Consider the following 55,539-nt stretch of genomic DNA (forward strand, 5'->3'; position numbering starts at 1 on the left):
CCGAACACGGAAGTTAAGCTCTTCAGCGCCGATGGTAGTTGGGGGATTCCCCCTGTGAGAGTAGGACGCCGCCAAGCACTTAAAAAGACCAGCTGATATCAGCTGGTCTTTTTTGTTGACGTTCAATCATGGATATAGCGCTTTTAACCCTTCAGTGATCCGCGAAACTGCGAAACAATAGGCTTGCTTTCGCCTCTTCAGGCTCGCGATCTGGCGGTTCAGTGCGAATTCCATAGGGAAATATGGAGTCAATCAACACATCGGCATGTATAAGATCAGTGATGTAAGGCAGTGAAACTCATGCAAATAGAGGAGCAAAAGATGGATGTTCCGGAAAAGGGATTTTGAGGTATTGAACAGTTTTAAAATTGACAAATGAAGGCATATATTTTGAGCCGTACAACACTCATTTTCAAAACACGCCGCTTGGTATTAAGAGTTGGGATAGAGAGAGTCGAGAAGCCAAATACATTGCTTATCGCTCGAAAAGGACTTAAAAATGTTTTGAAAAAATCAATTCGAATACAAATTTGCTATGGGGAAAAGACAGGAATTCACGGAGCGTCTGAAGAACCTATTATAAGCAGTACATAGGGATAAATGTTGCTCTGAAGCTTTTGATGCAATATACGGATTAAGCGGAACGATGTGTGCACATTCGTCTTGTTATGATAGAACAAACTGAAAATAAAATTTTTTTAATATAGCCTTTACAAATGGGTGTATTCCCGTATATAATAGTCCTTGTCAGATCGAGAGTTACTCCAACAACTGACGAGGAGGATTAGCTCAGCTGGGAGAGCATCTGCCTTACAAGCAGAGGGTCGGCGGTTCGATCCCGTCATCCTCCACCATTCATTTTGGAATGGGCCGGTGTAGCTCAATTGGTAGAGCAACTGAATCGTAATCAGTAGGTTGGGGGTTCAAGTCCTCTTGCCGGCACCACGATTTTATGATACAATATAAAAGTTGCTGAAAAAAGACAGATAGCTTTCGAAAAAGTCTTCAGTTTTCATTGCAGTATTGGAGCCATTAGCTCAGTTGGTAGAGCATCTGACTTTTAATCAGAGGGTCGAAGGTTCGAGTCCTTCATGGCTCACCATTTTCATGCGGATGTGGCGGAATTGGCAGACGCGCTAGAATCAGGCTCTAGTGTCTTTTAAAGACGTGGGGGTTCAAGTCCCTTCATCCGCATTGCCAATCTATTTTGCGGAAGTAGTTCAGTGGTAGAACACCACCTTGCCAAGGTGGGGGTCGCGGGTTCGAATCCCGTCTTCCGCTTGATCATCTATGCGCCCGTAGCTCAATTGGATAGAGCGTTTGACTACGGATCAAAAGGTTAGGGGTTCGACTCCTCTCGGGCGCGCCATTATGTGTAACGGGAAGTAGCTCAGCTTGGTAGAGCACATGGTTTGGGACCATGGGGTCGCAGGTTCGAATCCTGTCTTCCCGACCATTCTTTGGGGCCTTAGCTCAGCTGGGAGAGCGCCTGCTTTGCACGCAGGAGGTCAGCGGTTCGATCCCGCTAGGCTCCACTTTGTTATCTTTAATATTCACCATGGCGGTGTAGCTCAGCTGGCTAGAGCGTACGGTTCATACCCGTGAGGTCGGGGGTTCGATTCCCTCCGCCGCTATTAAAGGACCTTTAGCTCAGTTGGTTAGAGCAGACGGCTCATAACCGTCCGGTCGTAGGTTCGAGTCCTACAAGGTCCACCATTGTTACGGAGGAATACCCAAGTCTGGCTGAAGGGATCGGTCTTGAAAACCGACAGGGGTGTCAAAGCCCGCGGGGGTTCGAATCCCTCTTCCTCCGCCATATATCTATTATTGTTTTGATCATCGCGGGGTGGAGCAGTTCGGTAGCTCGTCGGGCTCATAACCCGAAGGTCGCAGGTTCAAATCCTGCCCCCGCAACCAAATTTAAATTCATTGCCAAAATGGTCCGGTAGTTCAGTTGGTTAGAATGCCTGCCTGTCACGCAGGAGGTCGCGGGTTCGAGTCCCGTCCGGACCGCCATTTAATAAAGGCTCGGTAGCTCAGTTGGTAGAGCAACGGACTGAAAATCCGTGTGTCGGCGGTTCGATTCCGTCCCGAGCCACCATTTTACAATTTTATATATTGCGGCGGTTGTGGCGAAGTGGTTAACGCACCAGATTGTGGCTCTGGCATTCGTGGGTTCGATTCCCATCAACCGCCCCATGCGAAATGCGGGTGTAGTTTAGTGGTAAAACCTCAGCCTTCCAAGCTGATGTCGTGGGTTCGATTCCCATCACCCGCTCCATTTGCATATCATGGGCCTGTAGCTCAGCTGGTTAGAGCGCACGCCTGATAAGCGTGAGGTCGATGGTTCGAGTCCATTCAGGCCCACCATGATATTCCGCAGTAGCTCAGTGGTAGAGCTATCGGCTGTTAACCGATCGGTCGCAGGTTCGAATCCTGCCTGCGGAGCCATGGAGAAGTACTCAAGTGGCTGAAGAGGCGCCCCTGCTAAGGGTGTAGGTCGCGTAAGCGGCGCGAGGGTTCAAATCCCTCCTTCTCCGCCATTTTTTTAATAAGGCCCGTTGGTCAAGTGGTTAAGACACCGCCCTTTCACGGCGGTAACACGGGTTCGAATCCCGTACGGGTCATCATGTTAAACTCTGCATCATTATGATGCGGAGTTTTTTTATGCCTGTAAGACTTCAGTCAATGTTCAAAAAGGATATTGTTGAACTTTGTCAATAAAAAGAAGCGCTTTCATGAAAGGGATCAAGCCATATTATGCGAATAAAAGAGTAATCTTTAAATATAGTGGCAGAAAGGATGAAATCAATGGCTGGTGTGAGTGCCTCGGATATTAAAGCGCATCTCTTTCATGACGGTCGGCTTTATGAATGCTACAGATTTTTCGGCGCTCATCAAATGGAACAGGACGGCCGCCAAGGTTTTCGCTTCTGTGTTTGGGCCCCTCATGCGAAGGAAGTTCGAATCGCCGGAACGTTTAACGGCTGGTCCGGTGCCCGGCATCAAATGGAGAAGCGTCATCAGGAAGGCATATGGGAACTGTTTATCCCCGGCATCGGAGAAGGGGAGCTGTATAAATATGAAATGATCACAGCCGCAAATGAAACAAAATTGAAGGCCGATCCCTATGCTTTTTTTTCTGAAGTCAGGCCGAAAACGGCATCGATCACTTATCAATTGGCCGGATACCCATGGGGCGATCGAAAGTGGCAAAAGAAAAAGAAACAAAAAAACGTATATGAAAAACCGATTTCCATCTACGAGCTTCATGTCGGTTCGTGGAAAAAGAAAGCGGATGGGCGTTTTTTCACATACCGGGAACTGAGCGAAACAGTCATTCCTTACGTTAAAGAACACGGATTCACACATATCGAGCTGATGCCGTTGACAGAGCACCCGTTTGACCGTTCATGGGGCTATCAGACAACGGGGTACTACAGTCCGACGAGCAGATATGGCGAACCGCATGACTTGATGTATTTTATCGACCAGTGCCATCAGCATGAAATCGGCGTCATTATGGATTGGGTTCCCGGCCATTTCTGCAAAGATGACCACGGCTTGTATTTGTTTGACGGTATGCCGCTGTATGAATATTCACATGAGCATGACAGGGAAAATTGGGAATGGGGGACCGCCAATTTTGACCTCGGAAAACGAGAAGTTCGCAGTTTTTTAATCTCGAATGCGTTGTATTGGATCGAGATGTATCATATAGATGGATTTCGAGTCGATGCAGTTGCAAACCTCCTGTATTGGCCAAACCGTCCTCAGCCTGAAGCGAACGGCTTTGCCGTCGAATTTATTCAAACTTTAAATGAACAGGTTTTTGCAAAAGATCCCCACTTTTTAATGATTGCTGAGGACTCCACAGACTGGCCGCTTGTGACGCATCCGACCTATGCAGGCGGTCTCGGGTTTAATTATAAGTGGAATATGGGTTGGATGAACGATGTATTAACCTATATGGAAGCTTCCCCAGAACAAAGAAAACACCTGCATCATCTTGTTTCATTCTCCTTAATGTATGCCTACTCAGAAAATTACATCCTGCCGTTCTCCCATGATGAAGTGGTATACGGCAAAAAGTCTCTGCTTCATAAGATGCCCGGCGATTACTGGCAGAAATTCGCCCAGTACCGCCTGCTGATCAGTTATTTTACGCTGCACCCGGGAAAAAAACTTCTCTTTATGGGCGGTGAGTTTGCTCAATTTGATGAATGGAAAGACGAAGAAGAGCTCGATTGGTTCTTGGACGATTTTGACATGCACTGCAAGGCCCGGATGTTTACAAAGGAGGCTCTTCACCTCTACAAAAAAAGCCGTATTCTGTATGAAAATGATCATCGGCAGCAAGGATTCGAGTGGATTGACGTCAACAATGCGGAACAGTCGATTGTATCGTTTATCCGCTATGGAAAACAGCCCGGTGAAGCGTTGATTATCGTCTGCAATTTTACGCCTTCCGTTTATCACGAATATCAGGTCGGCGTCCCTTTTCAAACCGAATATATCGAAGTGCTTAACAGCGATGATGTAAAATACGGAGGTTCACACCAAATCAACCCGAAACGCCTTCAAGCAAAAGCAGGCGTTCTGCACGGCAAACCATACAGCATCAGCATGACAGTCCCTCCGCTGGGAGCTGCGGTTTTCAGAGCAGTCAAAAAGAGAGGAGCGAAAAAGGGATGAAAGAACAATGTGTGGCTATGCTTTTGGCTGGCGGCAAGGGAAGCAGGCTGAATGCCTTAACGAAAAACCTCGCAAAACCGGCCGTTCCATTTGGCGGCAAGTACAGAATCATCGATTTTGCCCTCAGCAACTGCGCCAACTCGGGAATTCATCATGTCGGTGTGCTGACTCAATACCAACCGCTTTTATTAAACTCATATATCGGCATCGGCGAGCCATGGGATCTTGACCGCAATGACGGCGGGGTCTCCATTTTATCCCCTTATGCAGAAGCGTCAGAAGTGAAGTGGTACAAAGGAACGGCAAGCGCGATTTATGAAAACCGCCATTTTTTAAAAGAGCTTCAGCCTGAACATGTACTCATCCTATCAGGAGATCATATCTACAAAATGGATTACGGAAAAATGCTCGAATACCACGTGGAGAAACAGGCTGACGCCACCATTGCCGTCATCGAAGTGAGCTGGGCAGAAGCCGGCCGTTTCGGTATTCTTCATACGAATGACAAGATGGAGATTACAAGCTTCGAGGAAAAGCCGAAGTACCCGAAGAGCAACTTGGCATCGATGGGTGTCTACGTTTTCAAATGGAGCGTGCTTGAAGAGGCGCTTGAACGCGATGAAAAAAAATCCGGCTCAAGCCACGATTTCGGTAAAGATATCATACCGGCTCTTCTCGAGGAAAAGAAGCAGCTGAACGCTTATCCGTTTAAAGGATACTGGAAGGATGTCGGTACGGTCAGAAGTTTATGGGAAGCTAATATGGATCTGCTTGGAGATCATCCTCCACTTGACCTGTTCGAACGGAACTGGCGGATTTATTCCGTCGCTCCGAACCTACCGCCGCAGTTTGTTGCCGAGCAGGCGGACATCAAAGAATCGCTCATTAGCGAAGGGTGCGCCGTATATGGGGCTGTCACCCGTTCGGTTATCTTTCAGCGCGTTGCAATCGGCAGACATTCCGCGATCAAACGTTCAGTCGTGATGCATGACGTTTCAATTGGAGAGCATGTTGAGATCGAAAATGCTATTGTATCGGCAGGAATACGAATTCCGGACGGATTTCACGCGAAGGCGGAAGATGGCGAAATCCTGCTGATCACAGAGGAATATGTCAAAAAACATAAGGTTGTTTAAACAACACGGAGAGGCGGATGGTGCCAATGAATAAACAAATGCTGGGGATTATTGATGCAGCTGTCAACCAGCACTCTCTTCAGGATTTAACGGCCGGACGTTCGATCGGAGCCGTTCCGTTTGCAGGAAGGTACCGGCTGATCGATTTTGCGTTGTCAGGCATGGTTCATGCAGGCATTCGGAGTGTCGCTGTATTTTCCAAGTCTCCGTACCGTTCCTTGATGGATCATTTAGGATCGGGAAAAGAGTGGGATTTAAACAGGAAAAGGGACGGTCTTTTCTTTCTTCCGTCTTCGATTCCCCATGATGAGCATGTCGGGCTTGGTTCGTTTCGGCAATTTGCCGAGCATCTCGATTATTTTCAAAGAAGTACTCAGCCATATGCTGCTGTGGCAAACAGCTATACGGTCTGTCACATTCCTTTTCAAGAAGTGCTCAACCAGCACCTTGAATCTGGGTGTGATCTGACTGAAGTTTGTCAAGAAGGAAAACCTTTAGGTTTGTATGTCACGAAAAAAAGTCTGTTGAGGGAGATGGTTGAAGGGCATTGCGCCGGAGGAGCGCAATCTTTTGAGGAAGTCTGCCGGAAAGAGCGTGGTTCGCTATCCGTCAACAGCTATGAGCATTCGGGGTATACCGCCGTGATCGACTCTCCTGAAAGCTACCTTTTTCATAGTTTGAACCTCATCCAGCCTGTGTTTCGGGAGCAAGTCTTTCATATGAGCCAGCCTGTCTACACAAAAATAAAAAACGATCCTCCAGTAAAATACGCTAAAAACAGCAGGGTAAAGCAATCGATTATCGCTAACGGCTGCGTCATCGAAGGCGAGGTTGAAAATTCGGTCTTGTTCAGAGGAGTTCACGTAGGAAAAGGAACGACCATTAAAAACAGCGTGATTATGCAAAAAACAAGGATTGGAGAAAACTGCCGACTGGAGCACGTCATCTGCGACAAGGATGTCAAAGTCGGCCATCATATCGAAATGTCCGGCACTATGAGCCTCCCTTTCATCATAAAAAAAGGAGCCGTACAAGGAGCGCTGATGAACTCTTGAAAGTCTTATTCGCTGTCTCTGAATGTGTGCCGTTTGTTAAATCAGGCGGGCTCGCCGATGTCGCCGGTGCGCTCCCGAAAGAACTCGCCCTTTTAGGAATAGAAACGGCTGTCATGATGCCGAAATACAGCTTGATTGCGGAAGATTTCAGAAGAAGGATGGTTAAAACGGCTGAATGCGAAGTTCGCGTCGGGTGGCGCAGGCAGTTTTGCGGCATTGAACACCTTGAACATGACGGAATTTCTTATTATTTTCTAGATCATGAGTATTATTTTAACCGGGATTCCCTCTACGGCCATTATGATGATGGAGAACGGTTTGCTTTTTTCTCGCGGGCCGTTTTGGAAGCATTATACGCGCTGAATTTTGATGCTGATGTCATCCATACCCATGATTGGCACGCAGGGATGATCAATTATTTATTAAAAGAGGAATATCAAAAAAAACCGTTCTATCAGCGCATGAAAAGCGTATTCACCATTCATAACCTTCAATTTCAGGGGATTTTTCCGAAGGAAGCGGTCCATGACTTGCTCGGCCTTGACATTTCCCACTTCACAACGGAAAAGCTCGAGTTTTATGGACACATCAATTATATGAAAGGCGGCATTATTGCCGCTGATCAGGTGACAACGGTCAGTCCGACGTACAGCAATGAAATTTTGACTCCATACTACGGCGAGCGGCTTGAAGGGGTGCTGGCAGACAAGAAGGATGTGCTGACCGGCATTTTAAACGGGATTGATGATGAACTGTACGACCCTTTAAATGATCCTCACATCGATTATCATTACGATGCCGTCAACCGTGACGGAAAACGGAAAAATAAAGCTGTGATCCAGAAGACATTCGGTCTGCCGGTGAATGAAGACATTCCGCTCATCAGCACGGTGACAAGGCTGACGAAGCAAAAAGGCATCGATTTGATCAAGCGGGTATTGCACGAACTGTTTCAAGAAGAAGACATGCAGCTGCTCGTTTTAGGAACCGGAGAAGCGGAATATGAAAATTATTTTCGCTATATGGAGCAGGCTTTTCCGGAGCGGTGCAAGGCGTATATCGGTTTTCATGAACCGCTCAGCCGCAAGATTTATGCCGGCAGCGATCTTTTCCTGATGCCTTCAAAATTCGAGCCGTGCGGTCTTGGGCAGCTGATTGCCCTTAGATACGGAGCGGTTCCGGTTGTCAGGGAAACAGGCGGGCTTCACGATACAGTGACCGCTTACCAGGAAACAAACGGTGAAGGCAACGGTTTTACGTTCGCCCATTTTAACGCCCATGATATGAAGTATACGATTAAAAGAGCACTGTCTATATATCACCGGAAAGAAGAATGGGGCAGTATCGTTCAAAAAGCCATGACACATGATGTCAGCTGGGCTTTGTCAGCCCGTCAGTATCAGCAGTTATACAGCCGGGAGATAAAGGGGGAAGCGCCATGTTCTCGTGTAAAGAAAGCTTTAAACAATGCTTTTTGAAGCGTCTTGAACGGTTGTGCGGAAAAAGCTTTCGGGACTCTTCTACGCTTGACCAGTATCAGACGCTCGGCATCATGGTCAGGGAACATATCAGCGCAAACTGGATCAGGACCAATGAAAGGAGCCGCTCCAACCAAAATAAACAGACCTATTATTTATCGATTGAATTTCTTCTGGGCAGACTGCTCGGCCAAAACCTGCTCAACCTCGGCGTCCGTGAAGTTGTCCAAGAAGGTCTTTCCGAGCTTGGCATTTGTCTTGAAGACATCGAAGAGGCCGAAATGGATGCAGGCCTTGGCAATGGCGGATTGGGCAGGCTCGCGGCGTGCTTTTTGGATTCACTGGCTTCGCTCGACCTTCCCGGGCATGGGATGGGGATTCGCTACAAGCATGGCTTTTTCGAACAAAAAATCGTTGACGGTCATCAAGTCGAACTGCCTGAACAATGGCTCAAACATGGGTACGTCTGGGAAATCCGCAACGCCGATCAGGCTGTTTGTGTTCGTTTCGGCGGGCGGGTCAAGATGGCGCAGGAAGGAGGGCGCCTCCGCTTTTGGCAGGAAGAAGCGGAAGTGATGACAGCCGTGCCTTACGACATTCCGATCATCGGCTATGAGACCGAGACGGTCAATACCCTCCGGCTGTGGAATGCGGAGCCTTGCTCGCTCCATCATGAACCGAATATTTTGAAGTATAAGCGCGAGACAGAAGCTGTATCTGAATGCCTGTATCCGGATGACACGCATGACGAAGGCAAGATTCTCCGTTTGAAACAGCAATATTTTTTAGTATCGGCAAGCCTGCAAAGCATTGTGAAATGCTATAAGAAAAATCACCCGTCACTCCATGATTTTCATCAAAAAGTTGCGATCCATATCAATGACACCCACCCCGCTCTGGCTGTGCCGGAATTGATGAGAATTTTGCTTGATGAAGAAAAAATGACGTGGGATGAAGCGTGGCATGTTACCGTACATACGATTTCATATACGAATCATACGACGCTTGCCGAAGCGCTAGAAAAATGGAGGATCGATTTAATTCAACCGCTTCTGCCGAGAATTTTTATGATCATTGAGGAGATCAATGAGCGGTTTTGCGGCTGGCTGTGGGAAAAATACCCGGGTGAATGGGGAAGGATCGAAAAGCTAGCCGTCATCGCCCACGGCGAAGTGAAAATGGCCCATCTGGCGATCGTAGGAAGCTACAGTGTTAACGGCGTAGCCAACATTCATTCAACCATATTAAAAGAGCGGGAAATGAACGACTTTTATTCTGTATTCCCTTTTAAATTCAATAATAAAACGAATGGCATCTCACATAGAAGGTGGCTGTTAAAGGCAAATCCGCCGCTGGCGAACCTGATAACTGAAGCGATAGGAGACAGGTGGCTGAAAGAACCGGAAAGCCTCTTGGATCTTCGTCCGTTTGTGCACGATTCCGCGTTTCTTGAAGCATTTCAGCGCATCAAAAGGGAACGAAAGCAGCTTTTAGCAGACATGATGAAAGGCAGCATCGGATTCGCCATTAATCCTGACAGCATCTTCGATGTTCAAGTCAAGCGTCTCCACGCTTATAAGCGCCAGCTTTTAAATGTGCTCCATATCATGTACTTGTACAACAGGCTGAAGGAAGACAAAGGCTTTGCCATTTATCCGCAAACATTTATTTTCGGGGCAAAAGCATCGCCGACTTATCATTATGCCAAAAAGGTCATTAAACTGATCCATTCAGTCGCAGATAAAATCAATCATGATCCGGATGTCAGACAATCGATCAATGTCATCTTTCTGGAAAATTACCGGGTATCAACCGCCGAGCGTATCTTTCCGGCGTCAGATGTCAGCGAGCAAATATCTGCGGCAAGCAAAGAAGCCTCCGGTACAGGAAACATGAAGTTCATGATCAATGGGGCTTTGACGATCGGCACGCATGACGGCGCCAATATTGAAATGCTTGAGAGGGTGGGGCACGAGTGTATTTACACGTTCGGTTTAAAGGCGGATGAAGTGCTGAACTACACTGAAAAAGGCGGCTATCTGTCAAGGGAATACTATCAGCATGATGCAAGGATCAGACAGACGGCCGATCAGCTGATCAATGGTTTTTTCGAAGGGGAAGCCGGCGAATTTGAGCCGATTTATGACTCGCTGATCGCTTATAATGATGAATACTTTGTTTTAAAAGATTTTGCTTCTTATATTGAAGCACAGGAACGGATTCAAAAAGACTACTTGAATAAGCGTCTTTGGGCCGAAAAAGCCGTCACAAACATCGCGCATGCCGGATATTTTTCAAGTGACCGCACGATCAGGGAGTATGCGGAAGACATTTGGGAAATTGAGCCGTATCACCGCTGAATTTAAAAACGCTAAGCCCCTGACCCGCGGGGCTTAGTCTTCTTCAGTATAAGGATCCTTTTCATAAGCCGGGAGATCACCGAAAGAGGTCATGATGCCTTCTTCATCAAGAAGGTCTTCATATTTTTCGTGTTCTTTCGTCGGGTAGACGGTTACTTCTTTTCCGGTAATGTCTGTTGCGGCATAGTTTTCGTAATCTTCGACATATCCGAGCGGCTCTTCATATTCCATGTACATCTGGCTGTATGAAAGCGGCGGAACGGCCAGATCCTGAGGTGTTTCAGAATTGCCGTAGCGTTCGACGTCCTGGTAAGCGTCTTCTGAATCGTATGCGACGTTTTCGTCGTCTTCGTCTTTTTCAAAATGTCCGAACGGGGGGTTCAGCACTTCTTCTTCAATCGGACGGTCTTTTGAAACGGAGACGGTTGACGAATGTTCGCTGCATGTCGTTGCGGTTGGCAGTACGGACAGCCTTTCATACGGGATATCCTTTCCGCATACCTCACAGCGGCCGTATGTTCCTTTTTCGATCAAAGCCAGAGCATGTTCGATATCGTGCAAATGCTCTCTTTCATGTTCAAAAAGAGCAAGATCTTTTTCGCGTTCGTACAGTTCTGTACCTTCATCTCCTGGATGGTTGTCATAAGCCGAAAGATCGCCCGTCGAGTTGAACGGATGCGTCACATCGATGCCAAAATGTCCGTTTTCTTTAAAGCGGCTGACGATCTGTTCTTTCCCGGCTTTCAGTTCATTTTCGAGTTTTGTCAACTGTTCTTTTGTTAGCACATGCATCGCCTCGTTTCTTTAAAGTGCTCGCGTTTTTAGTATGAACGAATTCAAACAGAACTTTCTTGTAAATAAAAGCAAAAAAAAGAGCCATAAAGGCTCCTTTTTTAAAAAATATACTGAATGAGCAGGGCAATGGCGAGCAAAAGGCCGAAAAAGGTGTTCGTCTGCGCCGTTGATTTCATGGCGACCATCAGATCCGCCGGTTTTTCTTTTTCCTTGAACTCCTGGATGGCTTTAATCGGTTTCGGCAGGCTTAATAGAACAATACAGCTCCATAGAGAAACGATCTCAAAGCCGATGTATATACCGATCAATATATAGGAAACAGCAAAAACCCAGCTCAAAATCTGTACGGCATTTTTTCTTCCAGCCAAAATCGGCAGCGTCTTCCTTCCGTTTTCTTTATCTCCGACCATATCGCGGATATTATTGGAAAGATTGATGCCTCCGACTAAAATCGTAATCGGAAGGGAGATCAGAAAGACGTTCCAAGTCAGCCCGCCAGTCTGAATATAATATGAAATCAGAATGATGACCATTCCCATAAAAACGCCCGACATAATTTCACCGAACGGCGTATAGGAGATTGGAAACGGTCCGCCCGTATAAAGATAGCCGACGGCCATGCATACCAATCCGATCAACGCAAGCCACCAGCTTGAAGAAGCGCAGATGTACAGGCCGAGTAAAACGGCTGCTCCAAACAGTCCGTATGCCAGGTATAATACCGTCTTTGGCTTCATTCCATAGCGGACGATAGCACCGCCGATGCCGACCGAGTTTTCATTATCAAGTCCTCGTACAAAATCAAAATACTCATTGAATAAGTTCGTTCCGATTTGAATTAATATTGATGCGGCCAGCATAGCTAAAAACAGCCAGATATCAATTTTTCCCGATTCAAGGGACATTACGGTCCCGAGCGTTACAGGGACAAAGGCTGCTGTCAGTGTATGGGGTCTTGTTAACATCCACCATACGCGCCATTTTTCCGGCTTTATTTCAGAAACACTCCCTGAAAGTGATTGATGCTGCATATAGTATGACTCCTTTAGTTTTAATACGTACACGTCCATACTAAGTTTAGAAAAAGTTAAAAAAGGTGTCAATATAATGGGTGATATTGTTAGAAAAAAAGCGGCCGTCACGCATTTCGAAAATATTAAATGACCTTGTCTTTTTCAATCGGCCGATTACGTTTATAATAGGTAAGGGCGGTTGTTAATAAAGTGTCGTTTTGTTGACACATACCGTTCACAGGTGTATGGTTATAAAAGCATTTTACGGATTTTGGAGGAATGTATCATGGTGACAACAGTGCAGCGCACTTTCCTAAGGGAAGCGCCTGAAGCATTAAACATCGTCAAAAAAGTCAACCATGCTGTTTTAATAAGTTATTCCAGAAAAATTGAGAGCATAGATGCTCTTTCCTTTTTCATAAATGGGGAAGAACAATTTGCCGGGAAACGGTTCTTCTGGTCTGATCCCGACGGCGGACTGACGCTTGTCGGATTGGGAAAGGAAATTTCGGTTTCCACAGACCTGAAGGATGCCGGACGTTATCAGGCTGTACATGAAAAATGGGAGCGCTTAAAAGAGAAAACCTTTCACTTCCACGAAGATCAATGCACGAGTCAGGCAGCGGTGGGGCCATTGCTGTTTGGCGGTTTTTCATTTGATCCGCTGGAAGATCGCAAGCAGCATTGGAACGGCTACCAGGAAGGCGCTTTTTTTATTCCTACCGCTATGCTGACACAGGACGGAGAGGAAACGTTCATTACGGTCAATAGATGGAAGGCTCCTGAAGAGGATGTGCGCAAAGTACTTGAAGAAATAAAGGGCGCTGCTTCACAGCTGATCAAGGCGGACGCTTCCCGTTATCCCGAAAACGGTCATGCGCGATTTACCGCCAAGGAGGAGCTTGATGTTCCTGAATGGCTTGAAGCGGTCCGGCGGGCGACTGACGACATTAAAAACGGGAAGTACGATAAAGTTGTGCTCGCCAGAGAGATCCTTTTAACGTTCGACCAGCCTGTCGAACTTCACAGAGTATTATTCAATCTGATGTCTGAACAAAAAACGAGCTATATATTCGCTATTGAAGAAAACGGCAAAAGTTTTGTCGGCGCGTCACCTGAACGACTGGTCAAAAAAGACGGAGACAACGTGCTGTCGACCTGCCTTGCCGGTTCAATCAAGAGAGGCGAAAGTGAGCAGGAGGACCGGATGCTCGGTCTTGAGCTGTTAAACGATGAAAAAAACCTTATCGAACACGACATTGTCGTCAATATGATTCATCAGGCGCTATTGTCAAATTGCAGCAATATCAAAAAGCCGGCCAAGCCGGGACTGTACAAAACAAAAAATGTGCAGCATTTGTATACGCCGATTGTCGGCAAAATGAATGCGGAGTCCTCGCTTTTTGATTTAATCGAGAAGCTTCATCCAACTCCTGCACTTGGAGGAGCGCCTCAGCAAAAAGCGATTGAGGTCATCAGAGTGTTGGAGCCGATGTCAAGGGGCTGGTATGCGGCACCGGCGGGCTGGATCGACATGTCCGGCAATGGGGAATTTGCGGTGGCGATCAGGTCAGGACTTATCGATTCAAAAGAGGCCAGAATTTTTGCCGGCTGCGGGGTTGTGGCTGATTCCGATCCTCATATGGAATACGAAGAAACGCAAATTAAGATGAAGCCGATGCTGTCTGCACTTGGAGGCGATATCCGTTGACTGAAAATCCAATTACAAAATATATAGGGAATTTTATTGATGAGCTTTCTCTTGCAGGCGTGACAGAAGCGGTCATCTGCCCGGGATCAAGATCGACGCCCCTTGCGATTTTGGCCGCGAGTCATCCGGACATCAATGTTCATATTCATGTGGATGAAAGATCCGCTGCGTTTTTTGCAATGGGCATGGCAAAAGCTATGCGGAAGCCTGTCGCATTGATCTGTACATCCGGAACAGCTGCGGCGAATTTCTACCCGGCTGTGATCGAAGCTCATTATTCAAGAATACCGCTTATCATCTTAACGGCTGATCGGCCGCATGAACTGAGAGAAGTAGGAGCACCTCAGGCGATTGATCAGCAATTCTTATTCGGAAACTTTGTTAAGTTTTTCACAGACTCGGCTTTGCCTGACAGTCATCCCGAAATGCTGGCGTACATCCGTTCTTTGGCAGCACGCGCAGCCGGAGAAGCCAAAAAAGCGCCGCGCGGACCCGTGCATATCAACTTTCCGCTGAGAGAGCCGCTCATGCCGAACCTTGAGGATGAACCGTTTCAAAGGTTGAGAAACGGCAGTCATGTGGCGGTTGAAAGCGGCCGCTTTCGTGCTGACCGGCATCAGCTTGAAGCGCTGAGCGCTCTGATCAAAGAGACGGAAAAAGGCATGATCGTCTGCGGAGAGCTGCAAGATGATAACGCCAAAGCACATATTGTATCTCTCTCTCAGGCAGCGGGATATCCGATTTTGGCTGACCCGCTTTCAAACTTGAGAAACGGCAGCCATTCAAAAGAAACCATCATCGATGGATACGATTCATTATTGAAAGAAGAACAGCTGAAACGGGAGCTCATGCCTGAGCTAGTCATCCGCTTCGGCGCGATGCCGGTTTCAAAGCCGCTTTTTCAGCTGCTAAAGCAAAATCCGAGCATCAGGCAAATCGTTGTTGACCCAGATGGAGGGTGGCGCGATCCGACTCAGCTCAGTGCACATATGCTGCATTGCGCGGAAGAAGAGGTCGCGGCTGCTGTGGCTTCCGCTGTCCATTCAGAAAAAAGATCAGGCAGCTGGCTGGAGAAATGGCGGTTTGCCAACAGCCGCTTCCGAGCTCTTTTAAGAAATCTTGAAGCTGAGGATCTTACCTTTGAAGGAAATATCTACCGGAACCTGCAGCATTTGATTCCGGAAAACAGTTCCCTGTTTGTCGGAAACAGCATGCCGATCCGCGATGCGGATACATTTTTTGAAAATCAGGAGCGATCATTCCGGATTTTCGCCAATAGAGGGGCAAACGGGATTGACGGCGTTGTCTCGACTGCGCTGGGCATATATGCCGCAACGAAAGAACCGGTAACTCTTGTCATCGGCGATCTGTCTTTTTATCACGATTTAAACGGCCTTCTTGTCAGCAAAACGCTCGACATTCCGCTGACTGTCGTTCTCGTCAACAATGACGGTGGCGGCATTTTCTCATTTCTTCCCCAATCTGCTGAAGAAAGGTACTTCGAGCTCTTGTTCGGAACGCCGACGGGGCTCGAATTCGAGCATGCCGCCAAGCTGTATGGGGGACGCTATGTATGCCCTGAGTCATCCGCTCATTTTGCCGATGCGTATTTGTCCTCCGTCAACCGCCGCGGCTTGGATATCATTGAGGTGAAAACGAAGCGCGATGATCGTGTAGAGCAGCATCGCCGAATGCTTGATTCCGCAATGTATGAAATAAGAAAAGAGTGGCCGTTTTGAAATTAACACTGAAAGACGGCGTTTCCTATAAAATAGAAGACAATGGCCTGTCTGCGGAAAAAACGGCGGTGTTTTTGCATGGCTTTACAGGAAGTGCGGCAACATGGGACGGGATAGACGGCTATTTTCAGGGGCTGCGTCTGATCAAGCTGAACCTGCTCGGACACGGCGGAACAGACTCGCCGGCAGACAGCAGCCGCTACACAACAGAGAAGCAGGCAGCCGATCTGATCGAGATTTTTGATCAGTTAAATGTGAAACAGGCTTACCTCATCGGTTATTCAATGGGCGGCCGGCTTGCCTTATCAGTGGCGATGATTCATCCGGAGCGTGTGTCCGGTCTTGTGCTGGAAAGCAGTTCTCCGGGGCTTGATTCGCCGGAAGAAAGAAAAATGCGCAGGGAGCAGGACAGCCGGCTCAGCAGACGGATACTTGAAGAAGGAATCGAGTCTTTCGTAGATTATTGGGAAGGCATTCCGCTGTTTGCATCCCAGCTGTCAATGGACCCTTCGAAAAGAAAAAAAGTGCGTGAAGAACGTCTGAACAACAATCCGGTCGGGCTTCGAGGCAGCTTAATCGGAATGGGAACCGGATCACAGCCGTCCTGGTGGAACAGATTGAGCGGAATCGATGATCCGGTGCTTCTCATTGCGGGGAGCCTGGATCGGAAATTTATCGCGATCAATGAAAGCATGGCAAAGCGAATTCCAACCGCCCGCCTCGAGATTGTTGAACATACCGGTCATGCGGTTCATGTGGAAGAGCCCGATTTTTTTGGTAAAATAGTAAGTGAATTTATTTTAAAATAGGAGGTACACATCTATGACTGTAGAATGGAAAAGCGAACGTCAATACGAAGATGTATTATATGAAACATATAACGGCATCGCCAAAATCACGATCAATCGCCCTGAGGTACATAACGCATTTCGTCCAAAAACGGTTTCGGAACTGATCGATGCGTTTGCATATGCACGGGATGATGCCAATATCGGTGTCATTATCCTTGCAGGGGCCGGCGATAAAGCGTTTTGTTCAGGAGGAGACCAGAAGGTAAGAGGACACGGCGGCTATGTTGGTGAAGACGAGATTCCACGTCTGAACGTTCTTGATCTTCAGCGGCTGATCCGCGTCATTCCGAAGCCTGTTGTTGCGATGGTGTCAGGCTATGCGATCGGCGGCGGCCATGTGCTCCACATCGTATGCGATTTGACGATTGCTGCAGACAACGCAATTTTCGGACAAACAGGGCCGAAAGTCGGCAGCTTTGATGCAGGCTACGGATCAGGCTATCTGGCGCGTATCGTCGGTCATAAAAAAGCGCGTGAAATCTGGTATCTGTGCCGTCAATACAACGCTCAGGAAGCTAAGGAAATGGGCCTTGTCAATACGGTTGTACCGCTTGAAAAGCTTGAAGAAGAAACGATTCAATGGTGTGAAGAAATGCTTGAGAAAAGCCCGACAGCACTCAGATTTCTTAAAGCGGCCTTTAATGCCGACACGGACGGGCTTGCCGGCATCCAGCAGTTTGCCGGAGATGCGACACTGCTTTATTACACAACAGATGAAGCGAAAGAAGGCCGCGATGCGTTTAAAGAAAAACGCCGTCCAGATTTCGGACAGTTCCCGCGTTTTCCTTAAAAGACGGAAGAGAGAAACAGCTTAGTGCGACTGAGCTGTTTCTTTTATCATTCAAGATATTTTTTGGAGATGATGATATGCTGATGGACCATCCGAATTGGCTTAAACAGCGAGCAGAGCTGACTCCTGACAGGATGGCTGTGATTCAGGGGGATCACAAGCTGACTTTTAATCAATTGTTTCATGAAGCAAAAAAAACGGCCGGGCAGCTGAAGAGCTTTGGTCTGAGGAAAGGGGATACAGCGGCTGTACTTCTCACCAACCGGCTGGAGATGGTTATCGCCGTCCATGCCTGTTTTATTCTCGGAGTTCGCATCGTTTTGCTGAATACGAAGCTGTCAATGGCCGAACGAACATATCAAATTGAACACTCGGAAGCAAAGCTATTGCTTACAGAACAGCCTTTCCTGGAAGAGCATAGAGAGGGCAAGCCGGCCCGCGCTGTTGACATTGAAGACGTTCAAAACGCCGCCGGCCCTCCGGTTACGGAAATCGAGAGCATTCATTTGGACGATGCAGCCACAATTATGTATACGTCCGGAACGACAGGACGGCCGAAAGGGGTTATGCAGACATTTGCCAACCATTATTTCAGCGCGGTTTCATCCGCTTTGAATTTGGGGCTCCAAGAACACGATCGCTGGCTGATCGCCTTGCCGCTTTTCCACATCAGCGGCTTATCGGCTCTTTTTAAATCGGTCATTTACGGAATGACAGTTGTTTTACATCAAAGGTTTGACGCGGAAGAAGTTCTCCGTTCGATCAAAGACAATCAAGTAACGATTGCATCGGTCGTTCAGACGATGCTGTCAAGGCTTGCGGCAAAAGTCGACAGCTGCCCCGAATCATTAAGGTGCCTGTTACTGGGCGGAGGGCCTGCTCCGCTTTCTCTCCTTGAGGAATGCAAAAGAAAGAGGCTGCCTGTCGTACAGTCATACGGAATGACTGAAACGTGCTCACAGATTGCCACCCTCGCCCCAGAATACTCGATTGAAAAGCTCGGTTCAGCCGGCAAGCCGCTGTTTGCATCAAGCATTAAAATCGAAAAGAACGGCACGGAATGCCAACCCGGAGAACATGGAGAAATAACCGTAAAAGGGCCGACCGTTATGAAGGGCTACTTAAAAAATGAGGCGGCAGACAAAGCCTCATTCAATGATGGCTGGTTTAAAACCGGTGATATCGGGTATCTTGACGTTGACGGATTTTTATACGTGCTGGACAGGCGTTCAGACTTAATCATATCAGGGGGAGAAAACATCTATCCGGCTGAAGTCGAGGCCGTTCTTCTGTCACACCCCAAAGTTGCGGAAGCGGGGGTAAAAGGGGTCGATGACAAAACTTGGGGAAAGGTTCCCCACGCCTATCTTGTCGCCGCCAGCCCTGTTGATGAAGAGGAGCTGAGCGACTTTTGCAAAGAACGGCTTGCTTCCTATAAAGTGCCTAAAGCCTTTCATTTTGTCGGCAAGCTGCCGAGAAATGCTTCGAATAAACTGATGAGACATCAATTGTAGAAGGAGAGCGCCATGATTCAAATCAAACAGCTGACATTGTACCATCTCAGCATGCGGCTGAAAAAGCCTTTTAAATCAAGCTTGGAAACCTTTCAGGATCGCAAGTTTATCATCATAGAAGCTGCTGACCGGGAAGGGGTGACAGGCTGGGGGGAAGTATCCGCTTTTTCATCTCCGTGGTACACAGAAGAAACAACGGAGACATGTTACCACATGCTAAAAGATTTTTTGATTCCGGCTGTGCTGCGCGAATCATTCACACACCCTTCAGAAGTGCCCGAGACGCTTCGCGGATTCAAAGGCAACAGAATGGCAAAGGCCGGCCTTGAAGCCGCCTTTTGGGACATTTACGCCAGGAAAAAAGGGATCTCTTTAAGAGAGGCGCTGGGCGGAGTAAAAACAGAAGTTCCTGCCGGGGTCGTCGTCGGTCTTGCTCCATTGGATGATATGCTTGAGGAAATTGAACAATATGTAAAAGAAGGTTATCAAAGAATAAAAATCAAAATTCAGCCGGGGCAGGATATAGAGCTTTTAAAGGAAATACGCCGGCATTTTCCGAAGGTGCCGCTGATGGCGGATGCCAACTCTTCTTATGAATTAAAAGACATCAGCCGGATTAAAGAGCTTGACGCATTTAAATTAATGATGATCGAACAGCCTTTGGCGGATGATGATATCGTAGACCACCGCCATCTGCAAAAACATATCAAAACATCAATTTGTCTTGACGAAAGCATCCGTTCTGCTGATGATGCGCGAAAGGCAATCGAGCTCGGCAGCTGCAAAATTATCAATATTAAGCCGTCCCGAGTCGGCGGTTTGACAGAAGCTCTGAAAATCCATGACATCTGCAAAGAACATCAAATGCCTGTCTGGTGCGGCGGCATGTTTGAAACCGGTATTTCAAGAGCACACAATCTTGCGCTGAGTTCTCTTCCGCAGTTTTTGATTCCCGGGGATCTTTCTTCATCCTCAAGGTATTGGGAAGAGGATATCGTAAAACCGGAAATCCGCATCGAAGGCGGTTATATTCAGGTTCCAAGCCAACCGGGAATGGGCTTTGAAGTGGATACTCATGTTTTAAGAAAGAATTCATCTAAAATAGATGTTTTCAAACAGTAAAGGCTGTTATAAACGCTGATTTCCAGATTTTCAAGCTTTGTTAAATGGACGGCCTCTCATGTATAGTAAAGCTGTACATTATTCCCTTCTCGTTTGGACCGGCTTTCAAGCCGGTTTTTTTAAAAATATGAAAAGAGCTGCCTTTATGACAGCCCTTTCCTTTAATCGCCCAAAAGCAAATCTTCGTGTACGATCTGTCCGATCAGCCGGTCCGCTTGATCCGGCAGCCCGTCCAGACATCCGTATTCATAATCCCATAAGTTCATGAAGGAGCAGGCGGCTTTTTGAAATGCGGTTTCGTCCGCCCCGTGGATTTCCTGATAAAAAGCCTGTAGCAGCGACTCTTTATTCATGACTGTCCCTCCTTCATTCATCCGCTTTAATGATGTTCAGGTTTAAATGTTTTACAATCCGTTTCTTTGCTATTAGAAGCTTTTTCACCTTCAGCATGGCTGACGACATAAATGGCGTCGGCTGTACACTTGTTTCCCTGGCCCCAATAGGTGCAGTTGCTGACTTCACACAGTATTTTTTGTTCCATATCATTTTGGCCCCCTTTAAAAGTTGTACACATTTAGCTTAACCTTATTCATGCTGTTTGATGTACCTCTTGTCCTTCATGAACAATTTCCAGAAATAATAAAAGCCGGGGAATAAAATAATAAAACCGACGATATAGGAGATGAACAGCGCCCTGAATGTCTCCGGCGCGGTGAAGCCTGATTGAATCGTGACATCAGGATAGACCATGTAAGGAAGGTGCGCTCTCCCGTACACATAGCTCGCCGTAAAATACTGCAACGTAATGGCGATGACGGCGAGGCGAGGCTTTCCCTGCCGGTCGCTGTTATGTCTGTTTGGTAGAAACAAAGCCGCAAATGCGACGAGAAACAGCAAAAACGATAAAATCAGCCACGGAAGCCCGTCCATCATTTTTGTATAAAGCCAGCGGGCTTCCGTCCTCATGGTCATCATGATGCTGAATGACATAAGCAAAGCGAGCGGGCCGGTGATTAAAGCGTTTCGGCGGTAGACCTGATACGCGTCTTTTTCTCCGGCTACATTTGAAAAATCAGCCAGCAGCAATGAAGACAGAAACAGCGTGCTGAAAATGGCAAAGCCCATAAAAGAATAGGCATGAGGGCTTAAAAACAAATTAATAAAATCCAATTGGTGGTTTCCGTCTACCTGATATACGAAGTTGCCGTGTGTCACGGGCAAGACAAGGATTAAAACAGCCGGAATGATAAAGCCGCTGATCCCTGAAACGTAAGTCAACGCCCTTTCATAATCTTTTGCAGCGTGCGAAAAGACCAAAAATCCGCTTCGAATCGCCAAAAGCAATAAAATAATGCTGCCAGGAAGCAAAAGCACCGTTCCCAGCACAAAAGTGCCGCCCGGGAAAAAGCTGAAAAGGGCCACGACGATTCCGACGATGAAAACATTGGTCACTTCCCAGGTCGGGGAAAGGTAGCGGTTTGCAATATTGGTTGCTTTCAGCTGTTTTTTGTTCATATAGATCATCGACCAAAATCCCGCTCCAAAATCCATTGACGCCATCACAGCGTAGATAAATATAAATCCCCAGACGATCGAAATAGCCAGCAGGGCATCTGTTGTTCCATCCAGTTGCATCATATGACTTCCCTTCTGTTTTTTTGTGCATTCAGCTGCTTTTTAAATCTTCTTCGACAGGGTGGCGTTTAAAGTAATATTGCAATACGAACACCACCGCTGCTCCTAAAATGATGTAGACGATAAAGAACAAAAGAAACAATATGCCGATCGAGCCGGAGGATGTCACTACTTCGGACGTTTTCTGCATATGGTAAATAACCCAAGGCTGCCTTCCGGTGCAAGCGAACACCCAGCCCAATTCGATTGCAAGCAAAGCGAGCGGGCCGCCGGTTATAAACACGGCCAGCATCCAGCGGGGAAAGCGGTCTTTTTTCATGACTTTTCTCCAAATAAAACCGACAGCGGCATAAACAATCAAAAGGCTGCCGATAAAAACCATGCCGTTGAACAAAGTATGAATGAACAGAGGAGGCCACTCATCCCTTGGAAAGTCATTCAGTCCTTTTACAACGGTGTCAAAGCGGTTGTCGGCCAAAAAGCTTAAAGCCCAAGGAATCTCAATCGCCCATTTGACCGATTGCGTCTTTTCATCAGTAAATCCGCCGATCGCAAGTGGAGCGTGGGACTGAGTTTCAAAAAGCCCTTCTGCGCCCGCCAGTTTTTCAGGCTGGTAGCGGTGAAGAAGCTGTGCGGATTCGTGTCCGCTCAGAGCCGTGACCAGAGAAAACGCTCCTCCGACAATCAGCCCGAGCAGCAGCGCTTTTCTATGAAGGGCGTAGACTTTTTCATCACCGCGGTTTCGGAGCATTTTGTAGGCGGCTATCGTCGCAATAATAAACGCGCCCGTCATAAAAGCGGAGACGACAACGTGTCCTGCTGTAGCCACAAAGCTTTTGTTGAAGAACGCCGTCCACGGCTGAACATCTGTAATTTCGCCGTTTACGATTTTGAAGCCTTCAGGCGTTCCCTGGAAAGCGTGCACATTTGTAATTAAGATGGCTGATGCGGCTGCTCCGATAACGATAAAAATGACAGCTGTAATTCTCATAAGGGGAGTCAGCCGATCGGCTGCGTAAACATAAATGGACATAAATAATGCCTCAATAAAAAAAGCGTAGATTTCAATTTGAAATGGGAGGGACATGACTTTCCCGATCACTTCCATGAATCCCGGCCAAAGCAAGGCGAGCTGCGTTCCGGCAATGGTTCCTGTCGGTATGGCGACCCCGAGCAACACGGCCTGTGCCTTCGTCCATCTTTTGGCCATAATGGCGTAGTGGGGATCTTTCGTTCTTTGATAGATCAGCTCGGCCAGCAAAATCATTAAAGGAATTCCGACACCGAGCGAGGCGAAAATAATATGGAACCCCATCGTTGTTCCGAAAAGGCTTCTTGCAAAAATCAAGTCATTCATCCGGAAAACCACCTTTCATTTACACCATTTTGCTTTTTATTGTTTACCGCCTTTTTTAGATTATTCTTCCTGTGAGCGGTTAAAATGGATAAGGTGATCAAAACATGGCAAATGAACATTCATTTTTGACACAAGCATTTGAAAGGTATATAATAAAACGTAATTATTACGTTTTGTTAGGAGGAATGGCATATGAAACCAAATATTCATCCGAAAACTTATCAAGTGATCTTTCAGGATGTAAACAGCGGGTACCGTTTTTTAAGCCGCTCAACTAAAACTTCCGATGAGACGGCCGAGTGGGAAGACGGCAAGACGTATCCCGTTATAAAAGTTGAGGTAAGCTCAGACACCCATCCGTTTTATACCGGAAGACAGAAATTCAACGAAAGAGGCGGAAGGGTCGAACAGTTCAAGAAAAGATTTAATATGGATTAAATGAAAAAGACCGGATGTTTCCGGTCTTTTTTCGTCCATATAAAAAAAACAAGCGCATGAGGTCTCATGCGCTTGATCTTTGTTATTTGTTTGATAAAGCTTTTTTCAAGACGGTCAGGTTTTCTTTCATGATGGTAGTATAATCTTTGCCGCTTTCAATGTCTTCTTTTGTTACAGATTCAAGGTTTTTCATCGTCAGACTTTCGGCTCCGATTTCTTTTTTGATGATCTCGGAGATTTTGCTGCTGACATTGCTTTCAAAAATGACGTATTTAATATTATGTTCTTTCGCTGTTTTAACAATGTTTTCAAGCTGCTTTTGTGAAGGTTCCTCAGTAGGCGAAAGGCCGAGAACGCTTATTTGTTTAATGCCGTAGCGTTTTTCCCAGTAGCCGTAGGCGGCATGTGAGACGAGAATTTCTTTTTTATCAGCTTTGTCAACGGTTTGTTTAAAGTCTTTGTCAAGCTGCTCCAAATCTTTTTTTAGAGACTCATAGTTTTTCGTAAACGTTTTTTCGTGTTCCGGATCTAATTTTACGAGCTGGTCTTTAATGTTTTCGGCCATTTTTTCAGCAAGGACAGGATCAAGCCATACGTGCGGGTCATGATCTCCATGGTCGTGATGATGATCATGGCCTTCGGCTTCTCCGTGTTCATGTTCTTCTTCGTGAGCATGCTCATCGTGATCACCATGTTCTTCTTCATGTGCATGCTCATCATGTTCGCCTTCTTCTTCACGTGACAGAAGGTCAATGCCCTCTCCGGCTTTGACGATTTTGACGTTGCTGTTTTTTAATGTGTTTACAGCTTTGTCTGCGAATCCTTCTACACCGACTCCAGAGTATATAAAGGCATCCGAGTCGGAAATTTCCGCCATCGTTTTTGAGCTTGGCTCGTAAGTGTGCGCTTCAACGTTTGGCGGGTAAACACTTTTGACGTTCACATATTCTCCGCCGACCTTTTTGGCGAAGTCTTCAAGCGGATAAATGGTTGTATAGATATCCAGCGTGTCTTTATTTTCTTTTTGTTCACTGGAAGTGCCGTTGCTTGAACAACCGGCTGCTAATCCGGCAGCAAGAATGAATGCAGATGCTAATCCGAATGTTTTTTTCATGGTATTTCTCCTCTCAATGTAAAACTGTAATGGTTCCGATTTAATGGTCCTGTATCATTGTATCGTAATAATTACGATTTGAAAAGAGGAAATGATAGTTAAATATACTCAGGCAGTGAATCATGGAAGGCCGACCAGTCTGAATTCATTTCTTTATCTGTAAGAAGGGTCTGATCCAGGGAGCGGATCACGTCTTCCTGATTCATGTCAATGCCGATAAAAACGATTTCCGTTTTCCGGTCTCCGTATGTTTCATCCCAGTCCGTTTTTAAATGGGGATCCTCTTCAAACGCGAGCTTTTGTTCTTCCTCGGGAGACGCTGCAATCCAGGGGCCTGCGCTTTGGATCATCAGAGAAGAGCCTGCCTGGGACAGAAGGCCTGCTGTGTCATTTCGAGAAGCAAGCCAGAAGAAGCCTTTTGCTCTGATAATATGAGGCGGCCAGTTTTCAAGCCAGCGCTTCAGTCTTTCAGGATGGAAAGGCCTTTGTTTTTGATAGACGAAGGAAGAAATTCCGAATTCCTCTGTTTCAGGTGTGTGCTCTTCATTCAGTTCTTTGATCCACCCCGCTGATTGACTCGATTTTTCAAAATCAAACGATTTCGTATTCATGATGGCCGAAATCGGTACTTTTGCGAATGTCGAGGAAATGATTCTGCAGTCCTGATTCAGTTTTGTCAGAGACCAGAAAAGCTTTTCTTGCTCTTCTTTATTGAGTAAATCAGTTTTATTCAAAATGAGGACATCGGCAAATTCGATTTGCTCAATTAAAAGATCGGCCACTTCACGGCTGTCTGTTTCATCTGCCGCCTGTTTCCGTTCCAAAAGACTTTCCCCCGAAGCGAAGTCCTCAAAAAAACGGCTGCCGTCGACGACGGTGACCATTGTATCAAGCCTGCAATATTTGCTTAAATCAATATCCAGCTCCTCATCTTTGTAAGTAAAGGTTTGGGCAACGGGAATCGGCTCGCTGATACCGGAAGATTCGATGAGAATATAATCGATTCCGCCGTTCTCCGCCAGCTTTTGGACTTCGATGAGCAGATCGTCTCTCAGCGTACAGCAAATGCAGCCGTTCTGCATTTCGACAAGCTTTTCATCCGTGCGGATAAGATCCCCTTTTTTCACGAGGGAGCCGTCGATATTGATTTCACTCATGTCATTGACGATCACGGCGATTTTCATGCCGTGCGCTTCATGCAGGACATGCTGCAGCAGCGTCGTTTTCCCGGACCCGAGATAGCCGCTTAAAACAGTGACAGGAATCAGGTTTTGCGTCATGTTTTCACTTCCTTTAAAACGTAATTATTTCGATTTGCACATGGAAATCTTGCTTGACTTATGAAAAAAATACAAGAAATATGTTATATTTAGATATAAAAAGCGTTTAGAAAGGAAATGAGCCATGAAACTTTTGGAGAACATTCTACAGTTCAATCAACAGTTTGTTGAGCGGCAGGACTATCAAAAATACCAAACAAGCAAGTTTCCCGATAAGAGAATGGTGATTCTGTCTTGCATGGACACAAGGCTTGTCGAGCTGCTTCCTCATGCCATGAATATGCGGAACGGGGACGTGAAGATCGTTAAGAGCGCGGGTGCACTCGTGGCTCATCCTTTCGGGAGTATTATGCGGAGCATTCTCGTTGCGGTATACGAACTGAACGCTGATGAAGTATGCGTGATCGGCCACCATGACTGCGGAATGAGCAAGCTGAGCTGCGACAGCTTTTTGGATAAAGTCGTTAAGCGAGGCATTCCAAAAGAACGGATTGAGACGCTTGAGTACTCCGGCGTCGATTTTGAACAATGGCTGAAAAGCTTTGATTCTGTAGAGGACAGCGTCAGGGATAGTGTAAGCGTGATTCGAAACCATCCGCTGATGCCGGAGGAAGTACCTGTTCACGGACTTGTCATCAATCCGGAAACAGGCAGACTGGATCTTATTGTCAACGGATATCCGGAAGAGCGTTAATCCTTTTGCTTTTTTTCCGGAACGGGATCTATCCCGCCGGGATGGAACGGATGGCATTTCAGAATCCGCTTAATGGTGAGCCATCCGCCTTTAAATGCGCCGTGCTTTTCGATCGCTTCACGGCCGTAATTGGAGCATGTCGGATAAAAACGGCATGTCGGCGGAAGAGCCGGTGATATCCATTTTTGATAAAAGCGGATGAGCAGCAGGAATAAGGTTTTCATGTTTTTCGCACCTTTTTTGTTTTGACCTTATTATAATATAAGCAAAAAACTCATAAAAAGGAAAAGCATTGACCTGAAAACTTATCGGTAAAGTATGATATAATACAAAAAGACCGATTAGAGGGGAGAGAGGAACCATGCCTTCAGTTGAAAGTTTTGAACTTGACCATAATGCAGTAAAAGCGCCTTACGTCAGACACTGCGGCGTCCATAAAGTGGGATCGGACGGCGTCGTCAACAAGTTTGATATCCGTTTTTGCCAGCCGAATAAGCAGGCGATGAAACCTGATACAATTCATACTTTGGAGCATCTTCTTGCATTTACGATCCGCACGTATGCGGAAAAATATGACCACTTTGATATTATCGACATTTCGCCGATGGGCTGCCAAACAGGCTATTACCTGGTGGTGAGCGGTGAACCGAAAGTGGAAGAAATCGTTGATTTGCTTGAGGATACGTTCAAAGAAGCCGTTGAAGTGACTGAAATTCCGGCGGCTAACGAAAAACAGTGCGGCCAGGCAAAGCTTCACGATCTAGAGGGCGCAAAGCGCATGATGCGTTTTTGGCTTTCGCAAAATAAAGAAGATCTGCTCAAAGTGTTTGGATAAAACGTTTGAAAAAAACCGGCTCAGAAAAGAGCCGGTTTTCATTTTTTGTTCACAAAGAAAATAATGCCATATATCCCTGAACTTTGCTACACTTTATATTGTAATACATATCATAGAAAAAGGGTGATAGGATGCGTTTGGGAAAATGGTTTATTCTCTTATGTTTAGCTGTCGGTCTTTCAGCCTGCAGCCAGGGGGACAAGCAGGCGGCATCGGATGAGGAGCCCAAAGTGCTGACGGCAAAACTGGCGGCTCCAGAAGCGGCGGCCAAAAATGAAAAGGCTGTCATAAAAGCGACCGTGAGCTATGGGGACGAGCCTGTTGCAGATGCCGATGATGTGGAGTTTGAATGCTGGAAGGCCGGGAGCAAGGAAGATAGCGAGCTAATCAAAGCGAAGAATGAAGGAAAAGGCGTATACAGCATTGAAAAAGCGTTTCCTGAAGATGGCCATTACAAAGTTCAAGTCCATGTCACGGCGAAAAAACAGCATACAATGCCGGTTGCAGACATTAAGGTAGGGAAAGCAACGGATGTGACTGAAGAAGATGAAAAAGAAGAAGCCCACCATCACTGATGAGGCTGTTCTTCTTCCCGCGACGGAAGGGGATCGACTTCATGCTTGTAGTCATAAGCTTTTGATGTTGTGACAAGCGATACGGCCAGAACGGCGCCTGTAATCAGAATTCCTACAATAATCCAAAAGAGGATCATCACTTACCTCCGAATAGCTTTTTCCAACAGTTTACCATATCAGGCAAAGAAAATCATGATAAAGAGTAAAAGAAATGTTTCCTGCACAAGCTAAACGGGTAAATCAAAAGTAAACGAAAAGGAGGACGACCTTATGTCTGAAAAATTGAAAGCAACCGTCAACAAACAAGTCGCAAACTGGACCGTTCTATATGTAAAGCTACATAATTATCATTGGTATGTGAAAGGGAAAGATTTCTTTACGCTGCATGAAAAATTTGAGGAACTTTACACAGAAGCTGCAGAGCATATCGATGATTTGGCTGAACGCCTTTTGGCTATACAGGGCTCCCCGGTCGGAACGATGAAGGAATGCCTGGAAATGTCCGCGATTAAAGAAGCGGACGGAAGCGAGTCTGCTGAACAAATGGTGCAAAATATTTATAATGACTTTTTAACGGTGGCTGAGGAGCTGAAAAGCGGAATGGAGCTTGCCGATGAAGTCAATGATGAAACGACGGGAGACATGCTGCTCGCGATTCATCAATCGATCGAAAAACACAACTGGATGCTGAAAGCCTACTTAGGGTAAGAATAGCTCGGGCAATGCCTGAGCTTTTTTTATTTTCGTTCTTTTTAAAGCCTTTTTTAGAAATTGTCAAACAATTCATCCAAGCCTTTCAAAGTCTTTTTTCATAGGATAAGCTATGAAAAGTCTTTTTTGAAAGGATGTTGAAGCATATGTTTAAGGACTTAAGCATCTTTTCGCTCTTTACAATCGGTTTATCAGCCATCGGATTTTTGTTTGGCCGAATCGAATATTTATTTATGATCTTAATAACGCTCATGGGAATTGAATTTGTCAGCAAAAGCTTGAACGAATGTGTGGAAGATCGCTTTACAATGAAGAGGCTGTTTACAAGGCTGGCGAAAAAATTGGTGACGCTCTTTCTTATATCCGTTGCCCACCTTTTTGATCAGATGCTGCAAACAGGCAGTTCGATCCGCGATTTTTCTATTATGTTTTATATTTTATATGAAGCGTTTCAAATCATAAGCACGGCTCATTCGTTAGGAATCCCCGTGCCGCAGATGTTATTGGATATTTTAAATACCATAAAGGAAAAACTCCGGGGAAAGCCGTAACATTTTAACATAACTGGTCATACTAACACGAAAAAGGATGATTGGCTTTGGAAAAAAGGACATACTATGTTTCGGTGCAAGATGGAATGATTTCACAGAGCTCAGACGCTTCCCCGTGGGAATTTCAAATTTCAGCGACAGATGATGACATCATTATATTAAGGGAATATTTTGATCAGCTGTATTCAGAAGACTGGATAAACTTTTTCAGAGCTCACGTGCCGGCAGTCGAATACCATTATGACAGTGCAAATGACAAAATGGACGAACTGCGCAAAGACATTTACTCGATGCTTTACCGTCTGGGCAATGAAGAAACCAAGTCGTTTATCAGTGAAAACGGCCTTGCCGAACTCAATTCAGCAGATTAAACGAAGCACCATCAAGCACGGAGTTACCCAGCCTTGCCGCCTTCTCACTCAGAAATGGACACTGAAGTTCCCGAGGGAACGATAAAATTACTGAGCTGAACTGGACAAAAACTCTACCGAAAGAACCAATATATGATATGATGAGTGGAAGAAGCAAGGAAACGGATAAGAGGGATTAGGATGTACGAATTTAAAGATTTTTACCGTAATACGGTTCAGCTTTCTTTTGAAAAGGAACCTTTTTCAAAAGAACCAAAGCATGTATGGGTGATCTGCCGTTACGAAGATCAATGGCTGTTGACAAATCATAAAGACAGGGGCCGTGAATTCCCAGGCGGCAAAGTCGAACCAAGCGAAAATGCTGAGGAAGCGGCTTTGCGGGAAGTAAAGGAAGAAACAGGCGCTGTCGTAAGAAAGCTGACCTATCTCGGACAATATAAAGTTCTTGGCAGAGAGAAAGTGATCGTCAAAAATATTTATTTTGCCGATATCGAAAAGATCGAAAAACAGCAGACATACTATGAGACAAATGGCCCTGTTTTGCTGAAGAGCCTCCCGAAAGATATCGCTAAAAACAGAAATTACAGTTTTATAATGAAAGATTCCGTCCTGACGATCAGTCTTGAAAAGCTGAAAAAGGCCGGCATCATCAAATAAAAAGCCCTGCATTTGCAGGGTTTTTTCATGTTATACTCTGCCTTTCATCCACTTTCTTTCCAACAGCTCGACACCCTGATACATCAATGTTGCAAAGACGGCGATGATCAGGAGGCTCAGCATGACGAGGTTGAAATTAAAGACTTGAAAACCGTAGATGATCATATAGCCGAGGCCTTGAGCCGACACTAAAAATTCTCCTACGATGACGCCGACCCAGCTTAAGCCGACATTGACCTTCAGTGTAGATATGATTGTCGGAATGGAAGCGGGCAGAATGACTTCTTTGAAAATCTCGCGTTTCGTTGCACCGAATGTTTTCATGACTTTTAAATAGTTTTCATCGATTTCTTGAAAGGACGTGTAGACGACGATTGTCGTAATGATAACGCTGATGATGGCGCCCATTGCAATAATACTCGTCAAGCTGGGGCCGATCGCCACGATGAGAATGGGGCCTAGCGCCACTTTCGGCATCGCATTTAAGACGACAAGATACGGATCCAATATTTTGGAGAGCCTCGGGAACCACCATAGGAGGGCGGCCAGAAAAGTTCCAAGCAATGTTCCGGCCAGAAAGCCGAGGATGGTTTCAAATACGGTGACACCGATATGCCCCGGCAATGATCCGTCTCCCATCTTTTCGAGGAAAAGCGCCCAGACGGCTGAAGGAGAGCTGAAGATCAGCGGATCGATCCACGCCAGACGGCTTGCGGTTTCCCACAGTGAAAAGAAAACGATGAAAATCACGATTTGATAAAAGCGGACCCGCCTTTTTTCGGCTTGCTGCTCCTTTAAAAAATCCTCATGAAGGAAGTCAATTTTTGATTTCAGATGTTTGTTATTCAAGGTCATTGAGCTCCTTCCATATGTTCTGAAAGAGGGGCTGAAATTCCGGTTCCTGTCTCGCTTCAAACGGTGTCAGCTTCCTGATCGCTTCAGGAACGGCAAATGTTTTATGGATGGTGCCCGGCTGCTTTGAAAATAGCAATATCCGATCGCTCATCGCGATCGCTTCACCGATATCATGAGTCACGAGCACCGCTGTTTTTTGATACGTCTTTAACGTGTTGAACACCAAATCTTCGAGGTTTAGTTTTGTCTGATAGTCAAGGGCTGAAAAAGGTTCATCAAGCAGGAGGATATCGGGGTCGACAGCGAGTGTGCGGGCAAGCGCCGCCCTTTGTCTCATACCGCCTGAGAGCTCTTTTGGATACTTTTTTTCAACCTCGTAAAGCCCGAATTTTTTCAGCAGGCCGAGAGCGGTCTCCTTTGTTTCCGGTCCGAATTTTTTGGAAATATGCAAACCGATTAAGACGTTTTCCTCAATGGTTTTCCAGGGAAATAAATAATCCTGCTGGAGCATATAACCGATGTGCCGATCCTCTTCGTCAGGCGTGCGCCCTTCCACCAAGATGCGTCCTTCCGTGGGGGAAACGATGCCGGCGATGATCGATAAAAGTGTTGTTTTGCCGCATCCGCTTGGGCCGAGAAACGAAACAAATTCGCCCTTTTCGACTTCAATGCTGACGTTTTCCAGCGCTGCTGTTTTTTCCTTTAATGAAAAGTAAGTATGTGTGACATCCTGAACTTGCAAAAAAGACACTGCGGCCACCTCCTAGTGATTTTTTGTGACCTTTTCGGCGATCCTTGTATTGACCAGCTCTTGATGAGGGGTGCGCTTCGGCAGCTCGCCGGCTTCATCCATGATGGTTTGAAGCTGGTTCCATTCTTTTTCAGCCAAAACAGGCTCAAGGGCAAAAGACCGTTGTTGTTTATACCGTTCGATTGAAGATTCAATGATTGAAAGCTCGGTATCTTTAAAATAATCTTGAATGCTTTCGGCAGCTTCTTTTGCAGAGTGCTTCTCTACCCACTGCTGCGCTTTGTAAACCGCGCGGGTGAACTTTTCGACCGCTTCTTCGTTTTTTGTTAAGTAGCTTTGTTTAGCCATGAATGTCGTATATGGAATTCGGCCCGATTCTTTTCCGAAGGAGGCGACAATGCGGCCGATGCCTTCTCTTTCAAAAATGGAGGCCTGGGGTTCAAATAATTGAACATAATCGCCTGTACCAGATGCAAAGCTGTTTGCGATATTCGCGAAATCAATCGTTTGGATCAGGTCCACATCCTTTTTGGGATCAATGCCTTTCTGTTTCAGGACAAATTCGCCCGCCATCTGCGGCATTCCGCCTTTGCGCTGGCCAAGGAACGTTTTGTTTTTCAAATCATCCCAGCTGAAATGCCCCGCATCGTTCCTGGCGACGAGGAATGTTCCGTCCGTCTGGGTAAGCTGTGCAAAATTAATCACCGGATCGCTTGCGCCCTGGGCATTCACGTATATTGACGTTTCCGAGCCGACAAGCGCAATATCGGCACCGTTTGACAGAAGGGCAGTCATCGTTTTATCTCCACCCCATGTCGTTTTCAGTTCAACATCAAGGCCTTCTTCTTTAAACAAACCTTCAGACAAGGCGATATATAAAGGCGTATAGAAAACGGAACGGGTCACTTCCGCGAGACGGATCTTTTCGGGCTTTTGACCGCCGCATGAAGCGAGGATAAACAGCATCATAATGAAGGATAATATGGTAAAAAAGAAACGCTTCAAACCGATTTCCCTCCTTTGATTTCGGTTATTTTCGGCATAAAATAGTTTATGTTATATACTAAACAGGTGTGAGGGGCAGCTGCGGATTAAAAAAGAGGTGACGTGACGAATGTGGTTAGAAAAAAGAAGGTTTCCATCGCCGAACAAAAAGGTGCGTCTGTTTTCCGTCACATACCTTTCACAAGGACTCAAGGTTAAGGGGCTCTTGGCGGAACCGGCCGCTCCCGGACATTATGACGGATTTTTGTATTTGCGCGGCGGAATTAAAAACGTCGGAATGGTCAGACCAGGCCGAATCGTCCAGTTCGCTTCACAGGGCTTTGTCGTTCTTGCTCCGTTTTACAGAGGCAATCAAGGAGGAGAAGGCGATGAAGACTTTGCGGGTGATGACCGGGAAGATGCTTTTGCCGCTTTTCGTCTTCTGCAGAAGCATGACCTGGTAAAAGATGGACGCGTACACATTTTTGGCTTTTCCCGCGGCGGGATCATGGGTATCTTAACGGCAATCGAAATGAAAGAAGCTGCAGCTTCGTTTGTGTCTTGGGGCGGTGTCAGCGATATGGTTATGACCTATCGCGAACGCAAAGATTTGCGGCGGATGATGAAGCGGGTCATCGGCGGGACGCCTGAAAAGGTTCCTGAAGCGTACGAATGGAGGACGCCTTTTGACGAGCTGGAGAAGATCGAAGCGCCCGTGCTTTTGATCCACGGAGCAAACGATGAAAATGTCTCCATCGAGCATGCGCGGCGTCTAGAACGCGAACTTCTGCAAAGAAACAAGTCTGTGGATACGTGGTATTTCAGTCGATATACCCACTATTTTCCTCCGCGGGAAAATAGGCGGATTGTAAGAGAATTGTCTCAATGGATGAAAAGCCGGCCTTGGACAAGTTATGGTAAACTAAAAGAAAAGAGAAAAGGAGGGGGACTTTAGGTGGGAATGCCAGTTGAATTTAATACAATGATTGTGACAAAAGGAAAAGAAACACGGGTTGAGGAAAATGTGTTTACACTTGAAAAAGAAGGTTATCGGGTTTACCCTCTTCATGTGCCGCTTGAAGTCAGAAAGACTAAGCGGGGCGACATTACCGGCACCGCGCAGGCGGAGCGCCTTGAATGGTCAGACGGACGGACTCATTTAACATACAGGCTCGTATCATTAAATTCGACGAATTAAAAAAAGCCAAGGCGCGGATAGCGTCCTTGGCTTTTCTGTATTATGCAGGCACATCTTCCTCTTTTCCGATTCCTTTTTTGGAAGTCAGCCTGTGAATCAGCATGGTGAGAGCGCCGTCTCCTGTCACGTTCGTTGCTGTACCCAAGCTGTCCTGAGCAAGGTAAAGTGCGATCATCAATGATACGCTGGTTTCATTAAAGCCGAGCATCGACTGCAGCAGTCCGGCCGCGGCCATAACGGCACCCCCCGGGGCACCGGGCGCTGCGACCATTGTGACGCCAAGCATTAAAATGAACGGCATCATGATCGAAAAAGTCGGTGTTTGACCGTTTAGAATCATTACGCCCATTGCACAGCTCGTCAGTGTAATCGTGCTACCTGACAAATGAATATTGGCCAGGAGCGGAACGGCGAAGTCAGCCACTTTTTGGCTTGCTCCCGTTTTTCTGACTTGTCTCAACGTGACGGGAATCGTTGCCGCTGACGATTGTGTGCCGAGCGCAGTGAAGTATGCCGGCGCCACGATTTTCAACAGCGACAGCGGATTTCTGCCGTTTGCAGCGCCCGCAACGGAGTACTGAATCAAAAGTATGACGAGGTGAAGCACGATAATCATCACGAAAACTTTAGCAAATACGGATAAGATTGTCTGCACCTGACCGCCGAACGTCATATTGGTGAAAATACCGAAAATATGAACAGGCAGTAACGGAATAATAATATATGATATCAGCTTTTCAACGATCGTTTGAAATTCATCGAATGCGTTTTTTAATGTTTTTCCGGGCAGATAAGCGATTCCGATTCCCATGATGAAAGCAAAAATCAGTGCGCTCATCACGCTCATAAACGGCGTCATTTCAATGGTGAAAAATCCTGCTTGCAAAACTTCTTCCGGATTTTTAAATTCCTGCAGCTGATGGCCGGAAATGATCGCGGGGAGAAGATTTGATCCGACAAGGTACGCCAGGAGGCCGGCAAAAATGGTTGACGTGTAGGCGATACCTGCTGTAATGCCAAGGATTTTTCCGGCGCCGCGGCCGATTTGTCCGATGCCGGGAATAATAAAAGCGATAATAATAAAAGGAATGACGAATTTAATGAAGTTTCCAAAAATATCATTGAAAGTAGCGGCTGTTTTGACAAACCAAAGCGGAGCAAAGCTTCCGACGATAACACCAAGAACAATTGCCGTCATAATTCTCGGCAGTAATCCAAATTTCATAGATGTGTCCTCCTGATATATACAAATGTTTTTATCATATTATCATATGAAAGATTTCTTTTGTTAAAAATAAAAAAAGTCTGTATTTTCAAATAATAACAGCCGCGAATTGGAAGCGTTTTATCACAGGCCGTGCTTGATTGTCGTTTTAATCATTGTCCAGAAAATGGCATCGGCCGCTGACAGGCGAAGCGGATTTTTAATAAACTGCAGCAGCGCAGAATACCTGCGCTGCTGCAAGCGGGTTGAGTTATACGAGCGGTCCTCCGGCTTTTTCAATGTTTTCGGTATTAGAGAATTTTTTGAAATTCTTTTTGAATGCATTCGCCAAGTGGATCGCTTTTTCCTCGTATTCGTTTTCATCTGTCCAAGTTTTAGCCGGGTCAAGCACTTGATCAGGCACACCCGGAACATGGACCGGTGAATGAAGTCCGAAAATGCGGTCAGTCTTCATTTCGGCGTTATCCAGTTCTCCTTCTATCGCAGCCTGAACCATCGCTCTCGTATAAGCGAGGCTCATTCTTTCCCCTGTTCCGTATCCGCCGCCGGTCCAGCCTGTATTGACGAGAAAGACGCTGACGCCGTGTTCATCGATTTTTCTTCCGAGCATTTCAGCGTACACATGTGCAGGGAGCGGAAGGAACGGGGAACCGAAGCAGGTCGAGAATGTGGCTTCAGGAGCGGTGATCCCGCGTTCGGTGCCGGCGAGCTTGCTTGTATATCCGCTCAGGAAATGATACATGGCTTGTTCTTTCGTTAACTTGCTGATCGGAGGAAGCACGCCGAAAGCATCTGCCGTCAGAAATACAATGGTCTGCGGGTGTGCTGCGATGCTCGGCTTGACGATGTTGTCAATCGCATCAATCGGGTAAGCCGCTCTCGTGTTTTCCGTATAGAATGCGTCGGAATAGTCCGGCTCCCCGGTTTTGCCGTCAACCACGACATTTTCAAGAACGGAACCGAAGCGGATCGCATTGTAAATCTGCGGTTCTTTTTCTTTGCTTAAGTTAATGCACTTGGCGTAGCAGCCTCCTTCAATGTTGAAAACGCCTGTGCTGGACCAGCCGTGTTCGTCGTCACCGATCAGCTTCCGTTTCGGATCGGCGGAAAGCGTCGTTTTGCCTGTGCCTGACAATCCGAAGAAGAGAGCTGTTCCGCCTTCCTCGCCAATGTTTGCCGAACAGTGCATCGGTAAAATGTTTTGTTCAGGAAGAAGATAATTCATAATAGAAAAAATCGATTTTTTCATCTCGCCGGCATATTCGGTGCCTCCGATTAAAATCGTACGCTTTTCAAACGACACGATGATAAATGTTTCAGATCTGGTCCCGTCAATGAGCGGATCGGCTTTGAAATGCGGAGCGGAAAGAATCGTAAACGGCTGTTCTTCAGGTTTTTTATCATGTTCTTCAGGTCTGATGAACAACTGTCTTGCAAACAGGTTGTGCCAGGCGAACTCGTTGACAACTGTAATCGGAAGCCGGTATTTTTCGTCTGCTCCTGCAAACCCTTCAAATACATACAATTCATCGCGTTCCTTTAAATAGCTGAGCACTTTTGTGTACAGCCGGTCAAAGGCGGCTTCTGAAATCGGCTGGTTTACTGCGCCCCAATCGATTTTGTCCTTTGTGCTCGCTTCTTCCACAATGAATTTGTCTTTTGGCGAGCGGCCGGTGTATGTACCGGTTGTAGCCCGCACGGCTCCGGAAGATGTTAAGACTCCTTCTTTGCGTTCAAGGACTTTTTCAACCAAAAGGGGAACGGATAAGTTCAGCTGAACGTTTTCGCCCATTAATAACGTTTGTAAGTCAGTTGTTAAATCTACAGAATTCATAAAAAACCTTCCTTTGCGTGTTTTTTAATGTGTATAACATTAATGTAGAATTAGTATAACACATTTACTCTTATAGTCTATACCGTTTCTTCATTTTTCGTTCGGGTTTTTTCTCGAAAGACAAGTTTAAATTTATTGCGGCCGATATTGACATAACAAGCCATTTTAAGATAAGATATTTCATTGAGCGGATACTCTTATCCCGAGCTGGTGGAGGGACAGGCCCAATGAAACCCAGCAACCGGTTTCTCTTATTAATGGAAAAAAACAGTTTCTGAGACAACTACGGTGCTAACCTGATGCAAGGTGTTCAATACCTTGAGCGATAAGAGTGAAAGGCACGCAATACCAGACCCTTTCCTCAGCGAATAGGAAAAGGTTTTTTTATTGCATAAATCGAGATCCAAAAATTGCTAAAAAAACTGCCTTCAGGAGGAAGGTACTGGGCGTTTTTCACAGGACGTGAAAGGTTTTAGCCGAGTATCAAGCAGGAGGAAGGTACTGGGCGTTTTTCACAGGACGTGAAAGGTCTAGCCGGGCAGCCAGTCAGGAAAAATTCTATTAAGAGGAATTTTGACTTAGAATCTCGTCAAGAATAGCATATGGAAATTGTTTCAAAACGAGAGCGTATGAAGCCCGAGTATCGTCATATAATCAAGAGGGACGAGATCCGTATCATACTTAAGATCACGGCTGATCTTCATATACAGGAGGAAACATAAATGAGCAAAAACCGTCGGTTATTTACATCAGAGTCAGTTACGGAGGGACATCCGGACAAAATTTGCGACCAGATTTCGGATAGTATATTAGACGAAATTTTAAAGAAAGATCCGAATGCCCGCGTTGCCTGTGAAACATCTGTGACAACCGGATTGGTGCTGGTAAGCGGTGAAATCACGACGTCCACTTACGTCGATATTCCGAAAACAGTCCGCGAAACGATTAAAGAAATTGGCTACACACGTGCAAAATACGGTTTTGATGCCGAAACTTGCGCGGTCTTAACGTCTATAGATGAACAGTCGCCAGATATTGCAATGGGAGTCGACCAGGCGCTTGAAGCGCGTGAAGGAGCAATGAGCGACGCTGAAATTGAAGCGATCGGAGCCGGAGACCAAGGTTTAATGTTCGGTTTTGCCTGCAACGAAACAAAGGAACTTATGCCTCTGCCGATTTCGCTTGCTCATAAATTGTCTCGCCGTTTGACAGAAGTCCGCAAAGAGGAAATTCTGCCGTATCTTCGTCCGGACGGAAAGACACAGGTAACTGTTGAGTATGATGAGAACAACAAGCCGATTCGCATCGATACAATTGTCATTTCGACTCAGCATCACCCTGAGATTTCGCTTGAACAAATTCAGCGCAATCTGAAAGAGCATGTCATCAACCCGGTAGTGCCAAAAGAGCTGATCGATGAAAACACGAAGTACTTCATTAATCCTACGGGCCGTTTTGTTATCGGAGGACCGCAGGGGGATGCCGGTTTAACAGGACGCAAAATCATCGTTGACACCTATGGCGGATATGCCCGTCACGGCGGCGGAGCGTTTTCCGGTAAGGATGCGACAAAGGTTGATAGATCTGCAGCTTATGCTGCGAGATATGTAGCGAAAAATATCGTCGCCGCAGGCCTTGCTGATTCCTGTGAAGTGCAGCTTGCCTACGCGATCGGTGTCGCACAGCCGGTATCCATTTCAATCGATACATTCGGTACAGGCAAAGCCAGTGAAGAAACATTGATCGAAGTGGTTCGCAAAAACTTTGATCTAAGACCTGCCGGCATTATTAAAATGCTCGATCTTCGCCGTCCGATTTACAAACAAACGGCAGCTTACGGACATTTCGGCCGCCTCGACCTCGATCTGCCTTGGGAGCGCACAGACAAAGCAGATCAGCTGAAGAAAGATGCATTAGGAGAATAACAACTGCATAGCCGCTTTCATAAGCGGCTTTGTTTTTCGATGGCAAAAAGCGGGCGGATGTGAAACGTTTTTCTTTAAACACTTGTCTAATCAAGAAGCAGACTTTGATTTCTGCACGAAATTTAAAAAATCGGAGGCAATACTATGTGTGGATTTGTAGGGGTATTCAATCATCGCCCATCATCCGAGACAGCAGCCCAGGAAGAACTGATTAAACAAATGAATGAAATGATTGTACACCGCGGTCCGGACGATGATGGGTACTATCATGATGAGCATGTAGGCTTCGGATTTAGAAGGCTCAGCATCATCGATGTGGAAAACGGAGGACAGCCTCTGTCTTATGAAGATGATTCCTATTGGATTATTTTTAATGGAGAAATCTATAACTATATAGAACTGAAAGACGAACTTATTTCAAAAGGATACGAGTTCAAAACCGATTCAGATACGGAAGTTTTGCTTGCGACTTACCGCCACTACAAACAGGAAGCTGCTTCCAAGCTGCGCGGAATGTTTGCTTTTTTAATCTGGGATAAAAAAGAACAGCTCCTATACGGAGCGCGCGATCCGTTCGGCATTAAGCCGCTCTATTTTACGAAAACGGACGGCCATGTTTATTTTGCGTCAGAAAGAAAGAGCCTGATGGCTGTTGATGCCGATTTGGAATTGAATGAAAAAGCGCTTCAGCAGTATACGTCATTCCAATTTGTACCAGAGCCTGAGACGCTTGACAAAAAGGTGCAAAAAGTAGAACCGGGCCATCAGTTTACTGTCCGCCCGGGCGAGGATATTCAATTTAAAACATACTGGAAAGTTCAATTCAAGCCTGTTCAGACCGAAGAAGACAAGCTTGTTCAGGAAGTAAGAGACGCGATCTTTGATTCCGTAAAAGTCCATATGCGAAGCGATGTACCTGTAGGTTCCTTCCTTTCCGGAGGCATCGACTCTTCTTTTATCGTGTCGGTGGCAAAGCAATTTCATCCCAACTTAAAAACGTTCTCTGTCGGCTTTGAACATGAAGGCTTCAGCGAAGTTGACGTTGCGAAAGAAACCGCTGATAGGGTCGGCGTGGAGAACTTCAGCGCGATCATTTCCCCTGAAGAATATATGAACGAGCTTCCAAAGATCGTCTGGCATCTGGATGATCCGTTGGCAGACCCTGCTGCAATTCCTTTGTATTTTGTCGCGAAGGAAGCGAAGAAGCAAGTTACGGTTGTTTTGTCCGGAGAAGGAGCAGATGAGCTGTTCGGCGGTTACAATATTTACCGGGAGCCGCTTTCATTAAAGCCGTTTGAACGAATTCCGTCCCCGCTGAAAAAGATGCTTCTGCACGTAGCTTCAGCGATGCCGGAAGGAATGAAAGGGAAAAGCTTTTTAATGAGGGGCTGTACACCTCTTGAAGAGAGATATATCGGCAACGCAAAGATTTTTGAAGAAGGCATGAAATCAAAACTTCTTCGCCAGTATGACAGCAACCTCTCTTACTGTGACGTGACAAAGCCATATTTTGAAGAAAGCAAGTCCTACAGCGAAATTAACAAAATGCAGTATGTCGATATCCACACATGGATGCGCGGTGACATTTTGCTGAAAGCCGACAAAATGACGATGGCCAATTCACTGGAACTCCGCGTTCCGTTTTTGGACAAAGTCGTATTTGAAGCGGCTTCCAAAATTCCGGAAGAGCTGAAAACGAAAAACGGCACGACAAAATATCTGCTTAGAAAAGCGGCGGAAGGCATCGTTCCAGATCATGTCTTAAACCGCAAAAAGCTAGGGTTCCCTGTGCCGATCCGCCACTGGCTGAAAAACGAAATGCATGACTGGGCCGTGAACATCATTAAAGAGAGCGAGACAGACGCATATATCCATAAAGATTACGTGCTTCAGCTTCTTGAAGACCACTGCGCCAACAAAGCGGATAACAGCCGTAAAATCTGGACGGTTCTCATCTTTATGATCTGGCACAGCATTTTCGTTGAAAAGCGCTTTGTACCGGAAGAACTGAACCATCAGCCAAAAGAAGTCATTATCGTTTAAGTCAAAAAAGAAGGTTTTCGTTAATCGAAAACCTTCTTTTTTTATGCCGGTTTTTCAGCTGATAAATCTGCTAGCACACGTTCACATTCGGAGAAGAGATTGTCAAAAATCACTTCCCACGACTGGGTAAGGGCATAGCTTCTCGCATCGTATGACATCCGTTTTTTTAACGGCACATTGGAGAGGACGCGCAATATATTTTCGGTGAATGCATCCGGATTTCCAGGTTCGGAAAGAAAACCGTTTCTTCCGTTTTGTATAAAGTCTTTCAGGCCGCCGGAATCTGCCCCGATAACAGGCGTCCCGCAGGCGAGCGCTTCAAGCGCGGAATTTCCGAAGGTTTCCGTCGGAGAAGGAAAGACGAACAAATCTGAGCTTGCATAAATGCTTGCCAGCTCTTCTCCTTTGACATAGCCGGCAAAAGTCATATTGAGGGGAGCCCGCTTCTCAAGCTCTTTTTTTAACGGGCCGTCTCCCGCGATCAGCCAATGGACGCCATCTTTCAAATTGGGGTGACTTGCGATCTTGAGCAGCGTCTCCAAATCTTTCTCAGGTGCAAGCCTTCCGACATAGCTGAGGATATAGGTTTCCTTTATGCCGTATCGCTTGCGGATGTGTTCGGTTTGATGCGCCGGACTGAACAGCGAGCAGTCCACGCCGCGCTTCCAGATGGAGAGGTTCCTGAATTGTTTGGCTTTGAGCTGCATAAACGTTTCGCGCGAAGGGACAAAAATTTTTCGAAAATCTTTATGAAACCAGTGCATATATTTCCATAATAGTTTGGAAAACATTTGAAGATCATAATATGAAAGGTACTGGTCAAAATCGGTATGGTAAGAGCCTACGACAGGGATGTTCCATTTCTTCGCAAGCTTGAGCCCTGCCAGGCCGATATTAAAAGGAGTCGCGATGTGAATGAGATCGGGATTGAATTCGCGGAGTTCTGATTTCATTTTGATGAGATTAGGAAGAGCGATTCTGCACTCGGGGTATAAGAAGAACGGCATGCTCGTAAAACGGCGGATGCGGCTCGAAAATTGTGTTTCATGCGTGCTTTCCGGCGCAAATACTTTATAGGACATCCCGTTTTTTTCAAGATAATCCGTATACCTTTTCAGCGTTCTGGCGCATCCGTTCACATCCGGTGTAAAAGTGTCCGTAAATATCGCAATTTTCATCGTTTCCCCTCCTGTTTGTGATGTAAAAAATCAGTGACGCTTTGGAAGAAACGGCCGGCTTAGAAAACCATCGCCGACAAAGTTCCGACTGATATCCCGAGGGCCGTGCCTGCCAGAACATCCGAAGGATAATGAAGACCGAGATAAATTCTGGAGAGTCCCACACTGATGCCTACCGGAATTAATAAAAGCGCGAGTATCGGAAAGAATATCATTAGCGGTGTAATGACGGAAAATGCCGCGGTCGTATGGCCGGATGGAAAAGAATGATCCTTGAGCGGATTTTGCAAAACCTGTGTTTCCTTTAGCGTTAAATACGGCCGCTTTCTTGGATACAGCTTTTTGATCAGCATGACTTGAAGGTGGCTGACCAAAAGTGCAATGGCGCTGGCGATCCCCGCTGTACGAACACTTCCGGATCCGAACAGCAAGAGAGACAGGCATGCGGAAATCGTGCAGAATGCCCCTCCCAGATGTGTTGAGGAACGAAAGTAACGGTTTAGTGCTTTTTGGTGAAATAAGCTGTTCATACCGAGGAAGACCCGGCATTCAAAGTTGTAGATGCCGACCATCAGTTTATTCAAATGTCATAACCCCCTTTACATGAATGGCTGCTTCATGTTTATTGTAAAAAATGAATGTTTAGCAAATGATAAGTATTTGTAAAGATTTCGGAAAAGAAAAAAGCCGCAGACGCGTGCGGCCGAAAAGGTTATTGCTTAAATTATCGGTGGAAAAATGGTAAAGTTGTAGCAAAGCTAATCTTTTTTTTGCAAGGATTTGTAGTATTGTCCTTTTTCAATATATTCTTTGCGAATTCTTTCCATTTCCTGTTTATCCTTGTCGGTTAACGGGCGGATGACTTTAGCGGGCCTGCCGAATGCGAGGTGCCCGGCCGGGATCTTTTTGCCAGGCGGGACAAGACTGCCTGCCCCGATAAAAGCGCCTTCCCCGACTTCCGCTTCGTCAAGAATAACCGACCCCATTCCGATAAGGGCATGCTTTCGTATCACGGAGCTGTGCAGTGTAACCTGATGGCCTACCGTCACACCGTCTTCAATCACAAGAGGGCGCTCAGGGCTTTGGTGCAGGCAGGAAAGGTCTTGAATGTTCACGCCTTTTCCGATCCTGACCGGGGCGACATCGCCGCGGATAACCGAAGAGAACCAGATGCTTGATTGCTCTCCGATTGTTACATCTCCGGTGATGACCGCGTTGTCGGCGATAAACGCCGTTTCATGAATAACGGGTTCCGTTTTTTTATAAGGGTAGATCATTGGTTTCATCCTTTCATTTATAAAATTGTGTGAGGTGGTCAGCATGTGGTGCATGGAAGCGGAAAGACCTGTTGCTTCAATCGTCATCATTCACGGTGCATGTGAGCATCACGGGCGGTATAAATGGCTGTCCGAAATGTGGCGTTCATCCGGGTTTAATGTCGTCATGGGGGATTTGCCCGGACAGGGAACTTCGACAAGAGAAAGAGGACATATACGCTCGTTTCAAGAATATATTGATGAAGTGGACAAATGGGTCGCCAGGGCGAAAGCATTTGAACTGCCTGTATTTATGCTCGGGCACAGCATGGGCGGCCTGATCGCGATCGAGTGGTTTAAGCAGCAGCAAAGCGGCATTGCCGGTCTCATTTTATCATCCCCTTGTCTCGGGCTGCAATTAAAGCCGAACAAATTTTTGGACTGGATTTCCAAAGGGCTCAACGTTTTGGCTCCGTCCATGCGGTTTGAATCCGGGATCACGCCTGATAAAGCGACGAGAAACAAAGAAGTCATCGAAATGGACATCAACGATTCATTATATATCACAAAAGTTTCTGTCAGATGGTATCAAGAAATGTTAAAAGCGTTGAAAAGCGCGATGGAGCCGACGGACGCCTTTCTCAACATCCCGCTCTTTGTCATGCAGGCGGGCACAGACTGGCTTGTCGACAAAAAAATGGTCGTCAAGTGGTTTAACGAGCTTGCTTCTCACAATAAGACGTACAGGGAATGGGAGGGCTTATACCACGAAATTTTTAATGAGCCTGAGCGGGAAGACGTTTTTAAAGCGGCCAGAGCGTTTGCGGAACAGTATATGACATAATGGAGGTGCATTCTTTGGCAGTACCGGAGCATCCTTTTGGATTAATGGCTAAAGTATACAGAGAAGTTTTTCCCCTTGTTCATCAGGAGTTGGACAAGTGGAAACGAAAAGCTGAAACGATTCAAAATCCCGAGCTGAAAACTCAGGCGAAAGCCAGCATCAGGGATAAAACCTTTCACTGTGAAGGCGGCGGCATTATGGCCCTCCTTTCAGGCGATAAAATCGAGCAGTCGATCCGGTTTATTACGGCGTATCAGACGATAAGCGACTATCTCGACAATCTATGCGACCGGAGCACCTCGCTTGACCCGGATGATTTTTCCATGCTTCATCAGTCAATGAAAGACGCGCTGACCGTCGGGGCTGAATTGAAGAACTATTACCGGTTCAGGGAAGACCAGGATGATCAAGGCTATTTGCACGACTTAGTGAAAACGTGCCAAGACGTGCTTGCGGAAATTGAGAACTATGATCTGATCAAGCAGCACCTGCTTGAGCTTTGCAGCTATTACTGCGATCTGCAAGTTCATAAACACGTTGTGGAGCATGAGCGTGTCCCCCGGCTCGAAGCGTGGTTTGAGAATTATAGATCGGCCTTGCCGAAAATGGAATGGTACGAGTTCTCAGCCTGTGCGGGTTCAACGCTCGGCATCTTCTGCCTCGTATCGTATTCCGTCCGTTCCGATTTTACTGAATCGATGGCCGGAAAGATCCGCGACAGCTATTTTCCGTACATACAGGGACTGCACATCCTGCTCGATTATTTAATTGACCAGGAGGAAGACTTAATCGGCGGAGATTTGAATTTCTGCACGTATTACCCATCACATTCAGATATGATGGAAAGGCTCGAATATTTCATCGAAATGGCGGATGAACATTTGCGCGGGATTCCGCACGAAAACTTTCACCGTTTGATCAACAGAGGTCTTCTGGGTGTTTATTTATCAGACGATAAGGTCGCGGGTCAAAAGGAAATCGGCCGGCTGGCGAAGCGCCTTATTAAAGCGAGCGGAAAAACTTCCTACTTCTTCTATATCAACGGTAGGGCCTACCGCAAAATTCAAAAAATGCCGTGGATGAAAAGCTCGTAAAGAAAAGCTCAAACCGTTCATCGGCTTGAGCTTTTGCTGTTTACAAGCTTTCCATCCGGTATTGTTTTTCAAGTACAAAACGCTTATTATACCGGAAGCTTTTTTCCCATTTTGAAACAACGATGCAGGCGACAGCATGACCCGGCACGTTCACGCCTGTTCGCGCCATGTCCATCACGCGGTCCACTCCCGCGATAATCGCGACTCCTTCAGCGGGAAGGCCGACTGCGTTGGCGGTAGCCAGAAGGACGACGAGCGAGCCAGATGGAACGGCGGCGATCCCTTTGCTTGTCATCACTAGCACGAGCATCATGAGCAATTGCTGTGAAATGCTCATGTCTATATTGAAAGCCTGCGCCAAAAAGATACAAGCGACAGATAAATATAGGCTGGAGCCGTCACAATTCAGCGATAAGCCTGAAGGAACCACAAAGGAAACGACCCGTTTTGGGCAGCCGTATTTCTCCATGCGGTCCATCAGCTGCGGCAAGACTGTTTCTGTGCTCGTAGTGGAGAACGCGATCAGAAACAAATCCCAAATCATTTTCAGGACTTCGAAGTATTTAATTTTAAAAATAAGACCGACAATCGGAAATAAAACAAAAAGAACGAGAAACAGTCCGAGAAAAACAGTGCCGACTAATTTTAACATAGGAAGCAGGAGTTCGATGCCGTATTGCCCGACGGATGCGGCCATAAGAGCAAGCACGCCGATAGGGGCTGTAACCATAACCATCTGCGTCAGTTTGAACATGATATTGGCAACAGACTCAAAAAATTTCATGACAGGCTCTGAGGCTTTGCCGATCCCGGCAGCTGCGACGCCGAACAATATCGCAAAGAAGATCACGGCAAGCAAATCATTTCTGGCCATGACGTCAACGATGTTGGTAGGAATAATATCGAGGATCATTTGTTTAAGATCGACCACTTTTTCCGTGTAGCCTGAGAGCTCGCCGATATCTTTTTTGGCCAAATGGGAGAGGTCAAGGCCGACGCCGGGCTTTAGCACATTAGCCAAAAGCAGCCCGAGTCCGAGCACGAACGTCGTAATCACTTCAAACCAAATAATCGTCTTGATGCCCAGACTGCCCATTTTTTTCATGCTTCCGCTTCCGGCCGCTCCGATGACGATTGTAGAAAAAACGATCGGAACGACGATCATTTTAATCAAGCGGATAAATCCGTCTCCGACGGGGCGCAGCGCCATTCCGAAATCAGGGAAAAAGTGTCCGATCACTGCTCCAATGGCGAGTGCGATCAAAATTTGATAAGCGATAAATTTTTTCAAAGCGAAATCCCTCCGTATTTTACATGAGTTTTCAATAATTTCGTGACAAAGAGTGAAACACCTTTTCTTTTTAGAAAATTGCGAAAAATTTCTTATATTTTATTTTGATATCGCTTACATTATGTTTGGATGAAAAAAATCCTCCTAATGGAGGATTTTCAAGATATCATTTTTGAGCCGCTATTTTCTTTTCAATCGCAATGATAAAAGGCGGATCGTTTCGCTGGTTTAAATATTGGTAACAGAGGGCGCGGGCAGTATCTTGGTCGAGTGATGTGCAAAATTCGAGCAGGGCGTCCTTTTCCCGCTTTCCTTCGGGATGGCCATGGTAGACGACCAGAACGATCAGCCCCTCATTTTTCAGGATTTTGAGAAGCTGCTTGATGCTGGCGATGGTTGAATCGCTTTTTGTCGTCACCGATTTGTCGCTTCCCGGAAGATACCCGAGGTTAAACACCGCTGCTGCCACCTTGCCTGAGATGTCGTCAGGAAGCGAAGTGATGAGCTCATCATGGCTTTTTTGAATCAATGTCACCCGGTCTTTGTACTCGTTTCCAAGCCTTTCCGCAGTATGGATCAGCGCCTCTTCCTGGATATCAAAGGCATAGACATGTCCGTTTTCACCGACAAGTTCTGCTAAAAAATACGTATCATGTCCGTTTCCCATTGTCGCATCAATGACGATGTCTCCTTCGCCTGCGGCTGTTTTCAGCAGTTCTTTCGCATAAGGGAGGATCTTCTTGAGTTTCATGTGGCGATGCCTTCTTTCTCTTTGTTGAACCATTTCCCCTGATAGCTGCCGCGCCTTTCCAGTTCTCCATTGATGGCATTTAAGACTTCCCATTTATTGACGCTCCACATCGGTCCGACCATCAATTCGATCGGTCCGTCACCCGTAATCCGGTGAATGATCATTTCCGGCGGAAGAATTTCAAGCTGATCGCAAACAAGCTGGACATAATCATCTTGCGAAAGGAACGTTAATTTTCCTTTTTCATACTGCTTCACCATTGGCGTTCCCTTTAACAGGTGAAGCAGATGGATTTTAATCCCCTGCACATCCAAATCGGCGACCGCTTTTGCGGTTTCCATCATCATGCCGCGGTCTTCGAGAGGCAGCCCGTTAATGATGTGAGAGCAGACGCGGATACCGTGTTTCCTCAGCTTGTTCACGCCTTCTACATAGCAGTCGAAATCATGGGCACGGTTGATCAAATCAGCCGTCCGTTCATGAACGGTTTGAAGGCCGAGTTCCACCCAGAGGTATGTTCGTTCATTAAGCTCGGCAAGATATTCGACAACATCGTCAGGAAGACAGTCCGGCCGGGTTGCGATTGAAAGGCCGACTACGCCGTCGAGGCCGAGGACCGTTTCGTATTTTTCGCGAAGAACGCTGACAGGAGCGTGCGTATTCGTAAATGCTTGAAAGTACGCCATGTATTTGCCGTCTTTCCATTTTTCATGCATTCTGTCGCGGACTTCATTAAATTGGGTCAGCAGATCGTCGGCTCGGTTTCCCGCAAAGTCTCCGCTCCCTGCGGCGCTGCAAAATGTGCATCCGCCGTGTGCGACCGTGCCGTCGCGATTCGGGCAGTCAAAGCCTCCGTCAAGGGCGACTTTAAACACTTTATGACCGAAATGATTTCGTAAATGATAATTCCATGTATGATATCGTTTTTCACTGTTCGTATATGGAAAAGGGTTGTTTTGATGCAAACAAAAGGACCTCCTTTTAGTATCACGCATCCTAAAATTGTAGCAAATAAACACGATAAGAACAAACCGATTCCCAATTATTTTCTTCAATGATCACGGCTGTGATGGCCAAACTAATCACGATGGATTTTTCCATTAAGGAGGGGTTTTCTTTGGCTACAAGACAATCCGTCGGAGAGCACATCCAAAGAAGCGAAGATGCTTATGATTATGCTTTATCTCAATTTGAAACTGCAAGCAGGCAGGAACATTACAATGAGACAGAGTACAGCGATGCGCAGCTGATGCTTGAAAACGCGGTCAATGAATTAAACAAGCTTTCGCTGTTTGCCAATGAGCAACAAAGGGAGGAAATTCACCGCAAAAGGCTTCAGCTGCAAACCCTTCAAAACAATATGATTCTGCAGAGATCGTATGAAAGATGAACCCTTTTTGAAGGGTTCATTTTTTTGAAAAAAAGTGATTGACAAAAAAGGACGATGTATTTAATGTATTAGGTGTACTATATCGAGTAATACAATTAACACACACATGTAAAGGAGTAATACTCATGAGTGATAAACATAAAAAAATAACGCCGATGGTGGTCGTGGCGTTTATCATTGCCTGTTCGTTCTTGTTTGTTCTTGCGAAGCTGGGCTTTATAATTCAAGAAAATTTGGGATACGTGTTTTTTTAAAAGTGAATGACCTGAGATTGAACGAGAAAGAAGGGAGATAGATGATTCAAATCGATCCGAGAAGCTCTACCCCGATCTATGAGCAGATTATCCAGCAGATGAAAGAGCTTTGCTTAAAAGGGATAATCAAGCCTGGAGATAAACTTCCTTCTGTCAGAGAGCTTGCAACCATTATCATTGCAAACCCGAATACTGTCAGCAAAGCCTATAAAGAACTTGAACGGGAAGGAATAATTGAAACGTTGAGGGGGAGAGGAACGTATATTTCAGAAAACGCGAAAGTTACGCTTGATGAAGGGAAGATTGCGATGATTAAAGAGCAGTTAAAGCAGCTGATCATCGATGCGCATTACGCTGGGATCGACACTAAAAAGCTGCAGGAGTGGATGGCGGAAATCGACGAAGAAGTGAGAGGAGGGGAAGTGAATGATTGAGCTCAAATCTGTATCAAAAACGATTGACGGAAAACAAATACTCAAAAACATCTCCTTTAAGCTTGAGGAAGGAGAGATTTTCGGACTGCTCGGCAGAAACGGCTCAGGGAAAACGACGCTTCTCCGCCTGATTCAGCAAATCCTGCTGCCTGATGAGGGAGATATCTACTTCGGCAGCGTCAAGGTGAAGGACCATCCGCTCGTCAAGCGCAATATCGTCTATATGCCCGTTCAAAACACCTATTTCGAAAAATACAATTACAAACAGCTCGTCAATATTTTGCGAAACATTTATCCTGACTTTGATGTTACATACGCTAATGAATTAATGAACCGCTACGATATTCCCGAAACAAAAAAGTACAGGGAATTGTCTACAGGATTGAAAAAGCAAATGTCGCTGATCTTGTCATTTGCGATCCGGCCGGCGGTCATCCTGCTCGATGAACCGACAGACGGCATTGATGCCGTCACAAGACAAGATGTTCTCCAGCTGATGGTCGATGAAGTGGCTGAAAACAACACGACGATTCTCATCACATCCCACCGGCTTGAGGATATTGAAAGAATGTGCAACCGAATCGGTTTTCTCGAAGACAATACATTGTCGAACATCATGGATCTTGATGAACTGAAAGGCGATTTTATTAAAATCCAAATGGCATTTGAAGAAGATGTCAATTTGAAAATCAGGGAAAGGGAAATCCCTGTTTTGGATCACACCGGCGTGTTTTATACGGTGTTGATTCCGAAAGCAGACGATGTGAGCAAACAATTTCTAAAAAGTTTGTCTCCGAAAGTTTGGAACGAGCTTCCGGTCAGTCTTGAGGAAGTATTCATCGCGAAGTATGGAGGTAAGCGAAGATGGTAGACCGCGGACTTTTATATAAAGAGTGGAAACAGCATTTCTGGATTTTTTTAGTTGTGTTTGCAGCGGTGATGCTGAGTGAACCGTTTTCGATTTTAAATGATTATTTTCAGTATCAAGGATGTCTTGCGGAACGGAAAAAATTTCCCGATATAGAGTGCGTTTTATATAAAGATTATGAGATAAGCGGGGTCATGAGAATGTTCTGGATTGGCGGAGTCGCGCTTGCACTCAGCCAGATCGGGTTTGAACGGAGCAGAGGAACGCTTGATTTCACACTCGGGCTCCCTTATAGGCGAGGCATCATTTTCAATACGAAATATTTCTTGGGTATTACAATTCTTTTAACAGCCCAGCTATTATCTTACTTGTTATCTTATGCCTTAGTTGTTTTGTATAAGGTTGACGTCGTCAACTTTCACGAGTATTTTATCGGATCGGTCATATTCTGCTTTATGGTCTACTCGCTTGTCATGGCGGCGGGCGCGATGACCGGCAATCCGCTGGCCCAGATGATTGTTGCTTTTTCAACGTCGATTCTGCCTTATTTGCTGATCGGCCTTCCGATGGCAAACTTGCAGATTATCATGAGTTTCTTTGGGGTTAATTCTGCTTTATTTTCTCAGGATTCATATTTTTTAAATTATATAACGCCGATTGTGTACCTCGACGGTTTCGGCGTCCATAACGGCGGCTTGGCCTTTACGCTGTTGATTCCGCTGGTCATGGGGATCTTGTTTTATATAATCGGCTATTTTTGCTTTATCAAACAGCAGCTTGAACGGAACGGACATTTTTTTCTCTGGAGAAAAATGGATCGCCCGATTCAAATTCTCGTGATTTTATTTGGCATCTGGGGATTCGGCGCAGCCACTTCTTCTAGCCTGTTCAGCTATATCTTCGGTATGTTGATCGGTTCGGCAGTCGGATTCTTAATCAGTTACTTCTTGATTTTCAAAAAAATAAAACAGCTGTAATCCATAATGGAGAGGAGATTTACAAATGATCAGTGTAGAGCATATTCACCACTCATTTAAAGTCGGCAAAAAGGGGAGGGAAAATGAAATTAAAGTGTTAAAGGATGTCTCGCTTACCGTTGAAAAAGGCGAAATCGCCTGCATTGTCGGACGGAGCGGTTCCGGAAAATCGACGCTGTTGAACTTGATTTCCGGCTATATCGCCCCGACAAAAGGTAAGATCGTCATTGACGGTACGGATGTCACAAAGTACAGCGAAAAAGAATGGGCGGCATTCAGGCTTGAACATTTCGGCTTCATCTTTCAAAGTTTTCAGCTGATTCCGAGCTTGACGACTTACGAAAACATCGAACTGCCTCTGACTTTAAAAGGTGTTCATCCGTCTGAGCGGAAGCAGCGCGTCAATGAGATGCTTCACCGCGTCGGCCTTGAAAGCCACGCCGGACACTATCCGAATGAGCTTTCAGGCGGACAGCAGCAGCGCGTCAGCATCGCCCGCGCTTTGATTTTGAATCCGTCAATCATTTTAGCCGACGAACCGACCGGAAGCCTCGATTCCGAAACAGAGCAGGAAATCCTCGAATTCATTCGGCAGCTGAACAGGGAGCGCGGTATTACATTCGTCATCATCACGCACGATGACGAGGTGGCATCGATCGCCAAAACGAAATTTCAGTTATCTGACGGCGTATTAGAGAAGGGGGAAGAGACTGTTGAAGTTTAAGGATCAGTTGAAGTTCATTAGAAGAAATATGAAGAAAAACCGCCTGCGTGTATTCATGACCATTCTCGCAACAACGGTGGCCTGCGCGTTTTTAATCGTGCTCGCATCGGTCGGATTCGGACTGCAAAAATCGATGACTGAACAGCTGATGAAAGAACAGATTGTCACTGAAATTCAGGTTGTCGGAAAAGAAGGAAAGAGCGATCAGAAAGTTCAAAAGAAAGACTTGAAAGAGTTTGAAAATCGCAAAGATGTGTCCGCAATTATCGAGCGCACGCAGGTGTTCGCACCTGCTGAAGCAAAGTTGGGCAATAGGACAAACAATCAAATTCAGTATGTCTTAATTACCGACATGGCCGCCGAGCAAAAAGCCAATATCAAACTCGATCGCGGCCGCGTAGCGAAAACACCGAATGAAATCGTCGTCGGCTACCATTTCGGGAAGAACCTCTGGACGAAAAAAGAAGCCCAAGCTTATGAAAAACAGATGGAAAATAACGCCGAGGAAGTAAAAGAACCGAAAGGATACGCAGAAGATATTCTCGGCAAAACAATTGAATTAAAGATCTCAAAAATGGATGAAAAAACAGGAGAAGAAGGGAAAGCGAAAACATACGATATGAAAGTTGTCGGAGTGACGAAAAAACCTTCTTATGAATGGGCAAGCGATTCATTAGTCTATGTCAGCGATGACATGAAAAAAGACATCACCGGCTTTCTGACGGCGGAAAAAGACAGCGGTATGATTGAAAAAACGCTCTCGGTTTACGCGGATAACTTTGAACATGTCGGACAGCTGACAACAGATTTGGAGGATAAAGGCTACTACGTCGATTCAATAACGAAAAAGCTCGAAAGCATCAATCTGTTTTTCATGGCTTTTAAAATCGGTCTGATCTTTGTCGGAGTCATTGCCGTTTTGATTTCAGCCATCGGGATTTTCAACACGATGACAATGGCGGTTACAGAACGGACGCAGGAAATCGGGATTATGAAAGCGATCGGGGCCAGCCCGAATGTGATCCGCCGAATGTTCCTGCTGGAAAGCGCCTATATCGGTATTTTAGGATCTGTTTTAGGTATTATCATTTCATACGGTGTCAGCTTTTTAGTGAACAAGATTATTCCTGTCATTTTATCATCGGTTTCAGAAGGAGAAGCGAGTGCGGCAGAGCTCAGCATCACCTTCTCGCATATTCCGGTCAGTCTTGTACTCATCGCCACCTTGATCAGTGCAGGCGTCGCCATTCTTTCAGGCCTGAATCCGGCCATTAAAGCGACAAGAACGAACGTGCTGACAGCATTAAGAAGAGAGCTTTAAGAAAAAAGCCGGCGGTATGCCGGCTTTCAGCGTGTCGACAAACCCTCGCATTCGTTGTCAGGCCTGCGCGTCGGTGCTCACGAATAGGAGAAGGATCGGCGGCTAACCGCCCAGGCGTCCTGCCTGAATGCCGCCGTCATCACATCCTGTGAAAGTCAGCTTCCGATGCTCGGCCTTCCTAGACTGCAAGGGTTGGGGGTCACGCTGAAAGGATGACAAAATCCCAAAACTAAGAGCCGTTTTGGGATTTTGTCAACAATCTGAAAGCCGGCGGTATGCCGGCTTTTTTAACGTTTCGGAGGTCTGTACCCCGCATCACGCGCCTCCTGTTCTGTGCAGAACCAGCGAGCGACGTTTTTCGTGCGGTCATAATATGTACTTCCTGGTGTATGATAAATATGGTTGACGCTTCCTTTGATTTTGCACTCTTGTTTGCTTTCACCGCTGTTTTTCTTAGGGGCGGACGCGCTGTGTGACGTTCCGGCCTGAGCGGTGGCGTTCTTTTCTTTTACAGTGGCTTCGGTACTGCCGCTTTTTTCTTCAGCCTTAGCCAGTTTTTCTGACAGCGATTTTGTTTTTTTCGTAAGCGAGTCTTTTTCTTTTATCAGTTTTTCGTTTTCTTTTTTTAATGTGTCATTCTCCGTTTTGGCTGCCTTCAGTTTTTCGTTTGCTTGATTGAGCTGCTGCTTTAATGCGGTTTGCTCCTTTTGTACAGCGCTGTGTTCAGTTTTCAGTTCCTGAAGCTCGGTTGTCAGGTCCTCTGTTTTTGTCTCATCGACGGCATATGTTTCCTCACTGTAATAAGGCGCAGAGATGATCAGGAGGAGAAGTCCGCCTGCAAAACAAGGATAAAAGAGTTTTCTGGAAAACCTTTTGCCTGGAGAAAAGATTCTTCTGATCAAATGAAATACAAGATAGCAGATGGAAAAAATAAAGGATAAAAACCCGATCAGCATGATAGATTCCATGATTCGTCTCCTTTCGTGTTTGATAACTATATTTTAGCTTAAAAAGAAAAAAATGTTTATACCAAAAAACTTCTTGCAAATCTAAATATTCAAACGTAAAATAAAGAAATCATTTAAAAAACTGAATATGCAGCTTATAAAGAGAGATGGAGGGACTGGCCCGGCGAAATCTCAGCAACCTGCAGCAGAGCAAGGTGCTAAATCCAGCAGAATGTCAGGCGCATTCTGAAAGATAAGTTGAACAACTCTTTCAGGCGCTGAAAGAGTTTTTTTTATTTTGGAGGAGGAGATGTACATGAACAAGATATTAAAATGGACTTCCGTGCTGGGACTGGCCTTGAGCCTGGCGCTTCTGGCCGCATGCGGAAACAATGCCGAAAGCGATGGTAAAACGATCAAAATAGGCGCTACTGCAGGACCGTATTATGATATGGTCAAAAAAGCGATTCAGCCTGAACTTGAGAAAAAAGGCTACAAAGTTAAAGTGGTCGAATTCACCGACTATGTACAGCCGAACACGGCGTTAAGCGAAGGCGAACTCGACGCCAATTTGTTTCAGCATGAGGTTTTTATGAAATCATACAATCAAGAAAACAATAAACATCTTGCTGCACTCATTTCTGTGCCGACCGCTCCGATGGGTCTCTATTCTGCCAAATATAACGACTTGAACGATGTCAAAAACGGGGCGGAAGTGGCTGTTCCAAACGATCCGGCCAATGCCGCCAGGGCATTTTTAACGCTCCAGGATCAGGGGCTGATTCGGCTGAAAAGCGATGTCGACACATTGAAAGCCTCTGTGCAGGATATTGCGGAAAATCCGAAAAAGCTGACATTTAAACAGCTTGAATCCGCCAATCTTCCAAGAGCGGTCGATGACCTGGATATCGCGGCTGT

55 protein-coding genes, 20 tRNA genes, 1 rRNA gene and 2 riboswitches (1 of these 78 only partly in view) are annotated in these 55,539 nt (G+C 46.1%); of the genes, 54 read left to right on the forward strand and 22 right to left on the reverse strand.

All coding sequences use genetic code 11. From position 1 onward, the window contains the following. The 26 genes from rrf to LQ247_RS16980 all read left to right on the forward strand — a co-directional run. A 5S ribosomal RNA gene (gene rrf / locus LQ247_RS22360) occupies positions 1 to 77 on the forward strand; the annotation flags it as partial. 701 nt (positions 78 to 778) lie between these two features. Then, positions 779 to 854: transfer RNA gene (locus LQ247_RS16860), tRNA-Val, on the forward strand. 15 nt (positions 855 to 869) lie between these two features. Further along, a tRNA-Thr gene (locus tag LQ247_RS16865) sits at positions 870 to 945 on the forward strand. Positions 946 to 1,026: 81 nt separating this feature from the next. After that, positions 1,027 to 1,102: transfer RNA gene (locus LQ247_RS16870), tRNA-Lys, on the forward strand. 7 nt (positions 1,103 to 1,109) lie between these two features. Beyond that, positions 1,110 to 1,194, forward strand: a tRNA-Leu gene (locus tag LQ247_RS16875). 15 nt (positions 1,195 to 1,209) lie between these two features. Continuing rightward, positions 1,210 to 1,281, forward strand: a tRNA-Gly gene (locus LQ247_RS16880). 11 nt (positions 1,282 to 1,292) lie between these two features. Beyond that, positions 1,293 to 1,369: transfer RNA gene (locus LQ247_RS16885), tRNA-Arg, on the forward strand. Positions 1,370 to 1,379: 10 nt separating this feature from the next. Then, positions 1,380 to 1,456 (forward strand) — tRNA-Pro (locus tag LQ247_RS16890). 6 nt (positions 1,457 to 1,462) lie between these two features. Further along, positions 1,463 to 1,535 (forward strand) — tRNA-Ala (locus LQ247_RS16895). A 25-nt stretch (positions 1,536 to 1,560) separates the two neighbouring features. Then, positions 1,561 to 1,634, forward strand: a tRNA-Met gene (locus tag LQ247_RS16900). Positions 1,635 to 1,639: 5 nt separating this feature from the next. After that, positions 1,640 to 1,716, forward strand: a tRNA-Ile gene (locus LQ247_RS16905). A gap of 7 nt (positions 1,717 to 1,723) precedes the next feature. After that, positions 1,724 to 1,816, forward strand: a tRNA-Ser gene (locus LQ247_RS16910). Between the two features lie 24 nt (positions 1,817 to 1,840). Then, positions 1,841 to 1,917: transfer RNA gene (locus LQ247_RS16915), tRNA-Met, on the forward strand. Between the two features lie 22 nt (positions 1,918 to 1,939). Further along, positions 1,940 to 2,016: transfer RNA gene (locus LQ247_RS16920), tRNA-Asp, on the forward strand. A 9-nt stretch (positions 2,017 to 2,025) separates the two neighbouring features. Beyond that, positions 2,026 to 2,101, forward strand: a tRNA-Phe gene (locus LQ247_RS16925). A 22-nt stretch (positions 2,102 to 2,123) separates the two neighbouring features. Beyond that, positions 2,124 to 2,199, forward strand: a tRNA-His gene (locus tag LQ247_RS16930). Positions 2,200 to 2,207: 8 nt separating this feature from the next. Continuing rightward, a tRNA-Gly gene (locus LQ247_RS16935) sits at positions 2,208 to 2,281 on the forward strand. A 12-nt stretch (positions 2,282 to 2,293) separates the two neighbouring features. Beyond that, positions 2,294 to 2,370, forward strand: a tRNA-Ile gene (locus tag LQ247_RS16940). A gap of 6 nt (positions 2,371 to 2,376) precedes the next feature. Next, positions 2,377 to 2,451, forward strand: a tRNA-Asn gene (locus LQ247_RS16945). Between the two features lies 1 nt (position 2,452). After that, positions 2,453 to 2,543: transfer RNA gene (locus tag LQ247_RS16950), tRNA-Ser, on the forward strand. A 12-nt stretch (positions 2,544 to 2,555) separates the two neighbouring features. Beyond that, positions 2,556 to 2,627 (forward strand) — tRNA-Glu (locus LQ247_RS16955). Positions 2,628 to 2,811: 184 nt separating this feature from the next. Continuing rightward, positions 2,812 to 4,695 (forward strand): 1,4-alpha-glucan branching enzyme, encoded by a 1,884-nt coding sequence (gene glgB / locus LQ247_RS16960; RefSeq protein ID WP_231006328.1) that lies wholly within the window; start codon positions 2,812 to 2,814, stop codon positions 4,693 to 4,695. Continuing rightward, positions 4,692 to 5,831 carry a glucose-1-phosphate adenylyltransferase gene (locus LQ247_RS16965; protein WP_023855806.1) on the forward strand — a complete coding sequence of 380 codons (1,140 nt, stop codon included), beginning with the start codon at positions 4,692 to 4,694 and terminating at the stop codon, positions 5,829 to 5,831. The genes glgB and LQ247_RS16965 overlap by 4 nt, the downstream gene beginning before the upstream one ends. Before the next feature lie 26 nt (positions 5,832 to 5,857). Then, positions 5,858 to 6,886, forward strand: a complete 1,029-nt coding sequence (locus LQ247_RS16970; RefSeq protein WP_023855807.1) for a sugar phosphate nucleotidyltransferase — start codon at positions 5,858 to 5,860, stop codon at positions 6,884 to 6,886. After that, positions 6,883 to 8,364, forward strand: a complete 1,482-nt coding sequence (gene glgA / locus LQ247_RS16975; RefSeq protein WP_051967034.1) for a glycogen synthase GlgA — start codon at positions 6,883 to 6,885, stop codon at positions 8,362 to 8,364. The genes LQ247_RS16970 and glgA overlap by 4 nt, the downstream gene beginning before the upstream one ends. After that, the gene (locus LQ247_RS16980) at positions 8,325 to 10,724 is read left to right on the forward strand and encodes a glycogen/starch/alpha-glucan phosphorylase (RefSeq protein WP_095290776.1); all 2,400 of its coding nucleotides are present in this window, start codon (positions 8,325 to 8,327) and stop codon (positions 10,722 to 10,724) included. The genes glgA and LQ247_RS16980 overlap by 40 nt, the downstream gene beginning before the upstream one ends. Positions 10,725 to 10,757: 33 nt before the next feature. On the opposite strand, the gene LQ247_RS16985 is transcribed toward LQ247_RS16980, so the two are convergent. Both LQ247_RS16985 and LQ247_RS16990 read right to left on the reverse strand, forming a co-directional pair. Beyond that, positions 10,758 to 11,510 (reverse strand): TraR/DksA C4-type zinc finger protein, encoded by a 753-nt coding sequence (locus LQ247_RS16985; protein WP_023855810.1) that lies wholly within the window; start codon positions 11,508 to 11,510, stop codon positions 10,758 to 10,760. A gap of 107 nt (positions 11,511 to 11,617) precedes the next feature. Continuing rightward, positions 11,618 to 12,550: a 1,4-dihydroxy-2-naphthoate polyprenyltransferase gene (locus LQ247_RS16990; RefSeq protein WP_020452697.1), complete on the reverse strand. Its 933-nt coding sequence runs from the start codon at positions 12,548 to 12,550 to the stop codon at positions 11,618 to 11,620. Positions 12,551 to 12,818: 268 nt separating this feature from the next. Here LQ247_RS16990 and LQ247_RS16995 point away from each other — a divergent pair, with 268 nt between their 5' ends. The 6 genes from LQ247_RS16995 (at position 12,819) to menC (ending at position 20,259) form a co-directional block, all read left to right on the forward strand. Beyond that, positions 12,819 to 14,243 (forward strand): isochorismate synthase, encoded by a 1,425-nt coding sequence (locus tag LQ247_RS16995; RefSeq protein WP_023855811.1) that lies wholly within the window; start codon positions 12,819 to 12,821, stop codon positions 14,241 to 14,243. After that, on the forward strand, positions 14,240 to 15,982 hold the full coding sequence (menD, locus tag LQ247_RS17000; RefSeq protein WP_205802148.1) for a 2-succinyl-5-enolpyruvyl-6-hydroxy-3-cyclohexene-1-carboxylic-acid synthase: 1,743 nt from the start codon (positions 14,240 to 14,242) through the stop codon (positions 15,980 to 15,982). The genes LQ247_RS16995 and menD overlap by 4 nt, the downstream gene beginning before the upstream one ends. Beyond that, entirely contained in the window at positions 15,970 to 16,791 is an 822-nt protein-coding gene (gene menH / locus LQ247_RS17005) for a 2-succinyl-6-hydroxy-2,4-cyclohexadiene-1-carboxylate synthase (RefSeq protein ID WP_025810960.1), read from the forward strand. Before menD ends, menH begins: the two co-directional genes overlap by 13 nt. A 13-nt stretch (positions 16,792 to 16,804) precedes the next feature. Next, positions 16,805 to 17,623 (forward strand): 1,4-dihydroxy-2-naphthoyl-CoA synthase, encoded by an 819-nt coding sequence (gene menB, locus LQ247_RS17010; protein WP_020452693.1) that lies wholly within the window; start codon positions 16,805 to 16,807, stop codon positions 17,621 to 17,623. A gap of 77 nt (positions 17,624 to 17,700) precedes the next feature. After that, complete coding sequence (locus LQ247_RS17015; protein WP_025810961.1) at positions 17,701 to 19,137, forward strand: o-succinylbenzoate--CoA ligase; 1,437 nt, start codon at positions 17,701 to 17,703, stop codon at positions 19,135 to 19,137. Between the two features lie 12 nt (positions 19,138 to 19,149). Then, complete coding sequence (menC, locus tag LQ247_RS17020; RefSeq protein ID WP_101561209.1) at positions 19,150 to 20,259, forward strand: o-succinylbenzoate synthase; 1,110 nt, start codon at positions 19,150 to 19,152, stop codon at positions 20,257 to 20,259. A 161-nt stretch (positions 20,260 to 20,420) separates the two neighbouring features. Here the strand turns inward: menC and LQ247_RS17025 are convergent, their stop codons facing one another. From LQ247_RS17025 to LQ247_RS17040, 4 genes are read right to left on the reverse strand one after another with little or no spacing between them, the layout of a single operon-like run. After that, positions 20,421 to 20,612, reverse strand: a complete 192-nt coding sequence (locus LQ247_RS17025; protein WP_020452690.1) for a hypothetical protein — start codon at positions 20,610 to 20,612, stop codon at positions 20,421 to 20,423. A 26-nt stretch (positions 20,613 to 20,638) separates the two neighbouring features. Further along, a complete protein-coding gene (locus tag LQ247_RS17030; protein WP_075212789.1) occupies positions 20,639 to 20,800 on the reverse strand; it encodes a DUF1540 domain-containing protein in 162 nt (53 codons plus the stop codon). Positions 20,801 to 20,844: 44 nt separating this feature from the next. Then, positions 20,845 to 21,888, reverse strand: coding sequence for a cytochrome d ubiquinol oxidase subunit II (locus LQ247_RS17035; RefSeq protein ID WP_025810962.1), 1,044 nt, complete (start codon positions 21,886 to 21,888; stop codon positions 20,845 to 20,847). Between the two features lie 37 nt (positions 21,889 to 21,925). Further along, a complete protein-coding gene (locus tag LQ247_RS17040; RefSeq protein WP_023855818.1) occupies positions 21,926 to 23,251 on the reverse strand; it encodes a cytochrome ubiquinol oxidase subunit I in 1,326 nt (441 codons plus the stop codon). Between the two features lie 192 nt (positions 23,252 to 23,443). Here LQ247_RS17040 and LQ247_RS17045 point away from each other — a divergent pair, with 192 nt between their 5' ends. Beyond that, a complete protein-coding gene (locus LQ247_RS17045) occupies positions 23,444 to 23,689 on the forward strand; it encodes a type B 50S ribosomal protein L31 (RefSeq protein ID WP_003184624.1) in 246 nt (81 codons plus the stop codon). Positions 23,690 to 23,771: 82 nt separating this feature from the next. Here the strand turns inward: LQ247_RS17045 and LQ247_RS17050 are convergent, their stop codons facing one another. Beyond that, positions 23,772 to 24,803, reverse strand: coding sequence for a metal ABC transporter solute-binding protein, Zn/Mn family (locus LQ247_RS17050; RefSeq protein ID WP_231006330.1), 1,032 nt, complete (start codon positions 24,801 to 24,803; stop codon positions 23,772 to 23,774). 98 nt (positions 24,804 to 24,901) lie between these two features. Next, the gene (locus LQ247_RS17055) at positions 24,902 to 26,083 is read right to left on the reverse strand and encodes a GTP-binding protein (RefSeq protein WP_231006332.1); all 1,182 of its coding nucleotides are present in this window, start codon (positions 26,081 to 26,083) and stop codon (positions 24,902 to 24,904) included. A 124-nt stretch (positions 26,084 to 26,207) separates the two neighbouring features. Here LQ247_RS17055 and LQ247_RS17060 point away from each other — a divergent pair, with 124 nt between their 5' ends. Then, positions 26,208 to 26,777 carry a beta-class carbonic anhydrase gene (locus LQ247_RS17060; RefSeq protein ID WP_020452684.1) on the forward strand — a complete coding sequence of 190 codons (570 nt, stop codon included), beginning with the start codon at positions 26,208 to 26,210 and terminating at the stop codon, positions 26,775 to 26,777. Here LQ247_RS17060 and yidD read toward each other — a convergent pair. After that, on the reverse strand, positions 26,774 to 27,001 hold the full coding sequence (gene yidD, locus LQ247_RS17065) for a membrane protein insertion efficiency factor YidD (protein WP_075751863.1): 228 nt from the start codon (positions 26,999 to 27,001) through the stop codon (positions 26,774 to 26,776). The genes LQ247_RS17060 and yidD overlap by 4 nt on opposite strands. Positions 27,002 to 27,138: 137 nt before the next feature. Here yidD and LQ247_RS17070 point away from each other — a divergent pair, with 137 nt between their 5' ends. Then, complete coding sequence (locus LQ247_RS17070) at positions 27,139 to 27,612, forward strand: S-ribosylhomocysteine lyase (RefSeq protein ID WP_020452682.1); 474 nt, start codon at positions 27,139 to 27,141, stop codon at positions 27,610 to 27,612. 131 nt (positions 27,613 to 27,743) lie between these two features. Next, a complete protein-coding gene (locus LQ247_RS17075; RefSeq protein WP_026579028.1) occupies positions 27,744 to 28,187 on the forward strand; it encodes a FixH family protein in 444 nt (147 codons plus the stop codon). Here the strand turns inward: LQ247_RS17075 and ytzI are convergent. Beyond that, on the reverse strand, positions 28,181 to 28,324 hold the full coding sequence (gene ytzI, locus LQ247_RS17080) for a YtzI protein (RefSeq protein ID WP_020452680.1): 144 nt from the start codon (positions 28,322 to 28,324) through the stop codon (positions 28,181 to 28,183). The two genes, LQ247_RS17075 and ytzI, sit on opposite strands and share 7 nt — an antisense overlap. Positions 28,325 to 28,457: 133 nt before the next feature. Here ytzI and LQ247_RS17085 point away from each other — a divergent pair, with 133 nt between their 5' ends. The 4 genes from LQ247_RS17085 (at position 28,458) to ytkD (ending at position 30,477) form a co-directional block, all read left to right on the forward strand. Beyond that, positions 28,458 to 28,895, forward strand: a complete 438-nt coding sequence (locus tag LQ247_RS17085) for a Dps family protein (RefSeq protein WP_003184609.1) — start codon at positions 28,458 to 28,460, stop codon at positions 28,893 to 28,895. 149 nt (positions 28,896 to 29,044) lie between these two features. Further along, positions 29,045 to 29,449 carry a phage holin family protein gene (locus tag LQ247_RS17090; protein WP_020452679.1) on the forward strand — a complete coding sequence of 135 codons (405 nt, stop codon included), beginning with the start codon at positions 29,045 to 29,047 and terminating at the stop codon, positions 29,447 to 29,449. Positions 29,450 to 29,496: 47 nt separating this feature from the next. Further along, on the forward strand, positions 29,497 to 29,820 hold the full coding sequence (locus LQ247_RS17095) for a hypothetical protein (RefSeq protein WP_020452678.1): 324 nt from the start codon (positions 29,497 to 29,499) through the stop codon (positions 29,818 to 29,820). A gap of 180 nt (positions 29,821 to 30,000) precedes the next feature. Then, positions 30,001 to 30,477: an RNA deprotection pyrophosphohydrolase gene (gene ytkD, locus LQ247_RS17100; protein ID WP_020452677.1), complete on the forward strand. Its 477-nt coding sequence runs from the start codon at positions 30,001 to 30,003 to the stop codon at positions 30,475 to 30,477. Positions 30,478 to 30,507: 30 nt separating this feature from the next. On the opposite strand, the gene LQ247_RS17105 is transcribed toward ytkD, so the two are convergent. Genes LQ247_RS17105 through LQ247_RS17115 form a run of 3 tightly spaced genes read right to left on the reverse strand, consistent with a single transcriptional unit; the run spans position 30,508 to position 33,052 of the window. Then, a complete protein-coding gene (locus LQ247_RS17105; protein WP_031304951.1) occupies positions 30,508 to 31,332 on the reverse strand; it encodes an ABC transporter permease in 825 nt (274 codons plus the stop codon). Further along, complete coding sequence (locus LQ247_RS17110) at positions 31,319 to 32,083, reverse strand: ABC transporter ATP-binding protein (protein ID WP_020452675.1); 765 nt, start codon at positions 32,081 to 32,083, stop codon at positions 31,319 to 31,321. Before LQ247_RS17110 ends, LQ247_RS17105 begins: the two co-directional genes overlap by 14 nt. Positions 32,084 to 32,095: 12 nt before the next feature. Further along, the gene (locus LQ247_RS17115) at positions 32,096 to 33,052 is read right to left on the reverse strand and encodes an ABC transporter substrate-binding protein (protein ID WP_231006360.1); all 957 of its coding nucleotides are present in this window, start codon (positions 33,050 to 33,052) and stop codon (positions 32,096 to 32,098) included. Positions 33,053 to 33,197: 145 nt separating this feature from the next. On the opposite strand from LQ247_RS17115, the gene LQ247_RS17120 reads away from it, so the two are divergent. Both LQ247_RS17120 and LQ247_RS17125 read left to right on the forward strand, forming a co-directional pair. Then, positions 33,198 to 34,022: an alpha/beta hydrolase family protein gene (locus LQ247_RS17120; RefSeq protein WP_020452673.1), complete on the forward strand. Its 825-nt coding sequence runs from the start codon at positions 33,198 to 33,200 to the stop codon at positions 34,020 to 34,022. Then, positions 34,023 to 34,265, forward strand: a complete 243-nt coding sequence (locus tag LQ247_RS17125; RefSeq protein WP_009329422.1) for a DUF2584 domain-containing protein — start codon at positions 34,023 to 34,025, stop codon at positions 34,263 to 34,265. Positions 34,266 to 34,305: 40 nt separating this feature from the next. Here LQ247_RS17125 and LQ247_RS17130 read toward each other — a convergent pair whose 3' ends face one another. Further along, complete coding sequence (locus LQ247_RS17130; RefSeq protein WP_020452671.1) at positions 34,306 to 35,490, reverse strand: dicarboxylate/amino acid:cation symporter; 1,185 nt, start codon at positions 35,488 to 35,490, stop codon at positions 34,306 to 34,308. A gap of 250 nt (positions 35,491 to 35,740) precedes the next feature. Beyond that, positions 35,741 to 37,324 (reverse strand): phosphoenolpyruvate carboxykinase (ATP), encoded by a 1,584-nt coding sequence (gene pckA, locus LQ247_RS17135; protein ID WP_025810968.1) that lies wholly within the window; start codon positions 37,322 to 37,324, stop codon positions 35,741 to 35,743. A gap of 194 nt (positions 37,325 to 37,518) precedes the next feature. Beyond that, a riboswitch (SAM riboswitch) is annotated at positions 37,519 to 37,656 on the forward strand. 390 nt (positions 37,657 to 38,046) lie between these two features. Between pckA and metK the strand changes: the two genes are divergently transcribed. Beyond that, the gene (gene metK / locus LQ247_RS17140; RefSeq protein WP_003184586.1) at positions 38,047 to 39,249 is read left to right on the forward strand and encodes a methionine adenosyltransferase; all 1,203 of its coding nucleotides are present in this window, start codon (positions 38,047 to 38,049) and stop codon (positions 39,247 to 39,249) included. A 144-nt stretch (positions 39,250 to 39,393) separates the two neighbouring features. Continuing rightward, on the forward strand, positions 39,394 to 41,292 hold the full coding sequence (asnB, locus tag LQ247_RS17145) for an asparagine synthase (glutamine-hydrolyzing) (RefSeq protein ID WP_023855828.1): 1,899 nt from the start codon (positions 39,394 to 39,396) through the stop codon (positions 41,290 to 41,292). 41 nt (positions 41,293 to 41,333) lie between these two features. Here asnB and LQ247_RS17150 read toward each other — a convergent pair whose 3' ends face one another. From LQ247_RS17150 to LQ247_RS17160, 3 genes are all read right to left on the reverse strand, one after another. After that, on the reverse strand, positions 41,334 to 42,470 hold the full coding sequence (locus LQ247_RS17150) for a glycosyltransferase family 4 protein (protein ID WP_023855829.1): 1,137 nt from the start codon (positions 42,468 to 42,470) through the stop codon (positions 41,334 to 41,336). 59 nt (positions 42,471 to 42,529) lie between these two features. Next, positions 42,530 to 43,054, reverse strand: coding sequence for a phosphatase PAP2 family protein (locus LQ247_RS17155; RefSeq protein ID WP_043054442.1), 525 nt, complete (start codon positions 43,052 to 43,054; stop codon positions 42,530 to 42,532). 174 nt (positions 43,055 to 43,228) lie between these two features. Next, complete coding sequence (locus LQ247_RS17160) at positions 43,229 to 43,747, reverse strand: gamma carbonic anhydrase (protein ID WP_020452666.1); 519 nt, start codon at positions 43,745 to 43,747, stop codon at positions 43,229 to 43,231. 43 nt (positions 43,748 to 43,790) lie between these two features. On the opposite strand from LQ247_RS17160, the gene LQ247_RS17165 reads away from it, so the two are divergent. Both LQ247_RS17165 and LQ247_RS17170 read left to right on the forward strand, forming a co-directional pair. Further along, positions 43,791 to 44,570, forward strand: coding sequence for an alpha/beta hydrolase (locus LQ247_RS17165; protein WP_020452665.1), 780 nt, complete (start codon positions 43,791 to 43,793; stop codon positions 44,568 to 44,570). Positions 44,571 to 44,584: 14 nt separating this feature from the next. Then, a complete protein-coding gene (locus LQ247_RS17170; protein ID WP_020452664.1) occupies positions 44,585 to 45,664 on the forward strand; it encodes a tetraprenyl-beta-curcumene synthase family protein in 1,080 nt (359 codons plus the stop codon). Positions 45,665 to 45,704: 40 nt separating this feature from the next. Here LQ247_RS17170 and gltP read toward each other — a convergent pair whose 3' ends face one another. The 3 genes from gltP to LQ247_RS17185 form a co-directional block, all read right to left on the reverse strand. Then, positions 45,705 to 46,955 carry a glutamate-aspartate/proton symporter GltP gene (gene gltP / locus LQ247_RS17175; protein ID WP_023855832.1) on the reverse strand — a complete coding sequence of 417 codons (1,251 nt, stop codon included), beginning with the start codon at positions 46,953 to 46,955 and terminating at the stop codon, positions 45,705 to 45,707. 166 nt (positions 46,956 to 47,121) lie between these two features. Further along, complete coding sequence (locus LQ247_RS17180) at positions 47,122 to 47,706, reverse strand: tRNA (mnm(5)s(2)U34)-methyltransferase (RefSeq protein ID WP_023855833.1); 585 nt, start codon at positions 47,704 to 47,706, stop codon at positions 47,122 to 47,124. Continuing rightward, on the reverse strand, positions 47,703 to 48,671 hold the full coding sequence (locus tag LQ247_RS17185) for a TIGR01212 family radical SAM protein (protein WP_075212784.1): 969 nt from the start codon (positions 48,669 to 48,671) through the stop codon (positions 47,703 to 47,705). The genes LQ247_RS17180 and LQ247_RS17185 overlap by 4 nt, the downstream gene beginning before the upstream one ends. 152 nt (positions 48,672 to 48,823) lie before the next feature. On the opposite strand from LQ247_RS17185, the gene LQ247_RS17190 reads away from it, so the two are divergent. The 7 genes from LQ247_RS17190 (at position 48,824) to LQ247_RS17215 (ending at position 53,674) form a co-directional block, all read left to right on the forward strand. Continuing rightward, a complete protein-coding gene (locus tag LQ247_RS17190) occupies positions 48,824 to 49,096 on the forward strand; it encodes a YtzC family protein (RefSeq protein WP_003184568.1) in 273 nt (90 codons plus the stop codon). 125 nt (positions 49,097 to 49,221) lie between these two features. Next, entirely contained in the window at positions 49,222 to 49,350 is a 129-nt protein-coding gene (locus LQ247_RS22080) for a hypothetical protein (protein ID WP_020452661.1), read from the forward strand. A gap of 41 nt (positions 49,351 to 49,391) precedes the next feature. Next, entirely contained in the window at positions 49,392 to 49,784 is a 393-nt protein-coding gene (locus LQ247_RS17195; protein WP_003184565.1) for a GntR family transcriptional regulator, read from the forward strand. Then, complete coding sequence (locus LQ247_RS17200; protein WP_023855837.1) at positions 49,777 to 50,655, forward strand: ATP-binding cassette domain-containing protein; 879 nt, start codon at positions 49,777 to 49,779, stop codon at positions 50,653 to 50,655. The genes LQ247_RS17195 and LQ247_RS17200 overlap by 8 nt, the downstream gene beginning before the upstream one ends. Further along, positions 50,649 to 51,629 (forward strand): ABC transporter permease subunit, encoded by a 981-nt coding sequence (locus LQ247_RS17205; protein WP_231006334.1) that lies wholly within the window; start codon positions 50,649 to 50,651, stop codon positions 51,627 to 51,629. Before LQ247_RS17200 ends, LQ247_RS17205 begins: the two co-directional genes overlap by 7 nt. 25 nt (positions 51,630 to 51,654) lie before the next feature. Beyond that, positions 51,655 to 52,353 (forward strand): ABC transporter ATP-binding protein, encoded by a 699-nt coding sequence (locus LQ247_RS17210; RefSeq protein WP_025810970.1) that lies wholly within the window; start codon positions 51,655 to 51,657, stop codon positions 52,351 to 52,353. Further along, a complete protein-coding gene (locus LQ247_RS17215) occupies positions 52,343 to 53,674 on the forward strand; it encodes an ABC transporter permease (RefSeq protein ID WP_105980016.1) in 1,332 nt (443 codons plus the stop codon). Before LQ247_RS17210 ends, LQ247_RS17215 begins: the two co-directional genes overlap by 11 nt. Positions 53,675 to 53,961: 287 nt before the next feature. On the opposite strand, the gene LQ247_RS17220 is transcribed toward LQ247_RS17215, so the two are convergent. Then, positions 53,962 to 54,642 (reverse strand): sunset domain-containing protein, encoded by a 681-nt coding sequence (locus LQ247_RS17220; RefSeq protein ID WP_231006336.1) that lies wholly within the window; start codon positions 54,640 to 54,642, stop codon positions 53,962 to 53,964. A 131-nt stretch (positions 54,643 to 54,773) separates the two neighbouring features. After that, a riboswitch (SAM riboswitch) is annotated at positions 54,774 to 54,881 on the forward strand. Positions 54,882 to 54,937: 56 nt separating this feature from the next. Between LQ247_RS17220 and LQ247_RS17225 the strand changes: the two genes are divergently transcribed. Beyond that, positions 54,938 to 55,539 carry the 5' portion of a MetQ/NlpA family ABC transporter substrate-binding protein gene (locus LQ247_RS17225; RefSeq protein ID WP_231006338.1) on the forward strand. 223 nt of this gene lie beyond the right edge of the window, so 602 of the gene's 825 nt are visible here — the first part of the coding sequence; it begins with the start codon at positions 54,938 to 54,940; its stop codon lies off the right edge, out of view.

Source organism: Bacillus sp. BS3(2021), from assembly GCF_021043345.1.
GTDB lineage: Bacteria > Bacillota > Bacilli > Bacillales > Bacillaceae > Bacillus > Bacillus paralicheniformis.

What these genes read in the sequence shown, in the direction of transcription:
- glgB (WP_231006328.1), top strand. Translation starts at nt 2,812, where the DNA reads ATGGCTGGTGTGAGTGCCTCGGATATTAAAGCGCATCTCTTTCATGAC.
- LQ247_RS16965 (WP_023855806.1), top strand. Translation starts at nt 4,692, where the DNA reads ATGAAAGAACAATGTGTGGCTATGCTTTTGGCTGGCGGCAAGGGAAGC.
- LQ247_RS16970 (WP_023855807.1), top strand. Translation starts at nt 5,858, where the DNA reads ATGAATAAACAAATGCTGGGGATTATTGATGCAGCTGTCAACCAGCAC.
- LQ247_RS16980 (WP_095290776.1), top strand. Translation starts at nt 8,325, where the DNA reads ATGTTCTCGTGTAAAGAAAGCTTTAAACAATGCTTTTTGAAGCGTCTT.
- LQ247_RS16990 (WP_020452697.1), bottom strand. Translation starts at nt 12,550, where the DNA reads ATGCAGCATCAATCACTTTCAGGGAGTGTTTCTGAAATAAAGCCGGAA.
- LQ247_RS16995 (WP_023855811.1), top strand. Translation starts at nt 12,819, where the DNA reads ATGGTGACAACAGTGCAGCGCACTTTCCTAAGGGAAGCGCCTGAAGCA.
- menB (WP_020452693.1), top strand. Translation starts at nt 16,805, where the DNA reads ATGACTGTAGAATGGAAAAGCGAACGTCAATACGAAGATGTATTATAT.
- LQ247_RS17015 (WP_025810961.1), top strand. Translation starts at nt 17,701, where the DNA reads ATGCTGATGGACCATCCGAATTGGCTTAAACAGCGAGCAGAGCTGACT.
- menC (WP_101561209.1), top strand. Translation starts at nt 19,150, where the DNA reads ATGATTCAAATCAAACAGCTGACATTGTACCATCTCAGCATGCGGCTG.
- LQ247_RS17025 (WP_020452690.1), bottom strand. Translation starts at nt 20,612, where the DNA reads ATGAATAAAGAGTCGCTGCTACAGGCTTTTTATCAGGAAATCCACGGG.
- LQ247_RS17030 (WP_075212789.1), bottom strand. Translation starts at nt 20,800, where the DNA reads ATGGAACAAAAAATACTGTGTGAAGTCAGCAACTGCACCTATTGGGGC.
- LQ247_RS17040 (WP_023855818.1), bottom strand. Translation starts at nt 23,251, where the DNA reads ATGAATGACTTGATTTTTGCAAGAAGCCTTTTCGGAACAACGATGGGG.
- LQ247_RS17045 (WP_003184624.1), top strand. Translation starts at nt 23,444, where the DNA reads ATGAAACCAAATATTCATCCGAAAACTTATCAAGTGATCTTTCAGGAT.
- LQ247_RS17050 (WP_231006330.1), bottom strand. Translation starts at nt 24,803, where the DNA reads ATGAAAAAAACATTCGGATTAGCATCTGCATTCATTCTTGCTGCCGGA.
- LQ247_RS17055 (WP_231006332.1), bottom strand. Translation starts at nt 26,083, where the DNA reads ATGACGCAAAACCTGATTCCTGTCACTGTTTTAAGCGGCTATCTCGGG.
- LQ247_RS17060 (WP_020452684.1), top strand. Translation starts at nt 26,208, where the DNA reads ATGAAACTTTTGGAGAACATTCTACAGTTCAATCAACAGTTTGTTGAG.
- yidD (WP_075751863.1), bottom strand. Translation starts at nt 27,001, where the DNA reads ATGAAAACCTTATTCCTGCTGCTCATCCGCTTTTATCAAAAATGGATA.
- LQ247_RS17070 (WP_020452682.1), top strand. Translation starts at nt 27,139, where the DNA reads ATGCCTTCAGTTGAAAGTTTTGAACTTGACCATAATGCAGTAAAAGCG.
- LQ247_RS17075 (WP_026579028.1), top strand. Translation starts at nt 27,744, where the DNA reads ATGCGTTTGGGAAAATGGTTTATTCTCTTATGTTTAGCTGTCGGTCTT.
- ytzI (WP_020452680.1), bottom strand. Translation starts at nt 28,324, where the DNA reads ATGATCCTCTTTTGGATTATTGTAGGAATTCTGATTACAGGCGCCGTT.
- LQ247_RS17085 (WP_003184609.1), top strand. Translation starts at nt 28,458, where the DNA reads ATGTCTGAAAAATTGAAAGCAACCGTCAACAAACAAGTCGCAAACTGG.
- LQ247_RS17090 (WP_020452679.1), top strand. Translation starts at nt 29,045, where the DNA reads ATGTTTAAGGACTTAAGCATCTTTTCGCTCTTTACAATCGGTTTATCA.
- ytkD (WP_020452677.1), top strand. Translation starts at nt 30,001, where the DNA reads ATGTACGAATTTAAAGATTTTTACCGTAATACGGTTCAGCTTTCTTTT.
- LQ247_RS17105 (WP_031304951.1), bottom strand. Translation starts at nt 31,332, where the DNA reads ATGACCTTGAATAACAAACATCTGAAATCAAAAATTGACTTCCTTCAT.
- LQ247_RS17115 (WP_231006360.1), bottom strand. Translation starts at nt 33,052, where the DNA reads ATGATGCTGTTTATCCTCGCTTCATGCGGCGGTCAAAAGCCCGAAAAG.
- LQ247_RS17120 (WP_020452673.1), top strand. Translation starts at nt 33,198, where the DNA reads ATGTGGTTAGAAAAAAGAAGGTTTCCATCGCCGAACAAAAAGGTGCGT.
- LQ247_RS17130 (WP_020452671.1), bottom strand. Translation starts at nt 35,490, where the DNA reads ATGAAATTTGGATTACTGCCGAGAATTATGACGGCAATTGTTCTTGGT.
- pckA (WP_025810968.1), bottom strand. Translation starts at nt 37,324, where the DNA reads ATGAATTCTGTAGATTTAACAACTGACTTACAAACGTTATTAATGGGC.
- metK (WP_003184586.1), top strand. Translation starts at nt 38,047, where the DNA reads ATGAGCAAAAACCGTCGGTTATTTACATCAGAGTCAGTTACGGAGGGA.
- asnB (WP_023855828.1), top strand. Translation starts at nt 39,394, where the DNA reads ATGTGTGGATTTGTAGGGGTATTCAATCATCGCCCATCATCCGAGACA.
- LQ247_RS17150 (WP_023855829.1), bottom strand. Translation starts at nt 42,470, where the DNA reads ATGAAAATTGCGATATTTACGGACACTTTTACACCGGATGTGAACGGA.
- LQ247_RS17160 (WP_020452666.1), bottom strand. Translation starts at nt 43,747, where the DNA reads ATGATCTACCCTTATAAAAAAACGGAACCCGTTATTCATGAAACGGCG.
- LQ247_RS17165 (WP_020452665.1), top strand. Translation starts at nt 43,791, where the DNA reads ATGTGGTGCATGGAAGCGGAAAGACCTGTTGCTTCAATCGTCATCATT.
- LQ247_RS17180 (WP_023855833.1), bottom strand. Translation starts at nt 47,706, where the DNA reads ATGAAACTCAAGAAGATCCTCCCTTATGCGAAAGAACTGCTGAAAACA.
- LQ247_RS22080 (WP_020452661.1), top strand. Translation starts at nt 49,222, where the DNA reads ATGAGTGATAAACATAAAAAAATAACGCCGATGGTGGTCGTGGCGTTT.
- LQ247_RS17195 (WP_003184565.1), top strand. Translation starts at nt 49,392, where the DNA reads ATGATTCAAATCGATCCGAGAAGCTCTACCCCGATCTATGAGCAGATT.
- LQ247_RS17200 (WP_023855837.1), top strand. Translation starts at nt 49,777, where the DNA reads ATGATTGAGCTCAAATCTGTATCAAAAACGATTGACGGAAAACAAATA.
- LQ247_RS17205 (WP_231006334.1), top strand. Translation starts at nt 50,649, where the DNA reads ATGGTAGACCGCGGACTTTTATATAAAGAGTGGAAACAGCATTTCTGG.
- LQ247_RS17210 (WP_025810970.1), top strand. Translation starts at nt 51,655, where the DNA reads ATGATCAGTGTAGAGCATATTCACCACTCATTTAAAGTCGGCAAAAAG.
- LQ247_RS17220 (WP_231006336.1), bottom strand. Translation starts at nt 54,642, where the DNA reads ATGGAATCTATCATGCTGATCGGGTTTTTATCCTTTATTTTTTCCATC.